This is a genomic window from Chryseobacterium sp. GW821-FHT04C04, assembly GCF_059420365.1.
This window is the reverse complement of sequence record NZ_JBWKTO010000001.1, coordinates 1250245-1307915: the sequence shown is the minus strand read 5'-3', so window position 1 is coordinate 1307915 and position 57671 is coordinate 1250245. Positions and strand designations below refer to the sequence as shown.

General features: G+C 36.9%; 55 protein-coding genes, 3 tRNA genes, 1 pseudogene and 1 riboswitch (1 of these 60 running past the window's edge). Of the genes and pseudogenes, 24 read left to right on the top strand and 35 right to left on the bottom strand.

Features of this window, described 5'->3' with window-relative positions; genetic code table 11:
* From AC07UM_RS05915 to AC07UM_RS05835, 17 genes and pseudogenes are all read right to left on the bottom strand, one after another.
* Nucleotides 1-13, bottom strand: the 5' portion of a protein-coding gene (locus AC07UM_RS05915) for an ABC transporter ATP-binding protein (protein WP_494684828.1). The gene continues 890 nt to the left of window position 1, outside the view; 13 of the gene's 903 nt are visible here — the first part of the coding sequence; its start codon is at nt 11-13; its stop codon lies off the left edge, out of view.
* On the bottom strand, nt 13-1287 hold the full coding sequence (locus AC07UM_RS05910; RefSeq protein WP_494684827.1) for an erythromycin esterase family protein: 1275 nt from the start codon (nt 1285-1287) through the stop codon (nt 13-15). Before AC07UM_RS05910 ends, AC07UM_RS05915 begins: the two co-directional genes overlap by 1 nt.
* 372 nt (nt 1288-1659) lie before the next feature.
* Entirely contained in the window at nt 1660-2484 is an 825-nt protein-coding gene (locus AC07UM_RS05905) for a 5'-nucleotidase, lipoprotein e(P4) family (RefSeq protein ID WP_494684826.1), read from the bottom strand.
* A gap of 107 nt (nt 2485-2591) precedes the next feature.
* Nucleotides 2592-3548 (bottom strand): alpha-glutamyl/putrescinyl thymine pyrophosphorylase clade 3 protein, encoded by a 957-nt coding sequence (locus tag AC07UM_RS05900; protein WP_494684825.1) that lies wholly within the window; start codon nt 3546-3548, stop codon nt 2592-2594.
* Nucleotides 3535-4174 (bottom strand): annotated as a pseudogene (locus tag AC07UM_RS05895) (epoxyqueuosine reductase QueH). Before AC07UM_RS05895 ends, AC07UM_RS05900 begins: the two are co-directional and overlap by 14 nt.
* Nucleotides 4175-4180: 6 nt before the next feature.
* Complete coding sequence (locus AC07UM_RS05890) at nt 4181-4963, bottom strand: enoyl-CoA hydratase/isomerase family protein (RefSeq protein WP_494684824.1); 783 nt, start codon at nt 4961-4963, stop codon at nt 4181-4183.
* Between the two features lie 2 nt (nt 4964-4965).
* A complete protein-coding gene (gene mmsB / locus AC07UM_RS05885) occupies nt 4966-5850 on the bottom strand; it encodes a 3-hydroxyisobutyrate dehydrogenase (RefSeq protein ID WP_494684823.1) in 885 nt (294 codons plus the stop codon).
* A gap of 2 nt (nt 5851-5852) precedes the next feature.
* Nucleotides 5853-6962: an enoyl-CoA hydratase/isomerase family protein gene (locus AC07UM_RS05880; RefSeq protein ID WP_494684822.1), complete on the bottom strand. Its 1110-nt coding sequence runs from the start codon at nt 6960-6962 to the stop codon at nt 5853-5855.
* A gap of 15 nt (nt 6963-6977) precedes the next feature.
* A complete protein-coding gene (locus tag AC07UM_RS05875) occupies nt 6978-8135 on the bottom strand; it encodes an acyl-CoA dehydrogenase family protein (RefSeq protein ID WP_494684821.1) in 1158 nt (385 codons plus the stop codon).
* A 6-nt stretch (nt 8136-8141) separates the two neighbouring features.
* Nucleotides 8142-9638 (bottom strand): CoA-acylating methylmalonate-semialdehyde dehydrogenase, encoded by a 1497-nt coding sequence (locus tag AC07UM_RS05870; RefSeq protein WP_494684820.1) that lies wholly within the window; start codon nt 9636-9638, stop codon nt 8142-8144.
* 65 nt (nt 9639-9703) lie between these two features.
* Nucleotides 9704-11155 (bottom strand): bifunctional 2-methylcitrate dehydratase/aconitate hydratase, encoded by a 1452-nt coding sequence (locus AC07UM_RS05865; protein ID WP_494684819.1) that lies wholly within the window; start codon nt 11153-11155, stop codon nt 9704-9706.
* Nucleotides 11156-11190: 35 nt separating this feature from the next.
* On the bottom strand, nt 11191-12345 hold the full coding sequence (gene prpC, locus AC07UM_RS05860; protein WP_494684818.1) for a bifunctional 2-methylcitrate synthase/citrate synthase: 1155 nt from the start codon (nt 12343-12345) through the stop codon (nt 11191-11193).
* Nucleotides 12332-13240 carry a methylisocitrate lyase gene (prpB, locus tag AC07UM_RS05855; RefSeq protein WP_494684817.1) on the bottom strand — a complete coding sequence of 303 codons (909 nt, stop codon included), beginning with the start codon at nt 13238-13240 and terminating at the stop codon, nt 12332-12334. The genes prpC and prpB overlap by 14 nt, the downstream gene beginning before the upstream one ends.
* A gap of 448 nt (nt 13241-13688) precedes the next feature.
* A riboswitch (cobalamin riboswitch) is annotated at nt 13689-13879 on the bottom strand.
* Nucleotides 13880-14337: 458 nt separating this feature from the next.
* Nucleotides 14338-14607: a GIY-YIG nuclease family protein gene (locus AC07UM_RS05850; protein ID WP_494684816.1), complete on the bottom strand. Its 270-nt coding sequence runs from the start codon at nt 14605-14607 to the stop codon at nt 14338-14340.
* An 82-nt stretch (nt 14608-14689) separates the two neighbouring features.
* Nucleotides 14690-14763: transfer RNA gene (locus tag AC07UM_RS05845), tRNA-Arg, on the bottom strand.
* 32 nt (nt 14764-14795) lie between these two features.
* A tRNA-Pro gene (locus tag AC07UM_RS05840) sits at nt 14796-14870 on the bottom strand.
* A gap of 14 nt (nt 14871-14884) precedes the next feature.
* Nucleotides 14885-14969 (bottom strand) — tRNA-Ser (locus tag AC07UM_RS05835).
* A 135-nt stretch (nt 14970-15104) separates the two neighbouring features.
* Between AC07UM_RS05835 and AC07UM_RS05830 the strand changes: the two genes are divergently transcribed.
* From AC07UM_RS05830 to AC07UM_RS05815, 4 genes are all read left to right on the top strand, one after another.
* On the top strand, nt 15105-16130 hold the full coding sequence (locus tag AC07UM_RS05830) for an N-acetylmuramoyl-L-alanine amidase (protein WP_494684815.1): 1026 nt from the start codon (nt 15105-15107) through the stop codon (nt 16128-16130).
* Nucleotides 16131-16202: 72 nt separating this feature from the next.
* A complete protein-coding gene (gene aspA / locus AC07UM_RS05825; protein ID WP_103232476.1) occupies nt 16203-17603 on the top strand; it encodes an aspartate ammonia-lyase in 1401 nt (466 codons plus the stop codon).
* 85 nt (nt 17604-17688) lie between these two features.
* The gene (locus AC07UM_RS05820; protein ID WP_494684814.1) at nt 17689-18543 is read left to right on the top strand and encodes a glycosyltransferase family 2 protein; all 855 of its coding nucleotides are present in this window, start codon (nt 17689-17691) and stop codon (nt 18541-18543) included.
* A gap of 119 nt (nt 18544-18662) precedes the next feature.
* Complete coding sequence (locus AC07UM_RS05815; protein ID WP_494684813.1) at nt 18663-19703, top strand: hypothetical protein; 1041 nt, start codon at nt 18663-18665, stop codon at nt 19701-19703.
* Nucleotides 19704-19759: 56 nt separating this feature from the next.
* On the opposite strand, the gene AC07UM_RS05810 is transcribed toward AC07UM_RS05815, so the two are convergent.
* From AC07UM_RS05810 to AC07UM_RS05780, 7 genes are all read right to left on the bottom strand, one after another.
* A complete protein-coding gene (locus tag AC07UM_RS05810; RefSeq protein ID WP_494684812.1) occupies nt 19760-21259 on the bottom strand; it encodes a lipopolysaccharide biosynthesis protein in 1500 nt (499 codons plus the stop codon).
* Between the two features lie 8 nt (nt 21260-21267).
* Entirely contained in the window at nt 21268-22062 is a 795-nt protein-coding gene (locus AC07UM_RS05805) for an FkbM family methyltransferase (protein WP_494684811.1), read from the bottom strand.
* 265 nt (nt 22063-22327) lie between these two features.
* Nucleotides 22328-22993 (bottom strand): DUF2461 domain-containing protein, encoded by a 666-nt coding sequence (locus AC07UM_RS05800; RefSeq protein ID WP_494684810.1) that lies wholly within the window; start codon nt 22991-22993, stop codon nt 22328-22330.
* 116 nt (nt 22994-23109) lie between these two features.
* Complete coding sequence (locus AC07UM_RS05795; RefSeq protein ID WP_494684809.1) at nt 23110-24339, bottom strand: ABC transporter permease; 1230 nt, start codon at nt 24337-24339, stop codon at nt 23110-23112.
* A gap of 26 nt (nt 24340-24365) precedes the next feature.
* On the bottom strand, nt 24366-25112 hold the full coding sequence (locus tag AC07UM_RS05790; protein ID WP_494684808.1) for an ABC transporter ATP-binding protein: 747 nt from the start codon (nt 25110-25112) through the stop codon (nt 24366-24368).
* A gap of 71 nt (nt 25113-25183) precedes the next feature.
* Nucleotides 25184-26449, bottom strand: a complete 1266-nt coding sequence (locus tag AC07UM_RS05785; protein WP_494684807.1) for an efflux RND transporter periplasmic adaptor subunit — start codon at nt 26447-26449, stop codon at nt 25184-25186.
* Nucleotides 26450-26452: 3 nt separating this feature from the next.
* Complete coding sequence (locus AC07UM_RS05780) at nt 26453-27763, bottom strand: TolC family protein (protein ID WP_494684806.1); 1311 nt, start codon at nt 27761-27763, stop codon at nt 26453-26455.
* A 227-nt stretch (nt 27764-27990) separates the two neighbouring features.
* On the opposite strand from AC07UM_RS05780, the gene AC07UM_RS05775 reads away from it, so the two are divergent.
* The 7 genes from AC07UM_RS05775 to AC07UM_RS05745 all read left to right on the top strand — a co-directional run bounded on the left by AC07UM_RS05775 (nt 27991) and on the right by AC07UM_RS05745 (nt 35037).
* A complete protein-coding gene (locus AC07UM_RS05775) occupies nt 27991-29700 on the top strand; it encodes a DEAD/DEAH box helicase (RefSeq protein ID WP_494684805.1) in 1710 nt (569 codons plus the stop codon).
* 150 nt (nt 29701-29850) lie between these two features.
* Nucleotides 29851-30489, top strand: coding sequence for a DUF47 domain-containing protein (locus AC07UM_RS05770; protein ID WP_109738784.1), 639 nt, complete (start codon nt 29851-29853; stop codon nt 30487-30489).
* A gap of 13 nt (nt 30490-30502) precedes the next feature.
* Nucleotides 30503-31645, top strand: coding sequence for an inorganic phosphate transporter (locus AC07UM_RS05765; RefSeq protein WP_494684804.1), 1143 nt, complete (start codon nt 30503-30505; stop codon nt 31643-31645).
* A 101-nt stretch (nt 31646-31746) separates the two neighbouring features.
* Nucleotides 31747-32718, top strand: coding sequence for a polyprenyl synthetase family protein (locus tag AC07UM_RS05760; protein WP_494684803.1), 972 nt, complete (start codon nt 31747-31749; stop codon nt 32716-32718).
* Between the two features lie 73 nt (nt 32719-32791).
* Nucleotides 32792-33742, top strand: a complete 951-nt coding sequence (locus AC07UM_RS05755; RefSeq protein ID WP_494684802.1) for a GSCFA domain-containing protein — start codon at nt 32792-32794, stop codon at nt 33740-33742.
* Complete coding sequence (locus AC07UM_RS05750; protein ID WP_494684801.1) at nt 33743-34270, top strand: DUF4269 domain-containing protein; 528 nt, start codon at nt 33743-33745, stop codon at nt 34268-34270. It begins immediately after the preceding gene.
* Nucleotides 34271-34275: 5 nt separating this feature from the next.
* Nucleotides 34276-35037: a TatD family hydrolase gene (locus tag AC07UM_RS05745; protein ID WP_494684800.1), complete on the top strand. Its 762-nt coding sequence runs from the start codon at nt 34276-34278 to the stop codon at nt 35035-35037.
* 63 nt (nt 35038-35100) lie between these two features.
* On the opposite strand, the gene AC07UM_RS05740 is transcribed toward AC07UM_RS05745, so the two are convergent.
* From AC07UM_RS05740 to AC07UM_RS05715, 6 genes are all read right to left on the bottom strand, one after another.
* Nucleotides 35101-36405: a DEAD/DEAH box helicase gene (locus AC07UM_RS05740; RefSeq protein ID WP_494684799.1), complete on the bottom strand. Its 1305-nt coding sequence runs from the start codon at nt 36403-36405 to the stop codon at nt 35101-35103.
* A 180-nt stretch (nt 36406-36585) separates the two neighbouring features.
* Nucleotides 36586-37230 carry a porin family protein gene (locus AC07UM_RS05735; protein WP_494684798.1) on the bottom strand — a complete coding sequence of 215 codons (645 nt, stop codon included), beginning with the start codon at nt 37228-37230 and terminating at the stop codon, nt 36586-36588.
* Nucleotides 37231-37324: 94 nt separating this feature from the next.
* Nucleotides 37325-37816: a DUF6438 domain-containing protein gene (locus tag AC07UM_RS05730; RefSeq protein ID WP_494684797.1), complete on the bottom strand. Its 492-nt coding sequence runs from the start codon at nt 37814-37816 to the stop codon at nt 37325-37327.
* A 354-nt stretch (nt 37817-38170) separates the two neighbouring features.
* The gene (gene obgE / locus AC07UM_RS05725) at nt 38171-39154 is read right to left on the bottom strand and encodes a GTPase ObgE (protein ID WP_103231742.1); all 984 of its coding nucleotides are present in this window, start codon (nt 39152-39154) and stop codon (nt 38171-38173) included.
* Between the two features lie 63 nt (nt 39155-39217).
* Nucleotides 39218-39796, bottom strand: a complete 579-nt coding sequence (locus tag AC07UM_RS05720) for an adenylate kinase (protein ID WP_103231741.1) — start codon at nt 39794-39796, stop codon at nt 39218-39220.
* 148 nt (nt 39797-39944) lie between these two features.
* Nucleotides 39945-40499: a phosphoribosyltransferase gene (locus tag AC07UM_RS05715; protein WP_103231740.1), complete on the bottom strand. Its 555-nt coding sequence runs from the start codon at nt 40497-40499 to the stop codon at nt 39945-39947.
* A gap of 195 nt (nt 40500-40694) precedes the next feature.
* Here AC07UM_RS05715 and AC07UM_RS05710 point away from each other — a divergent pair, with 195 nt between their 5' ends.
* On the top strand, nt 40695-42284 hold the full coding sequence (locus tag AC07UM_RS05710; RefSeq protein ID WP_494684796.1) for an ABC-F family ATP-binding cassette domain-containing protein: 1590 nt from the start codon (nt 40695-40697) through the stop codon (nt 42282-42284).
* Between the two features lie 188 nt (nt 42285-42472).
* Here the strand turns inward: AC07UM_RS05710 and AC07UM_RS05705 are convergent, their stop codons facing one another.
* The 5 genes from AC07UM_RS05705 to AC07UM_RS05685 form a co-directional block, all read right to left on the bottom strand.
* Nucleotides 42473-42991 carry a HEAT repeat domain-containing protein gene (locus AC07UM_RS05705; protein ID WP_494684795.1) on the bottom strand — a complete coding sequence of 173 codons (519 nt, stop codon included), beginning with the start codon at nt 42989-42991 and terminating at the stop codon, nt 42473-42475.
* A gap of 123 nt (nt 42992-43114) precedes the next feature.
* The gene (locus tag AC07UM_RS05700) at nt 43115-43660 is read right to left on the bottom strand and encodes an AAA family ATPase (RefSeq protein WP_494684794.1); all 546 of its coding nucleotides are present in this window, start codon (nt 43658-43660) and stop codon (nt 43115-43117) included.
* A 44-nt stretch (nt 43661-43704) separates the two neighbouring features.
* Nucleotides 43705-44628, bottom strand: a complete 924-nt coding sequence (locus tag AC07UM_RS05695; protein WP_494684793.1) for an alpha/beta fold hydrolase — start codon at nt 44626-44628, stop codon at nt 43705-43707.
* A 63-nt stretch (nt 44629-44691) separates the two neighbouring features.
* The gene (locus tag AC07UM_RS05690) at nt 44692-45090 is read right to left on the bottom strand and encodes a hypothetical protein (RefSeq protein ID WP_494684792.1); all 399 of its coding nucleotides are present in this window, start codon (nt 45088-45090) and stop codon (nt 44692-44694) included.
* Nucleotides 45091-45116: 26 nt separating this feature from the next.
* Nucleotides 45117-45728: a hypothetical protein gene (locus AC07UM_RS05685; RefSeq protein WP_494684791.1), complete on the bottom strand. Its 612-nt coding sequence runs from the start codon at nt 45726-45728 to the stop codon at nt 45117-45119.
* A 169-nt stretch (nt 45729-45897) separates the two neighbouring features.
* On the opposite strand from AC07UM_RS05685, the gene AC07UM_RS05680 reads away from it, so the two are divergent.
* The 12 genes from AC07UM_RS05680 to AC07UM_RS05625 all read left to right on the top strand — a co-directional run bounded on the left by AC07UM_RS05680 (nt 45898) and on the right by AC07UM_RS05625 (nt 57667).
* Nucleotides 45898-47184: an adenylosuccinate synthase gene (locus AC07UM_RS05680; RefSeq protein WP_494684790.1), complete on the top strand. Its 1287-nt coding sequence runs from the start codon at nt 45898-45900 to the stop codon at nt 47182-47184.
* 227 nt (nt 47185-47411) lie between these two features.
* On the top strand, nt 47412-47699 hold the full coding sequence (locus AC07UM_RS05675) for a hypothetical protein (RefSeq protein ID WP_494684789.1): 288 nt from the start codon (nt 47412-47414) through the stop codon (nt 47697-47699).
* A gap of 252 nt (nt 47700-47951) precedes the next feature.
* Nucleotides 47952-48800, top strand: coding sequence for an energy transducer TonB (locus tag AC07UM_RS05670; RefSeq protein WP_494684788.1), 849 nt, complete (start codon nt 47952-47954; stop codon nt 48798-48800).
* Nucleotides 48801-48964: 164 nt separating this feature from the next.
* Nucleotides 48965-49738, top strand: coding sequence for a ParA family protein (locus tag AC07UM_RS05665; RefSeq protein WP_103231733.1), 774 nt, complete (start codon nt 48965-48967; stop codon nt 49736-49738).
* Nucleotides 49739-49807: 69 nt separating this feature from the next.
* On the top strand, nt 49808-50698 hold the full coding sequence (locus tag AC07UM_RS05660) for a ParB/RepB/Spo0J family partition protein (protein ID WP_105704329.1): 891 nt from the start codon (nt 49808-49810) through the stop codon (nt 50696-50698).
* Complete coding sequence (locus AC07UM_RS05655; protein ID WP_494684787.1) at nt 50699-51337, top strand: DUF5683 domain-containing protein; 639 nt, start codon at nt 50699-50701, stop codon at nt 51335-51337.
* A 64-nt stretch (nt 51338-51401) separates the two neighbouring features.
* Nucleotides 51402-52103, top strand: coding sequence for a 4-hydroxy-tetrahydrodipicolinate reductase (dapB, locus tag AC07UM_RS05650; protein ID WP_109738788.1), 702 nt, complete (start codon nt 51402-51404; stop codon nt 52101-52103).
* Nucleotides 52104-52237: 134 nt separating this feature from the next.
* Entirely contained in the window at nt 52238-53881 is a 1644-nt protein-coding gene (gene lepB / locus AC07UM_RS05645) for a signal peptidase I (RefSeq protein ID WP_494684786.1), read from the top strand.
* Between the two features lie 59 nt (nt 53882-53940).
* Nucleotides 53941-54564 carry a WbqC family protein gene (locus tag AC07UM_RS05640; RefSeq protein ID WP_494684785.1) on the top strand — a complete coding sequence of 208 codons (624 nt, stop codon included), beginning with the start codon at nt 53941-53943 and terminating at the stop codon, nt 54562-54564.
* A gap of 87 nt (nt 54565-54651) precedes the next feature.
* On the top strand, nt 54652-56334 hold the full coding sequence (locus tag AC07UM_RS05635) for a S8 family serine peptidase (protein WP_494684784.1): 1683 nt from the start codon (nt 54652-54654) through the stop codon (nt 56332-56334).
* Nucleotides 56335-56459: 125 nt separating this feature from the next.
* Complete coding sequence (locus tag AC07UM_RS05630) at nt 56460-56951, top strand: hypothetical protein (protein ID WP_494684783.1); 492 nt, start codon at nt 56460-56462, stop codon at nt 56949-56951.
* 26 nt (nt 56952-56977) lie between these two features.
* On the top strand, nt 56978-57667 hold the full coding sequence (locus tag AC07UM_RS05625; RefSeq protein WP_103231726.1) for a YiaD family glycine zipper/OmpA-like lipoprotein: 690 nt from the start codon (nt 56978-56980) through the stop codon (nt 57665-57667).
* The last annotated feature ends 4 nt before the right edge of the window (nt 57668-57671 follow it).

The window sequence follows — 57671 nt, the reverse complement described above, 5'->3', positions numbered from 1 at the left end:
TAATGCTTTCCATTATTGCGTGGGTGTTAAAAAAGTATTGGTATCGATGTAAAATATTCCGTCAAAAAACTGGCTCCAGACTTTTTTCTGGTCTGTTCCCTGATTAATGGTGGATACAAATTCCTTTTTTAAGACAGAATTTTCCGGAATAGTTCTTAAGTTGATAAAAAAGTAAGGAGTTTTCATGGCATGAAATGTATTTTCAATCGCCAATTTTCCCGGTTTATCAATGAGATTTTTCGTAGTGTTCAATTTGGCATAAGATGAAAAATCAATCATGTAGGATGCCTTTCCATATTTACTTTTGATATAGGCTCCCAACGGCAGATAACCTTTGTTGTATCTGTTTGCAAAAGTGTGAATATTGGCGCTCCATACGATTATTTTTTTGCCCTGATAAACGGAATCGATTTGATGAATAAGATTTTTAGCCATCAAAGAATCTCTGAACTGCATGCTCTGCATAGATCCGGCTTTATATTTCCATTTTTTATCAAAGTTGTTCCTCATGTCGTACACGTACCGGGCATACATGTCATTCTCAGGATTTTTTTTCAGCTTTAAAGCCGCCTGTTCAAGCTGGCTGATCTCTGTAAGGAGTTCTTTTTTTTGGTTTCCTGTTAAGTTTCTCTTAACAAAACCATCGTACATAAGATAATTAAGCTTATCAATATATTGAGTCAGGATTGGAAAGCGTTTGAGGTCAATATCATTTTTATGTAAAAAACCTTTCAACAGTTTATCACGTCGCTCATTAAGAACATCTCCTGAAAACTGAATATCAAATCCACCCAGTTCTATTGGGTTTGCTGAGGTTTTCGTTTTTTGATAATAGCTGATCAGGGGTTGCGTTTCCTTATTGTTCCACCAGAATTCAAAAAGACCAAGCCCGCCAATAGAATCTACAGGAACTTTCATATTGTGGTTTTTCATTTCCTCATTCATGATCCAAGAGTCATATTGCCCGGCTTCATAGAGTACAACATGATATCCCAGATTCTCATGAAGATATTTTATCATCCTGCTTTTGGCTTGCATGGTAGCTCCGTCATCGTGAACATTTTCTCCGAGCATTACAATTCTGTTGTCCTTAAGTACAGAATCCAGAATCTTCAGGTCGCTGTCATCCGGGTATTCCATAGAAATACTGTTGATGGTATGCTTGTATTGCCGGACATCCTTCAGAAGTTCCTGTTTTTCTTTTTCGGGAATTTCTTTGAAAACAATGGTATTCAGAATTAAAATTGCAGCAACAGAAATTATAAAAATGTAAAATATCTTTTTCATCCATTCAAAATTACACAGTTATTGAATATCTATTTACTATTTTGTTTGGCTTTAAATATAATAGTAAATATTTGTTTTTTATGAAAACTATTTACTGTTAGGTCGAAAATAATGCCATAAATAAAACAGTGTCATTTCGTCACTTTTGTCCTGATGTTGGGATATATTCTGATCTTCTATTGCATGAAAAATAAAAGTTGTCTCAAAAAATAAGTCAGACAGATAGCTAACTCTTATAAAGGAAAGAATAGGGAAGTGTTATGTATGAAAATTTATAAAAAAACCTCACAGCAAAGTTGTGAGGTTTGTAAGCTTGATCGAATTCTCCAGTTCTTGGTTATAAGAACTTAATAGGAAATTGAAAAGTATTGTTTAAGGATTAGATTTCACAGCATCATACATCATCGAATCTTTTTGCTGATCGGTATAATCATATTTGTAATTATAAAATGAAGATTCCCAGTCTCCGTAACCTACATTGGGAATGATAATGAATTTTTTACCGAAATCATCTGCTGAATTTTTCACAGCAGCAGATCTTTCTGTTTCCGATTTTTTGTCAAATATAGCTGAGAAGTCGGCAAGATTATCTCCTAACAGTAAAACAATATTATAATTTTTAGCAATATCTTTTCTACGGTTTTCTTTACTGCTTTCTTTTGATCTCAGAATAAGATTGGTATCATTTTGAACAGGGAAATTGTATTTCTTTAAATTCTTCAGGGTTCCTTCACGTTCCTGCTCAATACGATTGGTTACATAAAAAACCTGAATCCCCTTGCTTGCAGCATACTGATAGAATTCCTGAGAACCTGTAAGGGGTTTGGCAATCCCTTTCGCCGTCCATTCCTCCCATGTTTTCTGATCGTAATTCTTTCCCATCTTTGAACGTTCAATGGCGTAATAAGAATTATCTAAAAAAGTCTCATCAATGTCTGAAACGATTGCTAAAGGTTTCTCTGATTTTTGAGCTAGAGCTTCATCCAGACGGAGTTTTGCAATATTGTATGCCTGAAGACATAGAGCTTCATATTCTGCCGCTCTTTGCTGATAAAATGCAGCATATATTTTTCCGTCACGACCAAGGTTTTGATAGGGCGTGCTCTGGGTGGAAGCTGTTGAAACTGGAGCTGTTGACGTACACGATAATATCGAGATAAAGAAACAGCTTGCGATAATGAGATTAAAATTTTTCATTGAATTTGAATAGGAAAAGCAAAATTATAACAATTTGATTTTTATTACAACTATTTGTAGAGGTAAAAAGGAGACCGGTCATAAGAATATGCCAGCCTCCTACAAAATCAAATATATCTTTTAAAATTTTGTCTTTCTACTTTAAATCTTTCTTTCCCCCATTTTGCCAAGACTTTCTGTAATACTTCTAAGCCATGGTTGAGTTCCAAATAATGATGTAATGAAAGTAAGAGAGCATTCAATTTCTCAACCGGAATTTTTTTGCGGTTCTTACTTTCAAAAAGATGCTGTGCTCCTCTTCTGGATAAGATGAAATCATTCAGATAGGGCTGATCGGGTTGAATAGGAAATATAGAAAGAATGCCTAACAGACTTAAATATTTAAACTTAATAAGCTTATTAAAACTGGTTTTAGCACCCATTGATCTATACAGCTCCTGAAATAGTTTAGTAGGAGTGATTTCTGCCTGATTGGATAGGAGGGTATGATGGTTTCCAAATTCCTGTATCCAAATAATATATTCCTGTATATCCCGGCATATGACAACTGCTTTGGAGTCGCTCAGCTCAGAATATTTGTGATGCTCTCCCAGTCCTGCATTATTTTTTATGGTAGGGATATTTTCCAAAAACCATTCCTGAAAAACCTCATAATGAGTACTTATATTTTCCCATTTCCACACCTCATTATTGCGAGTGTTGAAATACATCTTTCTCAACAGATTCCATTCATCATTGGGATGTTTTCCAATATAGGAGTATAAAAACAGCAGCCAGCATGCGTCCTCTGTTTCGCCGTTCTGAAAATACTGAACTGCTAATTGTAAAGGATCAAATGATGTACTTCCAGGATCTGAAAATTTTTGATCAATAGAATGTTGATTGATTGTTTCCGATACTTTTTTTATCTCATGGGCCTCAAAGGTCATTAACGACACAAAATATTTCAGCTCTTCTGCATTATTTCCTATACTGATCGGGTGTACATTCTGATGGAATGACCTTATTTTTTGTTCCAGTTGTAATCCAGATTCACCCCATAATACCTTCTCATTCTTTTCCATAATATTTTTCACCCAATTTTATTTTCTCTCTTCCATTTTCTAGTCTCCATTTGTTGGTATCCCGTAAAGAATAAGCGCAGCCACAATATTCCTGCATGTAGAATTCTTCTTCTTCTTTACTTATTTCCAGCATTCGTTTTGAGCCGCCTTTTATACGTCCAGTATGTAATTCCTTCATAATGGCTGGCTGCTTGTATACCGGAATTGTTGATTTGTTCCATATTTTTCCATCGGGAAATTCCCAATGAACTGGAAATAATGTCAAATCCGTTTTCGTAGGCATATAATGCAGTACGCTCAAAGCGCATATCAAAACACATGGTGCATCGGATTCCCCTCTCAGGTTCCCATTCCATCCCTTTGGCTCTGGTAAACCAATTGTCAACATCATAATCAGCGTCAACAAAAGGAATGGTATGCTTTTCTGCAAAACGGATATTTTCTTCTTTCCTTAATTCATATTCTTTCTTTGGATGAATATTGGGATTATGGAAAAAAATAGTAAAGTCAATATCCGAAGCGATTATTGCTTCCATGACCTCTCCAGAACAAGGAGCACAGCAGGAATGCAGAAGAAGCTTTTTACCACCTTCCGGCAACACTAATTTCTCTCTTTCAAAATTCATTTTTTATTATTCTCCTTTAAAATCCGGACTTCTTTTTTCTATAAATGCCCCAATACCTTCGTTGTGGTCTTGTGTATCAAATAATTCTCCGAATAAAACGGCCTCCTGTTGTAAGCCTTCTGTAATATGTAATTCGTTACCTGTATTCAATGATTGTTTTGCTTTTGCTACCGCTACAGGACCTCTTGAGGCAATCGTTACCGCTAGTTTGTTAGCTTCATTTAATAGCTCTTCAGGGGTAATAACACGGTTTACAAATCCAAATTCTCTACAAGCTTCTGCTGAATAGAATTCACCGGAAAATACCATTTCCCTTGCTTTGTACAATCCGATGGCTCTTGGCAGACGCTGGGTCCCCCCAAAACAAGGTAATAGGCTAAGGGTTACTTCCGGTAATCCGAACTTTGCTTTTTCACTTGCCAGAATAATATCACAAGACAGAGCCAGTTCACAGCCGCCACCCAAGGCAAAACCATTTACGGCTGCTATAACAGCGAACGGTAGTTCTTCAATGGAATTGAAAGCGGTTTGAGCCATAATCGAGAACTCTGTTGCTTCTTTTGGGGTCATGCCCTGCATTGCTTTGATATCAGCTCCTGCAACAAAAGCCTTTTCGCCTGATCCGGTAATGATCAAAACACGAATATCTTTGTTCAATTTGATTTGATCGGCAAATGATTTCAGTTCTTTTAAAACCGTTTCATTCAAAGAATTCAAAGCTTGTGGACGGTTAATGGTTAATGTACCGATATGTCCTTCCTGCTGATATAGTAATGTTTCAAAATTCATGATTATTGATGTTTGTTTAAGAGTTGAATAATGCTTGAAAAATCGATTGTACCATTTCCGGCTTCACTCCATATTCTATAGAGGTTTAAAGCAGCATTTCCCAATGGAGTAGAGGTTCTGGTTTCCAGTCCTGCTTCTGCAGCCAATCCTAAATCCTTTGTCATTAAGTCTACTGCAAAACCTCCCGAATATTCTCTTGAAGCGGGAGCGTTTTCCATTACTCCGGGATAGGGATTGTAGACTTCCAGCGACCAGTTTCTGCCTGAGCTCTTCTGCATTATTTCACTTAATATTTTAGGGTCTAAACCATGACGGACTCCCAAGTTGATTGCTTCAGAGGTTCCAATCATATGTACAGCTAATAACATATTGTTACAGATTTTGGCAACCTGTCCCGCTCCTGAATCTCCTGCATGGAAAATATTCTGTCCCATACATTTTAATATCGGTCTTGCTTTTTCATAGTCTTTGGTCTTACCTCCTACAATAAAAGTCAAGGTTCCTGCCTGAGCTCCTGCGGTACCTCCGGAAACGGGTGCATCAATCATTTTACAGCCTTTTGAAACTGCCAGCTGAGCAACAGAGCGGGCGGTAACAGCATCAATCGTACTGCTGTCAATCAATAAGGTATCAGGCTTCAGCTGGCTGATGAATTCTTCAGAATAGAGTTCAGCAACGTGTTTGCCTGATGGAAGCATGGAGATCACCACATCTGCGTCTTTAGATGCTGATAAAGCTGAATCGGAGATGTGTCCGCCTGCAGAAACCAATGTTTCTAAAGCAGTGCTGGAAAGGTCAAATCCAATAACGTTGTGACCGTTTTTTACCAGGTTTGCGGCCATTGGCCCACCCATATTTCCTAATCCTATAAATGCTATGTTCGCCATATTTATTCTTTTTTTCCTAAATTTTTTAATGGATGTTCTTCGTGAGACCAAAGCGGAGTAAAATAACGGTCTACCCATTCTCTGGTAACATCATTTAATGTAGCCGGATGCCATTGTGGAGATAGGTCTTTATCTACCAATAAAGCTCTTACGCCTTCTGCAAAATCAGGATGTATGCAGCATTGACAGGACAGGTTCAGCTCGGATTGAAATACTTCTTCCAAACTTGCATTTTCACCTTGCTTCAATTGTCTGAAGATGATATTAGCAGAACTTGGAGAGCCTGCTTCAAAACTTTTAAATCCATGATTGATCCAATCATCTTTGTCAGGATAACTGACAAGTACTTCTCTGAATTCTTCTAAAGAATTAACATTTTCAAATTGTTTAATGAAGGAATGGTGTATCTGTGCCTGTGATTCCGGAATATCTGTTCCTTTAGAAATTTTTTCCAGGATAGCAGAAACGGTTTGATGATTATTTCCATTCCATTGAGCTTTTTCAAGAGCACCAAGGATGATTTCTTTTGCAGAAGACGAAATATAATAATCTGCCAATCCCAGAAACTTACAGTCTGCACCGTCTAATCTTGCTCCCGTTAATCCTAAATAAATTCCATAGGCTGAGGGCATTTTATTTAAAAACCAGGTTCCTCCTACATCCGGATATAAACCAATGGTGATTTCCGGCATTGCCAGTTTGCTTCTTTCTGTAACAATCCGGTGTGATGCTCCGACCATAATTCCGATTCCGCCACCCATGACAATTCCGTGCCCCCAAACAATGATCGGCTTCGGATACGTATGAATCATATAATCTACCTGATATTCCTTTGAAAAGAAATCAAAACATTGCTGAGGTACCTTTGTCCCATCAATGCTTTGTTGTTCAATAATAGTATCGTGCAGCTTTCTTACATCTCCTCCGGCGCAGAGGGCTTTTTCACCTGCTCCCTGGATGAATAAGCAGACTACTTCATCGGATGTTTTCCAGTCTTCCAAAACGGTTTTCAATTCTTCAATCATTTCTAATGAAAGAGAATTGAGTGTTTTTTCGGAATTCAGGGTGATAATTCCGACTTTATTTTTTATTTCTGTTAGTATTACGCTCATTTTTAATTTTTTGAATTAACGGATTTGTGTTTCCCCTTCCTCTAAAATCTTTCTTGAAATCACCAGTTTCATAATTTCATTGGTTCCCTCTACCACCTGATGAATTCTGGCGTCACGCATAAGGCGTTCTACCGGAAAATCCTGGGTACATCCGTATCCGCCCAATATTTGCAATGCTTCATTACAGATATTAAAGCACATATCGGTGGCCAGACGTTTTGCCATGGCACAGTAAGTCGTGGCATTGGGATCTTTGGAATCTAATTTGAAAGCAGCTAAATGTACCATTTGCCGGGCGGCAACCAATTCTGTTGCCATATCAGCGATCTTAAATTGCATCGACTGAAATTGCGCCAGTGATTTTCCGAACTGCAGTCTTTCGTGCATATATTTTCGGGCCTGATTGATGGCTCCCTGTGCGGCTCCTACAGAACATGTTCCGATGTTGATACGTCCGCCGTCCAGGCCTTTCAACGCTATTTTAAATCCTTGCCCCAATTCACCTAAAAGGTTTTTTTCATCTACTTTCACATGATCAAAGAAAACAAATCGGGTGGGCTGAGTGTTCCATCCCAGTTTCTTCTCTTTCTCACCGAAACTGATCCCTTCAGTATCAGCAGGTACAATAAAAGCACTAATCCCTTTGGACCCGGAATCTCCTGTACGGGCCATGACAATGAGTATATCACTTTCGCCTGCCCCGGAAATAAATGCTTTAGTCCCGTTAATAATATATTGGTTATCTGCTTTTACGGCGGTTGTTTTTAAGGCTGCCGCATCTGAACCTGAACCCGGTTCTGTAAGGCAATAGGATCCTAATAATTTTCCTGAAGCCAATCCCGGGCAAAGTTGCTTTTTGATCTCATCATTCCCAAATTCATCAATCATCCATGAGACCATATTGTGTATCGTAATGTAGGCAGTCGTAGAAGGACAGGCCGCTGCCAGTTCTTCAAATATAATGGTGGCATCTAATCGTGATAATCCCAAACCTTCTGCATCTTCACTGGTGTAAACGCCACAAAAACCTAATGCTCCGGCTTTGGCAATTGCTTCTCTTGGGAATATCTTTTGAGCATCCCATTCCGAAGCATAAGGTGCCAGTTCTTTTTCAGCAAATTTTCTTGCTGCGTCCTGAAACGCCAGTTGATCTTCATTTAGGTTAAATTCCATGGAAAATTATTTTAAACTGATCGTCATATTCAAATCACCTGCAGGAATATCTTCTTCAAACCAACGGGCTGTAATGGTTTTGGTTTCCGTATAAAAACGAACACCTTGCTTGCCGTAAGAATGCAGATCACCAAAGAAAGATTTTCTCCATCCTGTAAAAGAGAAAAATGGTAATGGAACAGGAATCGGAAGATTTACACCAATTTGTCCCACTTCAATCTCGTGCTGAAATTTTCTTGCTGCCGCTCCTGAATTGGTGAAAATGGAAGTTCCGTTTCCGTAAGGGTTTGCATTGATTATTTTAATGGCTTCATCTAATGTTTCCGCCTTTAACAGTAATAAAGCAGGTCCGAAAATCTCTTCTTTATAAATGTCCATATCTGTTGATACATTATTGAACAAAGTTGCACCTACAAAATATCCGTTTTCATAGCCTTCTACTTTATAATCACTGCCATCCAGTAATACTTCAGCACCCTGATCATACGCACTTTGGATCAATCTTAAAACTTTATCTTTTGACTGTTTATTAATCAGTGGGCCAAATGCCGCAGTTTCATCAGACCAGACTCCCGGTTTAATGGTGCTTAGAGCTTTTTTGATATCGTCTACCCAATTTTGAGCTTCACCCACCAAAACAGCGACACTGATTGCCATACAACGCTGGCCGGCCGCTCCGCAGGAAGCTCCTACCAAGTTGTTAATAACTTGTTCTTTATTGGCATCCGGCATGACTACCATGTGGTTTTTTGCCCCGCCAAAAGCCTGAACTCTTTTCAGGTTATCTGTCCCTGTACGATAAACATGTTCTGCAACAGGAACGGAACCTACAAACGAAATAGCTTTGATTTCCGGGTGGTTCAGAATATGATTTACCTGATCTTTTGACCCGTGAACAATATTCAATACACCTTTAGGAAAACCTGCCTGTAAAAATAATTCTGCCATTTTCATTGAGGTCATAGGGGTTTGCTCGGAAGGTTTCAGGATAAAGGTATTTCCACATGCGATGGCCATAGGGAACATCCATAAAGGGATCATTGCCGGAAAGTTGAAAGGGGTAATTCCTGCACAAACACCCAGTGGCTGGATATAGCTGTAGGTATCAACACCTCTTGCAACATTTTCTACCGTTTCTCCCATCATGAGCGTCGGAATATTGCAGGCATGTTCTACGACTTCAATTCCGCGCCATACATCTCCCATTGCATCAGGAAAAGTTTTTCCATTTTCTTTGGAAAGGATTTCGGCAATTTCTTTTTGATTTTCCTTTAAAAGCTGCTGGTATTTTAGAAAGAATCTTGCTCTTTCCGGAGTAGCAATCTCTTTCCATATTTTGAAGGCTTCTTTAGCTGCTTCTATGGCTTGGTCTATTTCAGACAATTCAGTCAGAGGGACTTCTGCAAGAATTTCTTGTGTAGCAGGGTTTTCTACGGGAAGATAGTTTGTAGCTTTACTTTCTATAAAATCCCCGTTGATTAATATTTTTACTTTTTGTGACATGTTTTTTAGATTGAGAGTGAAAAGCTGAGAGTGAGTTTTCATTTTCACTCTCAACTTTTTTATTATTAAATTACCAGTAAATCAACAAACTCGTTGACATCGAGATTTACCAGAGTGTCATATTCTAATGAGTTTTCTAATACAATTCTCTGTTGTTTTTCCGGGAAAATCCTGGCAAGATTTACTTTATATTTCTTGATCAATTCCGGAATACCTTCATCTCTTCTGCGTTTGTGACCAATTGGATATTCTACAACGATTTCGTCCAAAATAGTTCCGTCATTGAGTTCTAGAGTTAAAGCATTGGCAATGGAACGTTTTTCAGGATCATGATAATCCGTAGTGAATTGTACGTCTTCTACACATTCAATTTTATCACGAAGAATATCGATTCTTGGATCTGATGCTATGTTATCTTCATAATCTGCTGCGGTCAATCTTCCGAAAATCAAAGGAACTGCCAGCATGTACTGAATAGCGTGGTCACGGTCAGCAGGATTGTTTAATGGTCCTTTTTTATCAATGATGCGAATGCATGCTTCGTGGGTACGGACTGTTATTTTTTTGATGTCTTCAGATGATTTTCCTGATTCTTTTAATTTGTGATGTAAAGTCATTGCAGCTTCTACAGCCGTTTGGGAATGGAATTCTGCAGGGAAGGAAATTTTAAACAGGACATTTTCCATTACATAAGAACCATAATCTCTCTGGAATTTGAATTCATTTCCTTTGAAAGACACATCATAGAAACCCCATGTTTTGGCAGTCAGTACAGATGGGTAGCCCATTTCGCCTGTTTTAGCAATTAATGCCAAACGTACAGCTCTTGATGTGGCATCTCCTGCCGCCCATGATTTACGACTTCCTGTATTGGGAGCATGACGATATGTTCTTAAAGATTGTCCGTCAACAAATGCTAATGAAACGGCATTAATCAACTCATCACGGGTCAAACCTATTAATTTTCCGACAACGGCAGTAGATGCTAGTTTTACCAATAATACGTGGTCTAACCCTACTTTGTTGAATGAATTTTCTAATGCTATAACTCCCTGAATCTCATGAGCCATAATCATAGCCTCCAAAACCTGCTTCATTTTTAAAGGAGATTTTCCTTCTGCAATATTGGTTCTTGAAAGCCAGTCGGCTGTTGCTAAAATTCCTCCCAGGTTATCGGAAGGGTGTCCCCATTCTGCAGCTAGCCAGGTATCATTGAAATCCAGCCAACGGATAATGGCACCGATGTTGAAAGCTGCCTGTACAGGATCTAACTGAAATTGTGTACCCGGAACTTTAGCACCATTCGGAACTACTGTTCCTTTTACAATAGGTCCTAAAAGCTTAGTACATGCTGGATAAGTCAACGCTTCCAATCCGCATCCGATGGTATCTAATAAACAATAATGAGCTGTTTTCCAGGCTAATTCATTTTTAATTTCATAGTGTAATACATAGTCTGCAATATCTACTAATACCTGATCTGGTTGTGGTCTTTCGTTTGAAATGTGTGATGACATCTTTATTTTTTAATTTTAATGATTAATTGGATTTTTTATTTTCTGTTTTCAATGGAGACAAAGTCTTTATTTTCAGGACCTGTATAATTGGCGCTTGGACGGATAATTTTTCCATCCTGTCTCTGTTCAATAATGTGGGCGCTCCATCCTGTAACTCTTGAAATAACGAATAACGGAGTGAACATCAGGGTAGGAACTCCCATCAGATGATAAGATACTGCGGAGAACCAATCCAGATTAGGGAACATTTTCTTTTCTTCCCACATGACACTTTCCAGTCTTTCAGCGATGTTATACAACAGCATATCTCCGGCTTCTTCAGAAAGTTCTTGGGCTACTTTTTTTATGACTACATTTCTTGGATCTGATATCGTGTAAACAGGATGTCCAAATCCAATAATGACTTCTTTGCTGGCAATACGTTTTCTAATATCTTCTTCAGCTTCATCAGGAGAATGATAACGGCTCTGTATTTCAAAAGCTACTTCATTGGCTCCTCCATGTTTTGGACCTCTTAAGGCACCGATAGCACCAGTGATACAGGAATAGAAATCTGAAGATGTACCGGCAATAACACGGGCCGTGAAAGTAGAAGCATTAAATTCATGTTCCGCATACAGGTTAAGGGATATTTCCATTGCTTTTATCCATGAATCGGGAGCTTTTTTACCATGCAACAAATGAAGGAAATGTCCACCGATAGTATCGTCATCGGTCTCAACATCAATCTCTTTACCATTGTGGGTATAGTGATACCAATATAAAAGTCCTGAACTGAATGATGCTAATAATTTATCTGCAATATCTCTTGCTCCCGCGACATTATGGTCATCTTTTTCAGGCTGAATACTCCCAACTGCCGAAACCATTGAGCGCATAACATCCATTGGGTGTGCCGCTGCCGGAATACTTTTTAAGATATTTCTTACAGAATGAGGAAGACCTCTCAAAGATTTTAATTTAGCTTTATAGTTTTTCAACTGTGCTTCTGTAGGTAATTGACCATAAATAAGAAGGTAAGCCACCTCTTCAAATTGTGTTTTTTCTGCAAGATCCAAAATATCGTAACCTCTGTAATGGAGGTCATTTCCGCTTTTCCCGACACTGCAAAGAGCGGTATTGCCTGCTGTAACCCCGGAAAGTGCTACACTTTTTTTAGGTTTAAATGTTGGTTCGCTATTCGTTGACATGAGTATTTTGTTTAAAAAGATTATCTAATTTTTGTTCATAATCGTGGTAGCCGATACTTTGATAAAGTTCTTCTCTTGTTTGCATGGTATCCAATACATTGGCTTGTGTTCCGTCTTTGCGGATATGATTGTATACATTTTGTGCCGCTTTATTAGCAGCCCGGAAGGCGGAAAGAGGGTAGAGGATGAGCCCGACTCCTGCGTTTTTTAGTTCTTCTGCCGTGTACATTTTAATCATCCCAAACTCCGTAATATTCGCAAGCACAGGAATTCCGGTAGCATCAACAAATTTTTGATAAAAACTTAAGTCGGGTACTGCTTCAGCAAAAATGAAATCTGCACCTGCTTCCTTATAAGCCACGGCTCTTTCTAAAGTTTTTTCCAGCCCTTCATTGGCAAAAGCATCTGTTCTTGCTCCGATAACAAAGCTTTCATCGGTACGGGCATCTGCAGCAGCCTTAAGGCGGTCTGCCATTTCTTCTTTGCTTACGATTTCTTTTCCAGGCCTATGTCCACAACGTTTTGCACCCACCTGATCTTCGATGTGTACCGCCGCCGCTCCGGCTTTGATCAATGATTTAATAGTTCTGGCGACATTAAATGCGGAAGGCCCAAAACCAGTGTCGATATCCACCATAAGCGGTAAATCACAAATATTGGTAATACGCTGAACATCTATGAGCACATCATCCAGAGTGGTAATACCTAAATCAGGAATTCCTAAAGACCCTGCTGCAACACCTCCTCCTGAAAGATAAATGGCATTAAAACCAGCCTGCTGTGCCAATAATGCATGGTTTGCGTTAATGGCTCCAACAATCTGAAGGGGATTTTCTTTTTCCATTGCCTCCCGGAATTTCATGCCGGGAGATTTCCAATTTTCATTTTTGATCATTATAATATTTTATTGTTGAGTTGAAATTTGTTTTCGAATGAGCAGAAGAGCTGTAAATGCTTATCTTTTTAGTAAAAAAGAAAGGGTAGAAAAGGATTTTAGTAATCTTAAAATCATATTGATATTGATGATTTTGCAAAGTTCTTGCCGTACAGGTCTGTACAATAGAGCTGTTGTTACTGCATGAATAATGAAGATTGTTTCGGTACACCTTATAACTTTTTACATTGATTAAACCTTATAAAAAGTTCTCAGTAAACTTCGCGGTGCTTTATTAGAAAAGAAAAATTACGGAAAGGGGGATACGAATTTGAGCCATGGAATAATGAGAACAACCTAATGCTCACTCGTAATCCATCTCAAAAAGTAATACAGATTGACAAAACAGTTTTATCACACTATATCCATAACGTATCATACCTGACTGTAAACTTCAAATCGCGAAAGCATCGTCAATGCGAAATAGGCAGGTCTCCTGACTTGTAACGGTTTTTATCATCCTTCCCATATAAAAAATATACAGTGGATATCAATTAATAAAAACTTTATGTGTTACTTACAGTTGCGCGACAGTTCGTGATTTGCACACGATTCCCTTTTAATGCACACCTAAGTGTAACCAATTTCGGTTGATAAAGAAGGTTTTAAGAACTCCTTGGTGGTAAATATAGGTATTTTATAATAACGAAAAAGATATTTTATGTAATCAATAATTGTTTTGATTTAATGTATTGAAAACGTTATGATTATAAAATTTATTTATAAGATAAATGGATTAATTGCTTTGTTAAATTGATAGAATAAGTGACCAGAAAACCAGAGATAGTTAATAGAATTGTTGTTTTTTTTCCAATTTATAAATTAGAAAAAATATAAGGAATAGAAATATTCAGGACATATATAAAAACAAAAAAACTTACAGGAATTGTTGATTTTTTTGAAGGATTCGAACTCTTGACTGTCCCGATTACAAATCGGGATGCTGTATTTTTTTTGCTGTAAAAGCTTTCTGGTATTGTATGAAAAAAAAAAAGACTCACTAAAAATAGTAAGTCTTTAAGTGAGCGCGAAAGGATTCGAACCTTTGACCGTCCCGATTACAAATCGGGATGCTCTATCTCTGCTATATTTATAAGTTTTTGAATTTTAGATTTACTTTTCCATGCTTTGATTTGTCTTTCTCTTTTATATGCGATTGATTTGGATTCGAAAGTTTCAAAATATACAATAGTCCAATCTTTAGCTTTTGAAGTAAAGCCCTTATGATCTGATAGGTGTTTTCTTAATCTTTCTTGTAAAGATTCTGAAGAATGTCCGATATAGAACTTATCTAAGATTCTGGAATGGAGGATATAACAAAAGTGCATAGAACTAAAATACACTTTTAAAGTGTAAAATTCAGATATAATACAAACAAAAAAGACTCACTAAAAATAGTAAGTCTTTAAGTGAGCGCGAAAGGATTCGAACCTTTGACCGTCTGCTTAGAAGGCAGATGCTCTATCCAGCTGAGCTACGCACCCATTGAGTAGTTTTGAGAAAACTACTAAAACAGTCGGGGCGGCAGGATTCGAACCTGCGACCTCCTGGTCCCAAACCAGGCGCGATGACCGGACTACGCTACGCCCCGAATATATAAGTGAGCGGAGGGTAAGGGATTCGAACCCTTGCGACACTTTCGCGTCGACAGTTTAGCAAACTGCTCCATTAACCACTCTGGCAACCCTCCTTTTTGTTTATTTTTTAATGATCGTTGTTCCGTTATTGCGAGTGCAAATATAGAACAGATTTCTTTATTTACCAAATAAAATTCAAGAAAAATTTGTGTATTTTTGAAGTAATAAATCATCCAAAAACCAAACTGATGCGTAAAACATTATATATCATCGGATTAAGCACTTTTGTTTTTTCATGTACTTCTCAACAAAATGTAAAAAAAAATACTTACAAACCGAAAACCCCGATAACACAGGCGAAACCGACTGTTCAGACAACAGCTCCGGTGGCTCCCAAACCAAAAGTTGTCTCTGATCATGGAGTAGATTTTTTTACTACTAATATAGCAGACCCAACAAAAAATGATAATACGGCAAGTTATGGTTCTATTGTATCTGCAAAACCAGCCGGATATAAAGTTGTGAAGACTTATTTTCCTGCAGTTGCCCAGAACTTCAGACAGCGTTATTTAATATTACATTATACAGCACTTCTGGATGATAAGTCGATTACTGTTCTTACCCAGCAGCCGGTGAGTGCCCATTATCTGGTAAATAATACCGGTGATAACGAGATTTATCAACTGGTAGACGAAAACAAACGCGCATACCATGCGGGAGTAAGCGCTTGGAGAAATGACAAAAATCTTAATGATACCTCTATCGGGATTGAAATTGTAAATATGGGCTACACCACAGATGCTACTGGTAAAAGAACCTTTGCTCCTTTCAGTGATGAGCAGGTGAAAAAAGTAGCAGCATTGGTTAAAGATATTGTGACAAGATATCAGATTCAGGCAACCAATGTACTGGCTCATTCAGATATTGCTCCTACAAGAAAACAGGATCCGGGACCTATGTTCCCATGGAAAAAGCTGTATGACGAGTATCAGGTCGGAATGTGGTATGATGAGGCAGCCAAGCAGACTTATCTTGAGCCGGCACAAGCTGATATTACTGCCAGATATAATGATTCCAGCTTTATCTTTCTTATCCAGACTGGATTGCAGAAATTCGGATATGGGTTGGATCTTAGCGGAAAATGGGATGATGCTACTAAGAAAACCATTGAAGCATTTCAGTACCATTTCCGTCCACAGAATTATGACGGAATCATGGATGCCGAAACATGGGCAATATTGCAAGCTTTGAATCAAAAATATCCAGTAAAATAATTCAAATTAAAGCGCATCGGTTAGATGCGTTTTTGCTATCTTTAAACGATCAAAAACAGTAAAATATCTGTAATGGAAAATTTCAGAAAAGAAAGTGATCTATTAGGCGAACTGAATGTGCCTTTAGATGCTTATTATGGGGTTCAGACACAAAGAGCTATCGACAATTTTAAAATTTCAGGACAACTTTTGTCTTCATATCCGGACTTCATAAAAGGGTTGGCTTTTGTAAAGAAAGCAGCAGCAAAAACCAATTATGAACTAGGGCTTTTAGACGAAAACCTTTATTTCAAAATAGCAGAAGCGTGTGATGAAATTGTAGAAGGGAAATATCATGACCAGTTTCCGGTAGATATGATCCAAGGTGGGGCAGGAACTTCCATCAACATGAATGCGAATGAAGTGATTGCAAACATCGTGTTGGAAAAATTAGGTAAAAATAAAGGAGAATACGAATTCTGTTCACCGAATGACCATATCAACCTTTCCCAATCAACCAACGATGCTTATCCTACGGCTATCAAAATGGGATTGCTGCAGATGAACATCGGTTTGGTAGAAAAGCTTGAGAAGATTATCGCTGCTTTCCGTGCAAAAGGAGAGGAGTTTCATGATGTTATCAAAATGGGACGTACACAGCTTCAGGATGCGGTACCCATGACATTGGGACAGGAATTTGAAGCCTATGCAGCTACTTTAGAAGAAGATATTTCTAAGCTGAATAACAATGCAGACCTTTTCGTAGAAGTCAATATGGGAGCAACAGCGATCGGAACAGGATTAAATGCTCCGGTAGGATATGCTGTTCTTTGTGCTAAAAATTTAGCTCAGATTACAGGATTCCCGATTGTTTCAGCTCCGAACTTAGTGGAAGCTACGCCAGATACGGGGTCTTATGTAATTTATTCTTCAGCAACGAAACGTCTTGCCGTGAAATTATCAAAAATCTGTAATGATTTAAGATTGCTTTCATCAGGTCCAAGAGCGGGTCTTTTTGAAATCAACCTTCCGCCAATGCAGCCGGGATCTTCTATTATGCCGGGTAAAGTAAATCCGGTGATTCCTGAAGTGGTAAACCAGGTTTGTTTCAAAGTATTCGGGAATGATCTTACGGTGACTTTTGCAGCAGAAGCAGGACAATTACAGCTTAACGTAATGGAGCCGGTACTTTCTCATGCAATCATGGAAAATATCAATTTCCTTTGCAATGCTTTGGATACTCTTCGTGAGAAATGTGTGGTAGGTATTACAGCCAATAAAGAAATTTGCCTTAATATGGTAAAACACAGCATTGGTATTGTGACCGCATTGAATCCTTATATCGGATACAAACAGTCTACACAAATTGCTAAAGAAGCATTGGAAACAGGAAAAAGTGTATACAACCTTGTTCTTGAAAAAGGAATTCTTTCCCAGGAAAAACTGGACGAAATCCTTGATCCGAAAAATATGCTGAAACCGCATAATAAATAAATTTTATAAACGATGAATGATCAATGATAATTGATTCCTAAAATCTTCTTATCATTGATCATTGATCATTAATCATTGATCATTCGTGAGGTTTTTAATCATAATTCCTGCCCATAACGAAGAAGACAACCTTCCCTTTACTCTCGATTCTTTACAACAGCAAAGCAGCAAAGATTTTAGAGTAGTGGTAGTGAATGACGGCTCTACAGACAAAACGTCTGAAGTTATCAGGAAATATACAGAAGCTGATTCCCGTTTTGAAACCGTTACCCTTCAAAAATCTGAACATCAGCCAGGATCTAAAGTCATTCACGCTTTTAAAAGTGGACTAAAGACTCAATCTATGGATGAATTTGATATCATCTGTAAATTTGATGCCGATATCATTCTTCCGGAAAACTATCTGACAGCAATAGAAAATGCCTTTGCAGATAATCCCAGATACGGATTGGTAGGAGGGCTTTTGTATATAGAAAAAGACGGAAACTGGGTCTATGAAGGGAATTCCAACAAGCATCATGTAAGAGGTCCTATGAAAGCTTATCGGAAAAAATGTTTCATTCAGATTGGAGGCTTAAGAGAGACACTGGGTTGGGATAATATAGATTCTATACTATTGGAAAACTTAGGCTGGAAAGAAGTTGTTCTTTCGGAGCTTCAGGTGAAACTGATTAAAGTAAAAGGAACTGATTACACCATTCGCCCCGCTGATTATTACGGAAGGTATTTTTATTTCTTAGGACTGAACAGATTTCTGGCTTATATTGCCTCTTCAAAAGAAGCGATGAAAAGTAAATCTGCTTCATTTTTCTTCGATATCATTAGATCTTATGAAAGCTGCAGATCAAAGAAATTAGAACTGAAAATTACGAAAGAAGAACAAAAAGCTGTTAACGATCAACGTTGGAGAATGTTGAAGAAGAAATGGCTGAAGATGTAGAAGGTGATTTTTTATACGTTGTAAATGTTAATTAATAGAAACGGGTTTTAACCCGTTTAATAAAAAATAAAGATTCCACTGGCTTTAGCCAAAACTTAAGATATAATTCCCGCAAACCCGTGAAAAAAATAGCATACATAGAAATAGATACCCATGCAGAAATTGCTCAGGCTTTCATGGATGTTATGAAGGGATCTCAGGATTTTGAGGTAGACTATTATTTTTCAAAAAAAATCAAAGACCAGATCAGTCATAGCAATAAAGCTACATTCTTATCAGACAGCTCTATGATTTTGGATCAGTTAAAGGGGAAAGGGTATGATTTGGTGGTAATAGGTACTGTACATCGTTATTTTAATACCTTTTTAGCGGTAACAAAAAAGTACAATACAGCAATTATTACGCATAATCTCAATTTTACAAAAGCTTCAAAGCTGGATCTGATGAAAAGTATCTTCAAAGGAGATGTTATTTTCAGGTTAAAATTGTGGCTGAAAGAAGGATTATTCTACAAAACAAAAGTGTATCAGACCTCCAGATCTCTTTTCGTGCTGGATGAGGCACTGGTCTCGGAGAGACATCGGTTTTTACCTCTGTTTTATACAAGAGATTTTGATAAAACTAAAAACGAGGATCTGGTGATTGTCATTCCCGGAGGTGTTTCTCAGAATAGAAGAGATTATACTTATATTTTTGAAACCATTCAGAATCTGAATACAGATAAACGTTGTCAGTTTGTGTTCCTGGGAAAAGCTAACGGACATGAGCTAAAACGACTTGAACAGTTATCTGAAAAGCTGTCTGAAAATATTGAGATTGCATATTTTTCCGAAAGAGTTTCTTCTGAAGACTTTGAACAATGGATGAAGAAAGCGGATATTCTATGGTGTCCTATTCAGCAGGAAACAGAATTTTTCAGCATGAAAGAAACGTATGGACTCACTAAAATGACAGGGAACCTTGGTGATGCCATAGCATACGGGAAATTGGCTGTTTTTCCTAAGAATTACCCGTCAAAGCTTGATTTTATTATTCCTGAAAAAGGAAATATTCTTGATCAATTAGAGACACTTTCAGAGGCTCCATTTGACTTTTATAAAACGTATAACAAGAAAGAAGTTCAGAAAAAACTGGAACAGTTTTTAAATGGCTTAATATAACTATTGAAGTCCTGATTTCTATGGAGGAGTAGCATTCTCTGCTTTTTTACTTCAATCTATTTAATCTTAAAGACACTTTTGATAAATCTCAAATTCAGATAGTCTTCAACCGGGAAAATCTTGGTGAAGTAATTTCCGATGTAGATCAGTATCAAAACAACGGCTGGTTTGTAGATAAGATTAAGCAGATTACTGTTGAAGTTGGGAAGCACAATAGCCACTGTAATCGCTAAAGTACAGATGATGGAAACAAAAATCATTTCAATACTCAAAGGCGAAACCTTAAATACAATATAATTGAAAACAATTTTCACTACATTGTAAATGGTAAGAGAAATAGCTGTAGATAAAGCAATCCCAATCAGTTTCAAATCTGTATTTTTAATGAAATAATAATTCAGTCCAATAGTCAGTCCGGCCAGTAAAAGCATGACCAGGATATTGAATCTGTAATATTTTGAAAGAGAGATAATATTTCCGTTAAATCCGGTTGCCAGGTCTATTAATACGGCAGAACCCCAAATCCAGACTACGGGTTCATATTCTCTGAGCATGGTTCCGTTCTTTGGCATAAATTGCGTCAGGTAAGGGAATCCGACCATGATGCAGGAGAATAAAACGGCTCCAAGAAAATACAGTGTTAAAGATGTTTTTTTATGAAATCTGTCCAATTCTATCATATCCCCATCTGCAAGAGTTTTGTTGATGATGGGTGCAGAAATATTAAACAATCCAAGCTGTGGAATAGAGATCAATGAAATCAGGGCGTATAAAACTGAGTAGATTCCTACTTCTTCCATACCCATAAATTCTCCGATCATAAAACTGTTGATCGCCAGATAATTTCCAAAAGTTCCCAGAAATCCGAAGAAACTGTAATTGAAAAACTCTTTCCAGAAATTATTTTTCTTAAAATAATCCGTACTGAAATCCAGCTGAATCTTTTCAAGTTTGTTCGTGTAATAAATATAGCCCAAAAGCATCAACAAGAATATTCCAAAGAAGAAAGCAAATGCAATGTTCTGTGATGTCACAGCAGTCATCTTCTGTGATAAAGCAAAGAAAAAGAGACAGAAAGCTCCCAGATTAGCTATTTTCGGAAATAGATTGTCGAAAATATTGGAAACTACAATTCTTTTATAATTGGAGGTGTATTTATTGAAAATGGTACAAAATGAAAGAATTAAAATCAACGGAAGAATCATTTCCTTGATTTTCCATGCTTCCGAATGCCTGAATTTCGGATAAAAATAGGGGAGTATAAAAAATACAACCGTGAAAATAAGAAAGTTAATAAAAACAGTTAGCAGCGATAATGACAGCATATTTTGTTTTTTACCGTCTTTTTCCACCGTGTGAAAAAATTTCACATTGGAATAGGAAATTCCCAGTACTACAAAAGGAACCAGCATCTCAGCAGTCGGAAGAATGTAGCGCAGCTTTCCATAAAATTCAAAATCATTCGGAAATATGAATATTGCGGAAACGGTGCCCAGCAAAAAACCAATATAACCGATAATGGAATATTTGAAGCCTTGTCTCGCTACTATACTCATAAGTCGTTTTAAATGTTTTTAGGTATAAAAATAATATTGTTGATGTACTGAGTTTTATTTTTTTCGTCGTTTGTATTTTGTGTTATAATATCTTCGGTAAGATTCTCCAGCGTAAAACTGTTTCTGTTCAGATATCTGGCTTCATATCCCCAGTTCATCACTTCAGATATTTCGTTCCATATAGGTGTTTGGTGGTGTCTTTGTTCCATCTCGACCATTAAAGTAGGCTTGAACTGTCTGATGGTTTCTTTTGCTCCAAGAAGTGTTTTTATTTCGTTGCCTTCAACGTCTATTTTAATGAAATCAAGCCTGTTGAAATGTTCCAGTGCAGCCCATTCATCCAGTTTGATCACTTTCACTTTTTCTGTATAACTTTTTTCTTCTCCTTTTTCCTTGTAAGAAGTGTTTAAAGTTCCGCGGGAAGCAATCGTTTTTCCGTTAATAATGGGTACTTTGAATTCTGCAATTCTGTTTTCGTCAGAAAGAGCCAGAGGAAAGATACGCATTGCCGGGAAAAGCCTTTTCAATCGTCGGTAAAGCTTTTTATTGGGTTCAAAACCATAAATATGCTCATGATCCAGCGTGTTTTCCAGCTGGTATAGGAAAGTTCCTACATTCGCACCAATGTCCAATATCACAGCATTTTTAGGAAGGTATTCTTTGATCCATACCAGTTCCGGTTCTACATTACGTTCCGAAAAATTATTTTTACTAAGATTATTTAAACTTTTAAAATATCTTTTTTTGTAGAAATTCGGACTTATGTATTGTAGTTTTTCAGCGAGTTTTTGGTATAAAGACATCGTAAGCTTTTTGGCGAACAGCAAAGATAGGGAAAAATGTAAAACTTTTCTTAAAAAATGTTAATTATAATAATCTGATTTTCAGGAGTTATGCTTTGTGTCTGTTTTTGTAATCAACTAAAATCTAATGTATTTAAATTTGTCACGGAGACATCTCAGTACTTTAAACACAGCAAATACTTACAATAATCGTAAAAATATTTGTGCCTTTGATCTGAAAGACTCAGCATGACTATTTTCAGTGGCTCTCTGATGAGATTACAGATCAAAGAAAGGGTGTATTCAGGAAATCATTGAAAGGTTTCATCAGTTTGAAAATTTTTGTCATGTTTTTCACAGCATTTGTATCGAGTACTTCTTCGTCTTTCAAAGAATAAACTACAATAAAATTCTTAAGTTTCAGATATTCACCCATAGGATCTTCCTTTTCAAAGCCTTGAGGAACTTTCTTCAGCTTGTCATCCTGGTCTAGTTCAGGAAAATGTTTTTTGAAATCTTTGTTGTTGAGGATTTTAAGAAAATCGTCACCGTACAATGAAATTTCCTTACGTACTTCTTTTAAAACAGAAGATTCAGGCATATAGATTCCCCCTGCTAAAAAGGATTTTCCAGGTTCCATGTGGAGATAATACCCTCCTTTCTGATTTCCTTTTCCCATTCCAAGAGAAGCCCCGAAGTTAGTCTTATAAGGAGATTTGTCTTTTGAAAACCGGGTATCTCTGTAAATTCTGAATAAGGCCTTTTTGCTGTCAATCTTAGCAAGTTCTTCATCAAAACCGGACATCTCTTTAATCAGCTCATCCAGAAACGAAACAACATTTTGATGGGACTCTGTGTACAGGTTTTTATTTTCATTAAACCATTCGCGGTTATTATTTTTATTTAATTTTTTTAAAAAATAAAATGTTTTCGAAGAAACGCTTGCAGACATATGATGTAGGTGTTTTTTATTGTTGTTTTATGGGTTGCTAAGTGGGGCTGGAACGATTTCTTAATCCCGAAACCACGAAACCCAAATCTCGCACTCACCATCCAAATTTACAAAAACTATTCATATCTCAATGCTTCGATAGGATCAAGTTTTGATGCTTTCAACGCAGGATAATATCCGAAAAATACTCCAGTAACAGCACAGACAATGAATGAAATAATAATCGAAGATTCTGTAATAAAAGTAGGCCAGGAGAGGAAGAAAGTAACCAATTCTGAAGACAGGATTCCTAACAGTACCCCAAGAATTCCGCCGGTGATACTGATGAGCACCGCTTCAATAAGAAACTGATACAGAATATCCTTTCCTCTTGCGCCAATAGACATTCTCAGCCCGATTTCTTTCGTTCGTTCCGTAACGGACACATACATGATATTCATAATTCCAATTCCTCCTACAATCAGGGAAATTCCGGCAATAGCTGATAAAAGAACAGTCAGAAGCTGGCTGGTTGAACTCATGGTAGAGATAAGTTCCGCTTGAGTTCTTACACTAAAGTCGTCATTGCTTCCGTCAACAGGCAGTTTGTGTTGTTTTCTTAAAATCTCCGAAACCTGATCGGTAGCCTGTTGTGAAGTGTTTTCATTCGTAGAAGCTGCATACATGGTCTGAACATAAGTAATTCCTAAAAATCTTCTCTGAACGGTATTGAATGGAGCAATGATCACATCATCCTGATCCTGCCCAAATGCATTAGACCCCTTTGAAGCCAGAATTCCAATGATTTTCATAGGAACTTTATTGAACCTGATGATACTCCCTACGGCATCTTCTCCGTTAGGAAATAAATTATTGTAAACCGTTTGTCCCAAGAGACAGACTTTGTTGGAAGAAGTAACATCCTTTTTGGTAAAAAGATTGCCCTCGGCAATGCTCCAGTCTCTGATGCTGAAATATTCTTCATTCACGCCCTGCAATTGAGTAGGCCAGTTGTTGGGCCCGTTGATAGACTGCCCGTTGGTTTGTACGGCGGGAGATACATAAGAAACATCAGGCGCTCCTTTTGAAATGGCATCTGCATCCTGAGGCTTAAGGGTCTGTAGTCCCGAAGCACCGATTCGGGCACCTCCGGAAACATTTACATTGCTGGATGGCCGGATGGTAATCATATTCGATCCCATGGATGAAAGCTGATCGCTGATGCTTTTTTTTGAGCCCTCTCCAATCGCAGTCATTGCAATCACTGAAGCCACCCCGATAATGATGCCAAGCATGGTTAAAAATGCACGAAGCTTATTTCTTAAAAGAGCTTTCCAGGCAATTCTGAAGAGGTTTGAAATGTTCATTGCAGTAGTTTTTTTAGTTTACATGATCAGTAATCATCATTTACCGGAAGGTTTTCCAGGGCTTCTTTGGCAGACTTTATATAATCATTTTTTATATCCTTAATGACTTTTCCATCCTGCAGAGTCACTGTTCTGCTGCTGAAAGTAGCAATATCAGGTTCATGGGTTACAAAAACAATGGTGCGTCCCTGATGGTGGAGATCCTGCATGAGAGTCATGATTTCATAAGAGGTTCTGGTATCCAGATTTCCTGTGGCTTCATCTGCAAGAATCATTACAGGTTCATTTACCAAGGCTCTGGCAATAGCGACTCTTTGCTGTTGCCCTCCGGACATCTGATTCGGAAGATGATCAATCCTGCTCTCCAGTTTTACCGCTGTTAAAGCCTGTATAGCTCTTCTGTGGCGTTCTTCTGTAGATATTTTTGAGTTATAGAGAAGCGGAAGTTCTACATTTTCTTTTGCAGTCGTTCTGGGAAGAAGATTGTAAGCCTGAAAGACAAACCCTATTTTTTGATTTCTGAGAACAGCCAGCTCATCACGATCCAAATTTTTGATATTAATACCATCCAGAATATAGTCTCCCCCTGAGGGTTTATCCAAACAGCCAATAATATTGAGCAGGGTAGATTTTCCGGAACCGCTGCTTCCCATAATGGTCACGAATTCACCTCTTTCTACCGTAAATGTCACTCCTTTCAGTGCGTGAACAATTTCTTCACCCATTCTGAATTCCCTTTTCAGATCCATGATCTCCAGAATTTTTTCTGCCATGACTTTTGTTTTAGGTTTGCTAGTAGTTGATTGACGGGTTGTATAAAAAGAATATAAAATTTATAATTTTTTTATCTCGGTCCGCCACCGCCGCCGCTGTTTTTGTTGTTTCCGCCACCTCTTCTTTGAGGCATGAATGGACTTTTAGCCTGTCCGCCGGAAGATTTTTTTGACAAAACTTTATAGCCGGTAATGATATTGTCATTTTTATCCAATCCCGAAACAACCTGTATTTCGGTATCATTATCCATTCCGGTTTTTATTTTTTTACGGGAAATAGTGCTGTCCTTTGCAATGATCCAAACCGCCGCTTCATTTTTCTTTTCGGCACCTTTGTCTTGTTTTTTCCATTGTCCTTTTTCATGTTTTTTACCATCGGCAAATGGAGAATTTATTTTGTATTTTTTGATGATCAGACTGTCTGGTCTAAAGCTGGTTGCAGCCACAGGAATTTTCATGACATTGTCTAAAACCTGGGTGTAGATTGTGATATTTGCCGTCATTCCCGGTTTCAGCTTTAAGCTGGAATTATCAGCATTGATGATGGTGGTATAATTGACCACATTCGAGGAAACAGTAGGATGGAGACGTACTTCAGAAACCTGGCCGTCAAATGTTTCATCCGGAAAAGCATCCACCGTAAATGTTGCTTTCTGACCAACTTTTACGTTTCCGATATCGGCTTCATCTACTGAGGCACGTACCCGCATCTTGGTGAGATCCTTAGCAATACTGAACAGGGTAGGCGTACTGAAGCTGGATGCAACCGTTTGGCCTTCACTTACATTCCTGTTGAGTACGGTTCCGTCTATCGGAGAATAGATATAGGTAAGAGAAAGGTTTTTATTGGCCGTAGAAAGCTGAGCCGTTACAGTGCCCACCTGTGCTTTTGCAATATTGTATTGATTAGTAGCATTGTCAAAATCTGCTTTGCTGATAGCCCCGACTTTGTAAAGCTGAGATTGTCTGTTGATATTGATTTCATTGTAAGCAAGATTACTCTTTGCATTCTGTAAATTAGCCTGGTACTGTTCTGACTGAAATTTAAGAAGATCCGGATCTAAAGTTGCCAGTAATTCTCCTTTTTTCACGGTAGAATTGAAATCCACATAAATATTTTTGATGATTCCCGATACCTGAGTACCTACAGCAACCGTATCTACAGGCTGTATCGTTCCGGTAGCGGTAATGGAATTTGAGATTTCTCCCATTTCAGGTTTTACTGTTTCCAGCTGGATTTTTATTTCTTTTTCTCTGATGAAGAAAAACCAGACTGCACCTATTGCAATGATGCCGCCCACAACCCAGTACAACCATTTTTTATTCTTTGTTTTCATAGCTTACTTTAGATTTATAGGGTTACCTGCGTAAAATTCGTAGATCTGTTTATTGAGAACTGCAGTGTATTTGGCCTGCAGATAATTCTGAATGGATTGTATATAAAGTAATCTCTGCTGCTGAAGCTGTACGTAGTCAATACTTCCGAGTTTCATTTGGGCATTGACGATGTCATAACTTTGTTTGCTGATATCCATCTGTTTGGAGGCAGAATCATATTGTGACAGCGCATTCTGAAGGTTGATGTAAGATTGTTCTATCTGTTGATTGAGAACTGTTTTGGTATTCTGTAAATCAAGATTGGCCTGTTCAATGGCAATTTTTGATTTCTCAATCTGTGTTTTATAGATTCTGTTGTTGTAAATCGGGATTCCAAGGCTTAAACCGATGGGCATATAAAAGTTATTTCCCAATTGGTTAAAATAATTTCCGTTTCCATTAGAGTAATTGGTTGAGATGTTTCCTACCAGATTCAATGTGGGCTGAATGGAAGCTTTAGCCATTTTCAGATTCGTATTGGAATTTTCTACATTCAGTTCACCGTATTTTACTTCGGGACGTTGGTTTTGTGCTAAGTTTTGGACGTCTTGTAATGATTTTAACTGGTCATCTACAATGATGCTGTCGGGTTTTACAATCTGGAAATCATAATTAGAGGGAAGCTGCAGGATTTGTTTTAAATTGACCGTATTGGTTCTTAAATTATTTTGAGCAGACGTTAGATTGTACTGATCCTGGGCAACTTGTGACTGGATTTGAAGATAATTTAATTTTGAAAGGCTTCCGGCTTTATAGAGCTGATCTCCTTGTTTTAATTGAGTTTGTGTCGTTTTCAGAACATTTTCAAGAGAAATAATGTTTTCCTGATTCATTAGAATATTTAGGTAAGCCTGAGTGATATTCAGGGTAATGTTGTTCTCTGACTCCTGTACGGACAGATCAGCCATCTGTACCAGCAGGTTTTTTGATACCTCATTATTTTTAATGTAGCTTGCATGATAAAGGGTCATGGAAGAATTGGCCCCTATATTTTGAGATTGAACCCCGGTCATATGAAGACCATCACTTCCATTGAGGGCAAACAATCCTTGTGAAACGGTTCCGCTGAGGTTGGGATATTTTGCTTCTTTTGCCTGAAGGAGATCCTGCTGGGCAGAGTTTTTTGAAAGCCTTAGAGAATTGATAGGAATATTATTTTCCTTTGCATATTCAATACAATTTTCCAGCGTCCAGGAGGATGGATAATTGGGTTTTTGGGCAAATATTTCAAGGACTATACATGAGAATATCAAAAAGAAAAATTTGCTTTTCATGGCTTTATTTTTGAAAATTCATAAATAACAAAGAAAAAATCAATCCAATTTAATAAAAAAAAACAATGTTTAACAAGTTTTTAACTTTAAGCTTCTTTTTTTGGATTTAATTTTCCAAAAATTAAAAATATATTAAAAGATTCTGAATTTAAGTTTACATATTTCAAACTTTATTCAAAAACAAGTCAAATATTTATTGTATCTTTGCAAAAATTTTAAAATAGTTAATGAATTTATTTACGGAAACCAATTTAAGTCCTGATATCCTTAAGGCAATTGGCGAACTGGGCTACGAAAGCCCAACAGAAATCCAAAAACAGACTATCCCTTTTATTCTTTCAGATATTCGCGACTTGATCGCACTTGCGCAGACAGGGACAGGCAAAACAGCAGCGTTTTCGCTTCCGATTTTGGATATGATTGACGATACGAGTCGCAAAATCCAATTATTGGTGCTTTGTCCGACACGGGAATTATGTCTTCAGATTTCGAAGGACATAAAGAATTACTCTAAGTACATGAAAGACATCAAAACTACTGCGGTTTATGGTGGAAGTAGTATTGTAGATCAGATGAGATCTTTGAAGGATAAGCCACAGATTATTGTGGGAACTCCTGGTAGAGTAATAGATCTTATCAACAGAAAAGCGTTAGACTTTTCTGCGATTCATTGGTTAGTATTAGACGAAGCTGATGAAATGCTTTCAATGGGATTCAAAGACGAATTGGAAACCATTCTAAGAGAAACACCGGAAACTAAACAAACTTTCTTATTCTCTGCAACGATGAATAAAGAAGTGGAAAGAATTTCCAAAAATTACCTTACAAAACCACACCGTATTTCAGTAGGTTCTATCAACGAAGTGAAGAAGAACATTACTCACGAATACTATGTAGTAGGGTACCGCCAGAAAAAAGAGGCGTTGAAGAGATTGATCGATGCCAATCCTAATCAGTATTCTATTATCTTCTGTAGAACGAGAATGGAAACTCAGGAGGTAGCAGATTTCTTGATGCAGAACGGTTATGCCGCTGATGCTCTTCATGGTGACCTTTCTCAGGCACAGAGAGATACAGTAATGAAGAAGTTCAGATTGAAAAACATTGATATTCTTGTAGCGACAGACGTTGCAGCAAGAGGATTGGATGTAAACTCTCTGACTCACGTTATTCACTTCTCTTTACCTGATGATCCTGAAGTATTTGTTCACAGAAGTGGTAGAACAGGTAGAGCAGGAAAAGACGGTATTTCTATGTCTTTAATCAAGCCTGAAGAAAGCAGAAAATTGAAGCAGATTAAATCTGCAACAAAAATTGAAATTCACGAAAAATTCATTCCTACAGGTGAAGATATTATCAAAGCTCAGGTAGGAGGTGTATTCGAAAAATTATTGACGGAGCACGAAGATCTTTTCGAATTTGATGATAGCTTGATCCCGGATTTGAGCAATTTTACAAAAGAAGAATTGGTGCACAAGTTGCTTCAATTCCAATTGAAAGACCTTGCTTTATACTACAAAGACAAGCACGATCTTACTGAGCAGAAATTGAGCAGCAGAGACGACGATTACTCAAGAAGAGAACGTGGACGCGATAGAGATAGCAGAGACCGAGACAGAGGTCGTGATAGAGACCGAGGAGACCGCGGAAGAGACAGAGATCGTAGCAGCAAGCCAAGAAGAAAAGATGAAAACATGGTAAGATTCTTTTTCAATCTTGGAAAGAAAGATCATTTGAAGAAGCTTGACGTTTTAGATATTATCAATAAAGCAACTGATGATGGAAAAAGCAAAAGAAGAGCAGAAATTGGTGATATCGAAATCTTAGAGAAATTCTCTTTCTTCGAAGTTGAAAAGTCTTTTAAAGACAATGTTTTGAGCAATATTCAATCCATGAAGTTCAAAGGAAAAGATATGAGAGCTGAAGTAGCAAACTAATCTTTTTTATACCATATAAAACCGGCATTAATGCCGGTTTTTTCATTTGATAATCAGTAGGTAAGCGAATGTTAACAAAACTTAATGTTATATAGTTTCACGTGCGATCCTTTTTTAGGAAATTTGCACTCGAATTATAAATACTAAAAAATGGGAATTGGTAATATTTTCCACGCTTTTCAACCCAAAGATAAAATCTTCTTTGTACTTTTCGAAAAAGTAACTGAAAATCTAGTTGCAATGTCAGAAGACTTCAACGCAGGAATCAAGGATTTCGATCTTAATGACGACTCAATGTTGAAGAAAATGAGCGACTTCGAACACAAGAATGATGAACTTACTCACGAAATTTTCGTAGAATTAGGGAAAAACTTCATTACACCTTTTGACCGTGAGGATATCCACACATTGGCAACAGGATTGGATGATATCGCTGATTATATCTACGCTTCCACAAAATATATTTTCCTGTACAAATCACCTGAGCTGAAGGCTTATTCAGACTTCTCTTTATTGATCCACAAAGCATGTCTTGAAATTCAGAATGCAATGAAAAACCTTAAAGGGTTCAAAAACATGGAGCAGGTGAAAGAAGCTTGTATTAAGGTGAACTCTATTGAGAATATTGCTGACGATTTGCTTTCCAATTCAATGGTAGAATTATTTGAAACCAATGATGCCATCAACATCATTAAAGTTTCATCTGTATTAAACTATCTTGAAATTGTAACTGACAAAGCAGAAGATGTTGCCAATACAATTGAGAACATCATGATTAAATACGCCTAATACATAGCAAAAAATGGAATTTCCGATTTTACTTATAGTTATTATTGCGCTGGCTCTGATCTTCGATTATATCAATGGTTTCCATGATGCAGCCAACTCAATTGCAACTATAGTTTCTACAAAAGTTTTAACTCCATTCCAGGCTGTACTTTGGGCGGCGCTTTGGAATTTTGCAGCATTCTTTATTGCTGCTTATATTATTGGAGAATTCAAAATTGGTAATACAATTGCCAAAACAGTTAATGAGAATTTTATCACTCTTGAGGTTATATTTTCAGGTCTTATAGCTGCTATTGCCTGGAACCTTTTGACATGGTGGTTCGGGATCCCTTCATCATCATCACATACGCTGATTGGAGGTTTCTTAGGGGCTGCTCTTATGCATGCTTTCATGATGGATTATAATGCAGTAGCTGCAGCACAGCCGGAGCTTGGGATGTGGGAGACTATTAAAGAAGCTTTCAGCCAGGTAACTCATCAGGGGGTGGTAAAGTTTGATAAAGTTATTCCTATCTTCCTGTTCATTTTCATGGCACCGATCATAGGGATGATTATCTCCATCATTATTACATTAATTATTGTACACCTTTATAAAAAATCAAATCCACACAAAGCAGACAAATCTTTCAAAAGATTGCAGTTGGTTTCATCAGCACTGTTTAGTTTAGGACATGGTTTGAATGATGCTCAGAAAGTAATGGGAATCATTGGAGCAGCGGTAATTTATTATCACGTTAATATGCTTCAGGATGCACAGTATTTGAATATTCCTTCCGCAGGACGTTTTGATTATTTTGCTCAACACTATATTTGGGTTCCTCTAGTTTCATTTATTGCCATTGCTTTAGGGACAATGAGCGGTGGATGGAAGATCATCAAAACAATGGGTACCAAGATTACGAAAGTAACCTCATTAGAAGGTGTAAGTGCAGAAACGGCAGGGGCTATTACCCTATTCATTACAGACCACTTTGGTATTCCTGTATCTACTACCCATACCATCACGGGTTCTATCATCGGGGTAGGATTAACGAAGAGAATTTCAGCAGTAAGATGGGGGATTACCGTAAGCCTTCTTTGGGCTTGGGTATTAACAATTCCAATCTCTGCAATAGTAGCAGCTGTTACCTATCTTGTGGTAACATTCCTTTTTTAAAAAACAAATCATATAATTATATAAACTTTGTCCATTTGGGCAAAGTTTTTTATTTTATAAAGCCTTGAAAAGTCGTATTTTTGTTCAAATTATAAGATTTTATGGAATTTTTAGACAGATACCAGCAGATTGTTGCAGATGCCATCACTAAATATACTTTTAAAGATAAGCCTTCGGAGTTGTATGACCCGATGAACTATATTATTTCCCATGGCGGGAAACGTCTTCGTCCTATTATGGTGCTGATGGCTTGTGAGATGTTCGGTGGAGATCTTAAGCAGGCAATCAAGCCAGCATTGGCTATTGAGTTTTTCCATAATTTTACGCTGATCCATGATGATATTATGGATGAAGCTCCTTTAAGAAGAAATAAGCCTACCATCCATACTTTACATGGTCTGAATGTGGGAATTCTTTCCGGAGACGGACTGATGCTTAAAGCTTATAAATTTTTTGAAGATCTTGAACCTGAAATCTTCAAAGCATGTATCAGAATTTTTACCCACACAGGACTTCTATTATGTGAAGGGCAGCAGTATGATATCAATTTTGAGACTCAGGAAGACGTTACTTTCGACGATTATATCAGAATGATTACTTATAAAACAGGAGTTCTGAGTGCTTCTTCATTTGAGATTGGAGCTTTGATTGCAAAAGCTGATTTTAAAGATGCCAAAGCCATTTTCAACTTTGGAAAGCACATCGGAATTGCATTCCAGATCATGGATGATTATCTTGATGTATTTGGTGATCAGGCACAGTTTGGAAAAAAACATGCCGGAGATATATACGAAAACAAAAAAACCGTTCTGTATCTGCTGGCAAGAGAACATGCTACCGATGAAGAAAGGAAAGAACTGGATTACTGGTATTCTAAAAAAACTGAAAACGTTGATAAGGTCTACGGAGTAGAAAAGATTTTCAGAAGAACAAAAGTAGATGATAAAGCTTTACGTTTGATTGAAAAACACAATGAAATCGGACAAAGCTATCTTCAGAAAATAGATGTTCCGGAAGAAAAGAAAAAACCTTTTATCGAACTGGCAAATTATTTGTTGAGAAGAGAAAGTTAATATAGGTAGCAGAGGGTAGGTGGCAGGCAGCAATTTACCTGCGACCTATTCTCTGCAATCTAATCCCTATACAATGAAATTCAGAACAGAAGTTGATATTCCGGCATCAGAAAAGAAGATTGAGATTGAAGATAAAATATTTTCAATAGGTTCATGTTTTGCCTCTGAAATGACTGATTTATTGCAAGACGGACAACTTCAGACCCTCAATAATCCTTTTGGGACGATTTTTAATCCTTTTTCCATCAATAACGCAGTAAATCGATTACATGACTCTGCGTTTTATGCAGAAGAGGAGCTGATCATCTACAATGAAGAATACATTTCTCTGGATCATCACACCAGTTTTGATACCCGGTATATTCATCAGACCTTAGATAAAATTAATGGAGATATTGAAGCTGGAAATGCTTTTCTTCAGGAAGCAGACTGGATTATTATTACGTACGGTTCTTCATTTATCTATGAGTTTCTACCCAAGAATAAACTCGTTGCCAACTGCCACAAAATTCCGCAGAAATTCTTTGAAAAAAGACTGCTTTCCCATCAGGAATTGACAAGCTCAATATATCAGACGATTCTGGATCTTAAAGATATTTGTAAAGAAGGAGTACAGATCCTTTTTACCGTTTCACCTGTAAGGCATACGAAAGATGGAATGGTTGAAAATCAGTTAAGCAAATCCAAACTGATCACCGCTATTCATGAATCTATTTCTATGTTTGAAGACTGTCATTATCTGCCTGTCTATGAGATATTAATGGATGATCTCCGGGATTATCGTTTTTATAAAGAAGACATGATTCATCCCAGTACCCAGGCGGTTAATTATATTTTTGAAAAATTTGGAAATGCCTACTTTTCAGTAGATACCCAGAATTTTATCAAAGAAAACTTCAAGATCATGAAGGCTCTGGAGCATAAAACCAGTGATAAAAAAGATCCAAAGTTTATCGAATTCAGAGAAAAGCTTGACCAGAGGATTGAAAACCAGCGCAAGAAAGTAAAACATAAAATATTTTAAATGCTTGATTTTACCAGAATCGACTATCTGAAAGACGGAAATGAAAGGCAGAAAAAAGCTTATTATATTCTTACAAAACATCGTTTTTTTGAGAAATTGAAGGATTATTCTCCAATTTTAGCAGGAACTGTTCCTATTGAAATTGATATTGAAGGAAGTGATCTGGATATTATTTGTGAGGTGGATTTAAGATTTGAAGAAGACTTTCTGGATGATTTAATGTTTAACCGGTTTATTCCTTACGATGTTGAAACGAAAGTTGAATATCCGATCATAAATGGCGAAAAATGCATTACATTAAACTTTATGCTGGGAGATTTTCCCATTGAAATTTTCGGACAAAATAAGCCTACAACACAGCAAAACGCATATCTTCATATGGTTGCTGAGTACAAAATATTACAGGAAAAAGGAGAAGAATTTAAACAAAAAATAATAGAGCTTAAGAAACAAGGAGTAAAGACAGAACCTGCTTTCGGAATATTGCTGGGACTTGAAAATCCTTATGAAGATCTATTGAAATTTTAAATAAAATGATTGATACACATACACATCTATACGCAGAAGAATTTGATGAAGACAGAAAAGAAGCTATTCAGAGAGCTTTAGATAAAGGAATTACAGAATTCTATCTTCCTGCCATCGACTCTGAATCTCATGAGAAAATGTTGCAGCTGGAAACAGATTATCCGGGACAGATTTTTTCCATGATGGGATTACATCCTTGTTATGTAAAACCGGAATCATGGGAAAAAGAACTTGAGATCGTTAAAAATTATCTTGATCAGAGACATTTTCCTGCGATAGGAGAGATCGGAATCGATCTGTATTGGGATAAAACAACATTGGATATTCAGGCGAAAGCTTTTGAACAGCAGATTGACTGGGCGATAGAAAAAGATCTTCCAATCGTGATTCATACAAGAGAAAGCTTTGATGAGACCTTCGAGGTTTTAGAAAGAAAAAAGCATCCAAAACTGAGAGGAATCTTCCATTGTTTTTCAGGAAATCTGGAACAGGCACAACACGCTATCGACCTTAATTTCATTTTAGGAATCGGTGGAGTAGTGACCTTTAAAAACGGGAAAATAGATCAGTTCCTGAATGAAATTCCGTTGGATAAAATTGTTCTGGAAACAGACTCGCCTTACCTCGCTCCGGTTCCTCATAGAGGGAAAAGAAACGAAAGCTCTTATCTTGATCTCGTAGCCGGAAAACTGGTAGATATTTATGGAAAAGACTTTTCTGAGATAGACCGTATCACAACGGACAATGCAAAGAATCTTTTTAAATAATAAAAGTTTTAAACTTTAAGATAAATAAAAATCCCTTTTCAGTTTTTGAAAAGGGATTTTTATTTATTTTTTTCTTGTGAAATTCTTATTCTTAGGCTTTTTTAACCCCGTTGAAGATGTTGAAGAAGATGGCTTCTTACGGTTGTTATTGGGCCTGGAATTACTGCTATTGGATGTTCTTGGTCTATCTCCACCCTGAGCAGGTTTGTTGTTGGAGTCTCTTTTCTGCGCAACCAGATTATCCGTGTGGAAAGGGTGTTCTTTGATGACAGAAATTTTCTTTCCGATCAGTTTTTCCGTATTCTTTAGATTCAAAAGATCAAGTCCGTCTACAAAAGATATAGAATTACCTTCAGCTCCGGCTCTTCCTGTTCTTCCGATTCTGTGTACATACGTTTCGGAAACATCAGAAAGCTCAAAATTGATCACGAACTTCAATTCATCAATATCAATTCCTCGTGCGGCAATATCCGTGGCGACAAGAATTCTTGTTTTTCCGGATTTAAAGTTGTTCAAAGCATTTTGTCTCGCATTCTGTGATTTATTACCGTGAATGGCTTCAGCCGAAATATTGTCTTTCTGAAGTTTTCTGGCAATTTTATCAGCACCGTGTTTCGTTCTTGAAAATACAAGTACCGAGTCTGAAATATCATTTTCAAGAATGTGGGTCAATAAATCCAGCTTATTTTCTTTTTCAACAAAATAAACCGACTGTTTGATTGTATCTGCGGTAGAAGAAACAGGAGTAACCTCTACTTTTACTGGATTATTAAGGATAGAATTTGCCAGCTTCTGAATTTCTACCGGCATCGTTGCTGAGAAAAATAAAGTCTGTCTTCTTTGTGGTAAAAGTTTGATGATTCTTTTTACATCGTGTACAAATCCCATATCAAGCATTCTGTCTGCTTCATCAAGAACAAAGATTTCAATATTTTTCAAACTGATGATTCCCTGAGCAATAAAGTCAAGAAGTCTTCCTGGTGTTGCTACCAGAATATCAATTCCTTTTCTTAGAGCAGCTTCCTGATTTCCCTGCTTTACTCCTCCAAAGATAACGAGTTGTTTTAATGGAAGATATTTACCGTAAGCATTAATGTTTTCCTCAATCTGAATCGCCAATTCTCTGGTAGGCGTAAGGATTAATGCTTTTATATGTTTATTGGGAATTTTATTTTTGGATAAATTCTGTAGAATAGGAATAGAAAAAGCAGCCGTCTTTCCTGTTCCCGTTTGTGCACAGCCTAGAAAGTCTCTGCCTTCTAAGATATCGGGAATAGATCTTTCCTGGATAGGAGTAGGAGTCGTGTATCCCTGCTCCTGGATTGCTTTTGCAATAGGTTCTATTAAGTTTAAGTCTGTAAAATTCAAATGAATTATTTTAAAATTTTAAATAAAAATTCCTTCAGTCTGAAAGAATTACATTTTGCAAAGGTAGTTTAAATATTTTTAAATAATTCATTCCTGCTTTTTAGACTTATGTACCCTTGAAAAATAGAAATGACTACCCAGATATGAGCAGTCATTTGTCTTGTTATTAGGAAATAGAAACTATTTAAATTTATAGCCTACACCAGCCTGTAGAAAGCCTACTTTTACAGGAACACCGTTTCCTTTATTGATTTCTATAAAATTAAAATTATATCTTGCGTCCACAAAGAACTTATCATTGATCTTGTATTCTGCACCCAGAAATGGAAAAAGATTTAATGTTTTTATTCCATCATAATTTCTTTTCTCAGTCCCGGTAATAGCATTGCTGGCTTCTGCTTTTGTTGAAATGTTAAATCCAAAGTTCATCCCTGCAGAAGCAGAAAGATTAGGAATAATATAATACTTTGCAGAAATAGGAACCTGAATCTGATTAAGACGATACTCGAATGTCATATTTCCTGCATTCACAACTTCATTTCCTACTATGGCTACTGCAGGATATACAATTTTACCTCCTAACTGAGTATAAAGAATTTCAGCCTGTAATCCAAATTTAGGCGATAAAGGTTGCTCAGCCACAATACCTGCATAGAAATACGATTTTGAATCCAGTTTTTCATCAAAAAACTTCATGCTGGATAAAGAATATCCTCCTTTCACTCCAAAGCTTACAGAGGATTCCGTTCTTGTTGATTGTTGAGTTTGTGCATTCATAAAAGCTGTAGCAGCAAGTAATAAGACGAAAAAAAAATTTTTTTTCATGTTTTTTGAATTAATTGATTATTGTTTTTAAAAAATAATTCCTCCAAAATGAAGGAATTATCGCATAAAAATAATTTAAATATTTTAAATAGAACTATTGGATCTTAGTCCATTGTTGATTTTTTCTTAAGTCTTCAAAAAAATGATAGACTTCAGACAGCTTTTCACTACCACGTTTTCCATAATCTTCTACATTTTTTTGTGTACCATCTGCAAAACTAATTCTTAAATAAGAAGTTGAAAGATCTGTGATATTTCTTTTTCCATATTTATCATCTAAACTTTTTACGTTTAACCCATCCAGTAAACTGATCAGTTTATTATAGTCTTTTTCTTTGATAGTACCTTTAAAAGTTCCTTCACGAGGTTGGGAAAACGCATCTTTTGAAGGTTTGTCATTGAAGTTGAAATGTTCTGCTTCAAAAACAGCTGTTCTATCAGGGTTGATTGTTATTTTAAAAACAGGACAGAATCCAAAGCAGGGGGTGGCTTGATATTCAATTTTAGTATATTTTGAATTTACTTTTTGAGAAGTTGTACAAGATGTTAAAAATACAAATGCACAAATGGCTAGCAAATATTTCATAGTTTTTTTCAATTTGAAAGGGTGTCCCAATAATTGTTCCAAAAGATAAAATCTTCTTTTGTTTTTATGTTAAATATAAAAGGACAAATCTGTTTAAATTTTTATTTGAATCATTAAGATTAGATGGAGATGTTAAGGGCATTAAGAATAAGCTTCGCTTTAAGCTTAAAAATCAGAATGATTCATCTTAACTATACTTTATTTCTTAAATCTTTCTTAATGGTTTAAAATATTGGATGGTAAAAAAATACGGTTAGTTTTATAAAGAAAAACAGCCTCAGGTTCTCCCAAGGCTGTTTTTTATGATGCAATTATATTTTTTGTGAAGTATAACTGATGAATCAATGTATTTTTCTATCCGTGCAATTGTTTCCAGATAGCATCCTTAAGCTCCATAAGCCCTTCTCCGGTAACACCTGAGAAGAATAATGGCTGTTTATTTTCCGGGAATTCTGCTGCGATTTCCTTTTTAAGCTCATCATCCAAAAGATCAGATTTTGAAACGGAAACAATGAAATCCTTATCCAACAATTCAGGATTGTACTCCTTCAGCTCATTTTCCAGAATTTTAAATTCGTTGAAATGATCTTCAGAATCAGAAGGAATCAAAAATAACAGGATAGAGTTTCTTTCAATATGTCTAAGGAATCTGTGCCCTAAACCTTTTCCTTCCGCAGCCCCTTCAATGATCCCGGGAATATCAGCCATTACAAAAGATTTGTAATTTCTGTAATCCACGATTCCAAGGTTAGGAGTCAGGGTGGTAAAGGCGTAATTAGCAATTTTTGGTTTTGCTGCAGAGACAGAAGCTAAAAGTGTAGATTTTCCTGCATTGGGAAACCCAACAAGTCCTACATCCGCCAAAATTTTAAGCTCGAAAACAACATAGCCTTCTTCGCCATCCATTCCGGGTTGAGCATATCTTGGAGTCTGATTGGTAGAGGATTTGAAATGTTCGTTTCCTTTTCCTCCTTTTCCCCCTTGCATCAAAATAATTTCCTGCTTGTCCTCAAGGATTTCTCCGATAATTTCACCTTCTTCATTTTTAGCGATACTCCCAATAGGAACATCGATATAAATATCAGAACCGTCAGCTCCGGTCAGCTGGTTTTTTGCTCCGTTTTCACCACGTTCAGCTTTTATGTGACGGGTATATCGAAGTGGAAGTAAAGTCCATTCCTGAGCATTTCCTCTCATGATGACGTGTCCGCCACGACCACCGTCACCTCCGTCAGGACCTCCTTTAGGAATATACTTTTCACGGCGAAGGTGGGCAGAACCAGCACCTCCGTGTCCGCTTTTACAATGGATTTTTACGTAATCTACAAAGTTAGACATATAGTTTGTGTTGCGAGCTGCAAGCTGGGGGATACAATTTGAATCCCGTAACCCGAATCTCGATTATTTAATTTTCTCTACTTCAGCGAAAAGCTTTTGGGAAATCTCATTAATTTCCCCTACGCCATTTACTTCTACATATTTCCCCTGCTGCTTATAAAGCTCGGCTACTTCCGCTGTTTTAGTATAATATTCTTTTATTCTGTTTTCGATGATCTCTACATTGCTGTCGTCTGATCTTCCGCTGGTTTCACCTCTTTTCAGAAGTCTTTCAACCAAAATTGTATCCTCTACTACCAATGAAAGACAGATATCGATCTTATCATTCAGTACTTCTTTAACGATATTTTCCAAAGCTTCCGTCTGAGCAGTAGTTCTTGGATATCCATCAAAAATAAAACCGTTGGTATCGGTAGGCTTTTTGATCTCATCGATCAGCATATCTGTTGTTACCTGATCCGGAACCAATTCTCCCTTATCGATGTATGACTTAGCCAGTTTTCCAAGTTCAGTGTCATTTTTCATATTGTATCTGAAAAGATCACCTGTTGAAACCTGTTTTAAATTGAATTTCTCGATTAGATTTTGAGCTTGTGTTCCTTTTCCACTTCCTGGAGGGCCGAACAGAACAATGTTTATCATAATTTTGATACGCTTGGACAATTGGCATTTTGCTTCCGGCTCATGGCTTTTGGCGGTTGCTTTTTGCTTTCAGCTTTTTTAAGTTATTATTAAATTTATTTCTTTATATAATTTAAGCTAAAAGCTATCAGCTAATAGCCAACAGCACTTAATGGTTGATTTGTCCGTCTTCCAACTGATATAAATTGGGAAGGTTTCTTCCTAATTCATCATAATCAAGTCCGTATCCAAGTACAAATTTATTAGGTATTTCTTTCCCGATATAATCCAGTTTGAAATCTTTCTTGTAAATCTCAGGTTTCAATAGGAAACTTGCCAGTTTTACAGATTTAGGACGTTGTGTCTCTTTAAAATATTTGAAAAGACTCTCCACTGTGTTTCCTGTATCTACAATATCTTCTACAAGAATGATGTGACGGTCTCTTACATCCTTAGTAAGTTCCATTTTCTGGTAAACGATCCCTGTAGATTCAGTTCCTACATAAGAACTCATTTGAATAAAGGCAATTTCGCATTCCCCTGGGTAATATTTTAAAAGATCCGAGAAGAACATAACAACCCCATTTAAAACTCCAATGAAAACAGGAACTTCATCCTTGTAATCTTCATAAATTCTTAACGCTGTCTCTTTTACAATTTCCTGAATTTCGGTATCCGTTAAATAAGGAACGAAATTTTTGTCGTGAACTCTAATGCTATCCATAAAATTTTTAGTAGGAGGCAAAGTTACGGATTTTTGAATTTTGAATAAAATCTTTTTGTGTTTAATCCTTGATTTGTGCTATCTTTGTTCTTTCAAAACCCAAAAATACAGACATGTAGGATATAATTTCTTTCAGATTGGATCAAACGATAACCCTGGTGTTATTGGTGTTTAACTGTTATTAAGAAAGAAATCATGATTTTACTGCAAAATATATCCTTTGGGTTTCCGGGAGGAAATCTTCTATTGAATCATATCAATTTAACAATACAATCTCACACCAAATCAGCTTTGGTGGGAAGCAACGGCATGGGAAAATCTACCTTGCTGAAAATTATTGCGAACGAAATACAGCCTCTAAGCGGAGATACGAACATTAGTGGTGATATTTTTTATGTTCCTCAAATGTTTGGAAACTGTAATCATCTTACCGTCGCCGAATGTTTGAAAATAGATCAAAAGTTGTACGCGCTCCAAAAAATTACTAATGGAGAGGTAGATGAAATTTATTTTGAAATGCTCAATGACGATTGGGACATTGAAGAACGATGTCAGCAGGCATTGGAGCATTGGGGACTTGACAATGTTGAATTAACCCAGAAACTGGAAGGCTTGAGTGGCGGCCAGAAGACCAAGGTTTTTCTGGCGGGAATTCAGATCTGCCAGCCAGATATCATCATATTGGATGAACCGACCAATCATCTGGATCTTGAAGGAAGAAAGTTATTATACGATCTTATTGATAAAACAGATGCCACCGTTGTTATCGTAAGCCATGACAGAACTTTGCTCAATCTTGTTGATGCCATATTTGAGTTAAGCAATCAGGGAATTGCAGCTTATGGTGGAAACTATGATTTCTATGCAGAACAAAAGGAAGTGGAGATGGAAGCCTTACATAATGATATCCATGCAAAAGAACGGGCATTGAAAAAAGCAAAAGAGAAAGAAAGAGAGACTCTGGAACGCAAGCAGAAACTGGATGCAAAAGGAAAGCAAAAGCAAGAAAAATCCGGAGTAGCGAGAATTATGATGAATACGCTGCGGAACAATGCTGAAAAAAATACATCAAAACTGAAAAGCGTTCATGCAGAGAGAATCAGTGGGATCTCCGGAGATTTGAGAGATCTGCGCTCTACAGTAAAGAATTCTGACCGGATGAAAGTGAATTTTAATGATTCCAGTCTGCATTCAGGAAAGATTCTGATTGCGGCTGAGAATATTAATTTCAGTTATGGAAAAGAAGAACTTTGGAAAGAAAATCTCGATCTTGAGATCCGAAGCGGAGACAGAATCTTAATCAAAGGTTCAAACGGTTCAGGAAAGACCACTCTGATAAAGCTGCTGCTGGGAAATACTGAGCCTTCCGAAGGAAAAATAACCAGAGCAGCATTCAACAGTATGTATATTGATCAGGAATATTCTCTGATTGATAATGACTCAACCCTCTATGATTTTGCCCAGACTTTTAATGATAATGGATGGCAGGAGTCTGAAGTGAAAACGTTATTGTCCAGATTTTTGTTTGGGAAAGATACCTGGGACAAGAAATGTGGTGCACTGAGTGGAGGAGAACGTTTGCGGCTGCTTCTCTGTGGGCTTTCAATCAGCAACAAAGCCCCCGATATGATTATTCTTGATGAACCAACGAATAATTTAGATCTTCAAAACGTAGAAATTCTCACCCATTCCATCAAAGATTATCATGGAACATTGCTAGTCATTTCTCACGATGAAGTTTTTCTGGAAGAGATTGGGATTGATCGGGAATTGATACTGGGCTAAGTGGTTGTTTGTATAATGTATAATGTATAATGTATAATGTATAATGTATAATGTGGGAAATATTCAATAGAGGCGGGCTTTAGCCCGTCTTCAATATCAATAAAAATCCATTGGCTTTAGCCAAAATCTATTATTAAAAAACCCTGGAAATCAATTTCCAGGGTTTTATTTTCTATGAATTTAAAAGATTATTTCTTCGTTTTCTTAATCACATCAAGATAAATCTTTTTGATACTGTTTTTCTCTTCCTTCTCACTAATATTTTCAAGAGCAGGAAGTAGCGTTGTATTATGATTTGTTTTCAATTTTACAATTTCTCCCAATGCAAATGCAGCACTCCAGCGTACCACAGTTCCCTCATGTTCCGTATTGCCAAGAAGGTTGGTGATGGCCTGATCCAGATTTTCAGGGAACAAATGAGCCGTGTTGCCTATCACTTTGGCACTTTCCCATTGTATTCTGGGTGCTTTTTCAGTAAGGGTTTTAGTGACAAAAGAAAATACGGTTTCATCTGCAAGATTGGGATTTTGTTTGGTGGCATATTCCAATGCTTCTATGCAGGTTGCTTTTACAGGGTCTTTTGATTTTTCGGAAAAAGCGATAAGCTCATCCGTCGGTAGAGAAGTATCAATAATCCATTTGCTGATGATGTCAACCTTCTCTTTTGTTTTTACAGTCTTGTCTTTGATAAGTTCTTCTAAGGTCATTGTGATTGATTTTTGATTTTTTCAGTGTCCTAAAATAACAATTCCTTTTGAAAACACTAGTCATTGCAAGCAAAAGCAGGAAGCTTTCGAGCATGGTTCATAAAGCAATCCCTATTTCACCTGTTAATTTCCCTGTTTTATTTTATCAAGAATAATATCCATTTTTTGATGGAGTTCATAATCGCCTGAGATTTCAATCAAAGGTGTATTTATAGAAGAAAGCCATTCAAGATGAGCTTTTAAAGTTCTGTTAGCAATGCCGGTATTGTGGTCATAATCGTTAGCCCAATCCATAAACTCCTGGAATTTTTTGGATCTTTTCGGATCATTGATAATTTCCTCTCCATATCTTTCATGTTCTCTTTTTCTCAGTCTTTCCATTCTTACTTTAGGAGGAAGGTAGAGGAATATAATCAGATCGAATGCAGGAAATACATTTTTACCCCAATGAATGATTGAACCGCCGAAAATCCAGCTTTCAGCAGTATGAAGCGTATCCGAAACAATGGCATTCCTTATTTCTGGATGTTGCCTTTCTGTAAAAGGAATTTGGGTTTTAAGCCAGAAAAAATCATCACTGTCTAAGTATTCAAGATTGAGTTTCTCAGACAATGCTTTTCCTAAAGTAGTCACCCCGGAACCCGACGCCCCGAAAATATGTATTCTCATGGTTTTGTTAATTTATGAATCTGTATGACCTGTGGGAGCCCTTACTATTTTAACATCCAATTATAAATTTCCTTCAGTACCTCTTCCCGTATTTCCTCATTCAGAATCTCATGACGCATTTCCGGATAGATCTTTACCTCTACATTTTGAAAGCCGTCAGCTTTTAAATTATCCACTGTATGCATCACCCCTTTTCCAAAATCACCGATTGGATCATTCTGCCCGCTTACAAAAAGGAAGGGAAAAGATTGAGAAATAGAAGCAGCCCAATTTTTTGCCGTAGCCCTTTTATAAATCGTGAATAAAGTATAAAAAGCGTTATGAGTGAAAGGAATTCCACAAAGCTCATCCTGCTCAAAAGCTTTTCTGTTTTTAGGATTTACACTGAGCCAGCTGGTATCACTGAAATCTTTATCTTTTTTAAAATGCTTGTTATTGACGCTCGTAAAAACAGAATTCAAGAAAGTACGATGATGAGGAGCAATGGCATTGGTTAATGATAAATACACTCTTAACAAATCTATTCCCGGTAAGGGGCCACCGGTTCCTGTAATGATGGCTCCTGCAAACTTCCTGCTTGCCTTTTGAAGAAGGCAACGGGTAATAAAAGATCCCATAGAATGCCCCAAAATAAAATGGGGAACTTCCGGATACTGCTCTGCAAGATGATCTGCCATCATTGCTGCATCTGCCACAAGTCTTTCGTCCGGTTTTTCAAGCTGGAAGAAACCAATATCTTTTTTCTCTTTGACAGATTTTCCATGTCCCAGGTGGTCATACGTCAATACAGCAATCCCATGAGCTGCAAAATATGCTGCAATTTCTGCATATCTTCCGCTGTGCTCCTGCATGCCGTGAACCATTAATAAGGTAGCTTTTGGTGTTTCGGGCGAAAACAGAGTGTAGAAAAGCTGGGAGTCGCTGTTTGTTTTTGATGGGAGGTATGCTGATGTTTGGGGTATTGGCATAAGAGTTTGTTTAGATGCTAATCAAAGATAGGGAATAAAAAAAGGTTTTTGAATTAACAGAAACTATTCCTCTTTTTTAATTGATATTGCCCATAATCTTTTATCCAGATTATATTTCTTTTCTACACTTAAATTTGTTATGGTCCAACCAAAATTAGTCTGGCTTTTATCAATGAGTTGTAATGTGTAAATTTTATCTTTTTCAAAAAAGTGATCTCCATAAAACTCAGGACATTTTACTATAATAGGAATTTTTTTATCTGGGTAGTTATTTATATTTGAATTAATAATTTCAAACTCTATCATAGTAGCATAAGCAATATATCCACAACCAGGAGGAAGAGAAATATCACTTACTATTTTTCCGGTTAGTTTATATTTTCGGCTTTCAATTCTGTTGGGTGAAAAACTCAAAGAAGTTCCCAGAATAAGTATAAAAATAAATAGATAAATGTTTTTCATTGGAATAAGGGATATTATATTAAAACTTACTCAGAAAGTGTAAAGTCACAATATGGATGATTGTTAATCAATTCAATAAGAACATCAGGAAGATGATTGTAAAAATGATTACCCAGATTTAGTGGCAATTTTTTGAATTTCTTTTGAAGTTGTTCCTTATTGTAGTAATAATAGGAATATTCTTTATTTTCATTAGTAAGGGAGTATTGAATTTTATTTTTCAGCAGTATTGAAATAACTCCATCCTCATCTTCTTCATGAATCTTATTGATAATTAGGTTGTAACTTATGTCTCGCACATAATAATCATTCCAAATATCATAATCTTTATAGAATATTCTTATTAATCTTTCCTTATTAAGTTTATTGATTAAGTCGATATGTGCTGTTTTATCTCCCCATACACTTCCGTAATCGATGATTCTACAGTCTTTTTTTATAATAAACATGGGGCCTTGTCCAATCAGCATATAGCGGTCATCTCTTGTTTCCAGAAATTTTTTAGATTGATAAAAGAACAGAAACAGATCGTCAAGATCTTCTACATATTCTTCTATAATATCTACATCATTCCCAATGGTTTTTAATAAATGGTCTCTGGCTATTTTAATGAAGTCTTCGGTAGAATTGGGCTGCATTTTAGTTTTTTATAAATACAATAATACAGAATAAATCTTATTGATACTTTGTTTTTAGCATTTTACGCCTCATGATTTTCACCCCAACCCAAAAATAAAATCCCCCTCAAATTTGCCCACCCAATTTTTTAAAAGTAATTTTGCACGAATCTAAAAACAAAAGTAAAATATGTCAACTTATGTAGTTGTAGGTCTTCAGTACGGAGATGAAGGCAAAGGAAAAATCACGGATGTTTTATCGGCTAAATCGGACTATGTAGTACGTTTCCAGGGTGGAGACAACGCTGGTCACACGGTGTATGTGGGTGAAGAAAAATTCGTTTTGCACCTTCTTCCTTCAGGAGTTCTTCAATGCAAAGGGAAATGTATCATTGCGAACGGAGTAGTGGTAAACCCTAAGTCTTTTATTAGAGAAGTTGGTCAGATCGAGAGCAAAGGCTTGAGAACAGATCACATCTTTATCAGCAGAAGAGCGCATGTTATCATGCCTTACCACATCCTTTTGGATACTTACCGTGAAGAGGAACACGGAGGAACTCAGATTGGAACTACCAAAAAAGGAATCGGACCTTGTTATGAAGATAAAATTGCAAGAATCGGGATCAGAATGGTAGACCTTTTAAATCCTGAAATTTTAAGAGATAAAATTGAGAAAAACTTAAAAGTTAAGAATTCTCTTTTTGAAAAATATTACGGAAAACCAACGTTAGACGTTGAAGAAATCTACAACGAATATTTAGCAATCGGAAAACAGCTTCAGGACAGAATCGTTGATACTGAATTAGAGCTGAACGAAGCGATCAGAGACGGTAAAAACGTATTATTCGAAGGAGCACAAGCGTTGATGTTGGATATTGACTTCGGTACTTATCCATACGTAACTTCATCTTCTCCGTCTACAGGAGGAGTTTGTACAGGAGCTGGTGTTCCGCCAACTTCACTTCAGAACTTAATTGGGGTAGCAAAAGCATATTGTACAAGAGTAGGAAACGGACCTTTCCCATCTGAATTAGATAACGAACTGGGTGAAAAAATCAGACAGATCGGTGGTGAATTCGGAGCGACTACAGGGAGACCAAGAAGAACAGGTTGGTTAGACCTTGTTTCTTTAAAGCATGCTTGTATGATCAACGGGATCAACAATCTTGTGATTACTAAGCTTGACGTTCTTACAGGAATTGAAAACCTTAAAATCGTTACGCATTACAAAACTGAAGATGGAAAAATAATTGATTATTTCACTTCATCTACAGAAAAATTATACAACTACGAGTCCATCTACCAGGAGTTACCAGGTTGGGAAGAAGATATTACAAAAGCAAGAAGCTATGATGAACTTCCTGACAATGCTCAGAAGTACATTGAGTTTATTGAGAAATATTTAGGAATCAATGTATACTTAGTTTCTGTAGGTCCTGAAAGAAGTCAGAACATCATCAGAAAAGAATTATTCTAATTTTCTTAGATTATAAATAATAGAGAGATCATCATTTGATGGTCTCTTTTTTTGTCTAAATTTTTATCGGCTTATAACCCCTTGTCAAGGTTTAAAACCTTGACAAGGGGTGAGTAAAGAGCACAATCTAAAAAGATTTTTAGCAGAACATTCCAGTTTTGAATTTTTGCATACTTTTAAAATCTTTATATATTGAAATCCTTATATTTAATATTAATTTTAATCCAATGGAAGAAAATAAAATACCCCAGCGTTTTCTAGACAATATCGTGATCAGTTTATATTTTACCATTGCATATGCTGTTTTGATTATTGCTTACTTAGGCCTGCCATTAAATGTAAGTTCAGATTTTCTACTGATTCTGTTTATTATCTGCAGCTTGATTTTTAGTATAGGAGCCATGTATTTTGCTGCTAAAAGTTATTCAAAAACAAAGATCAGTTCTATCATTTTGATTGTTATTAATGCTGTGGGAGTATTAATACCGCTTACGCTTCTTCTTTTACTTATATAATGTTCAGTACTTTGTTACCGCTCAATTGTTTAAGTGTCTCTATTCCTATTTATTTTTATAAAAAATACTACGGTTTTCTTGTATAGATTTTCTGTTTGAAAATGTTAAAGTTTAAACATTATCATAAAATTTTCTAATATTATGTTGTTTTGATAAAATTTTGGCAGATGTTTTGTTATTGAAACAATGCTTATCGATAAGAACTAATCAAACTAATAATCAAAATTTTTAACAGTTTAAATAGTAGTAGTGATGAAACAACATAATCAAAACCAGGAATTTCGTTTTAACGAGGTTCTCTTTGAGCACCGCAATAAAGAATATGGTGCCTATGCGTTAAGAACCGAATCAGATAGAATATTAACCAAAGCCCTTTTTATAGGCGCAAGTTTAATGGCCGCAGTATCCATTACACCTTTTGTGATTTCTGCATTCAAAACAACAGACACCATAACAGATGGAGGCTATGTACTTCCTCCACCAGTATTAATTCCCGAAGATCCGGTTGCGCCACCTGTGAAAATTACTCCGGTAAAGCCTGAAGTCGCTTCAAATGCGAAAACATTTGACAGCACAGTGCCTACACCATCGAGTACAGCTCAGGATAACGTGAAAAAAGATCCCATTCCTGATGATGCTGTCGCAGGTTTTGCAAACAACTTTAAAGGAGAAACGGTAATACCTAATACACCAAATGTTCCCAATGTATCAGTAGGGACAGGGCCTGTAATCAATACGCCTCCACCAGTAATTTCTGAGCCCGTAGATAAAAATAAAATTGCAGAATCTGGAGAACTTGGGGTAGAAGCTAATTTTACAGGAGGAATAGACTCCTTCAGAAATAAAGTAATGAACAACTTCGATGGTTCAGGATTTGAATCAGAAGATGTTGTAAAAACGACAGTTACCTTTATTGTAGAAATGGACGGAACAATTTCAGGGGTAAAAGCTAATGGAACCAACGCCGATTTTAATAGTGAGGCCATGAGAACAATCAAAAACATCTCAAGCAAAGGAAAATGGATTCCTGCCAAAAACAAAAAAGGAGAATTCGTAAGAAGTTATTTCAAATTTCCAATCTCAATGAAGTTTGATAATTAATACGGAAAGACAAATTTAAAATAGTTATCCACAAAGAATTTTTTTTGTGGATAATTTTTTTTATTGTTAAATTGCTTATTAACAATATTTTAACTCAATTTTGATTTTCTCCACTCACCGAGAGCAAAGAAAAAAGTGTATTTTTGAAACTTAAAGTTCTAATAATGGCAAAAATCATAGGTATTGCTAATCAAAAAGGAGGTGTTGGTAAAACGACCACAGCCGTAAATTTGGCAGCAGCATTAGGAGTATTGGAGAAAAAAATATTGATCATTGATGCTGATCCTCAGGCGAATGCTACATCCGGTCTGGGGGTGGAAGATGTTCAGTATTCTACATATAATCTACTGGAGCACAGTGCGGATACAAGAGTTTGTATCAAAAGAACTGCCACTCCGAACCTTGATATTATTCCGTCACACATCGATTTGGTCGCTGCGGAAATTGAGTTGGTAGATAAGGAGGACCGTGAATATATGCTGAAAAAAGCACTCGCCAGCGTAAGAGACGATTATGACTATATCATCATCGATTGTGCGCCGAGCTTAGGTCTTATTACTGTAAATGCTCTTACTGCAGCAGATTCTGTAATCATTCCGATCCAGTGTGAGTACTTTGCATTAGAAGGACTTGGGAAACTTTTGAACACCGTGAAAAATGTTCAGAAGATCCACAATAAAGATCTGGGAATAGAAGGCCTTCTTTTAACGATGTATGACAGCCGTTTAAGACTATCAAACCAGGTCGTGGAAGAAGTGAACCTGCATTTCCCGGAAATGGTTTTTGAAACCATTATCAGCAGAAACGTAAGGTTGAGTGAAGCACCAAGTTTTGGAGAAAGTATCCTGAATTATGATGCCGAAAGCAAAGGAGCTGTTCAGTATATTCAGTTAGCTGAAGAAGTTCTTTTGAGAAATGAAAACTTAATAAAGAACTAAATTAATAATAAATGGGCAATAAGTGAATGCTAGCCATCGCTTATCAAACATCATTTATCAATTATATCTATGAAGGACAAAAAAAGAGCTATGGGACGCGGCTTGGGCGCCATTTTAAGTGCAGAATCTAAAGCAACTGTCAATTCAGCTACTGATGAAGGAGCAGATAAGTTTGTAGGAAATATTGTAGAAGTTGCGCTTGAAGATATCTATCCGAACCCGACGCAGCCGAGAACTTATTTTGATGAAAAAGCATTAAACGAACTCGCGCAGTCGATCAAAAACCTGGGCGTAATCCAGCCGATTACCCTGAGAAAAGACGGAGAAAGATTTGAAATCATTTCCGGGGAAAGACGTTACAGAGCAACTAAAATTGCCGGGTTTACGACTATTCCCGCTTATATCCGTTTAGTAAATGATCAGGAGCTTCTTGAGATGGCTCTTGTTGAGAATATCCAGAGGGAAGATCTTGATGCCATCGAAATTGCTTTGACTTATCATAGACTTTTGGAAGAGATCGGTCTTACTCAGGAAAACCTGAGCCAGAGAGTAGGAAAGGACAGAAGTACCATCACCAACTCCATCAGATTGTTAAGACTAAACCCGGATATTCAGAATGCCATCAGAAGTGGTGAGATTTCTGCAGGACACGGTAGAGCTATTATCAGTCTTGAAAGTGAAGAAGATCAGCAGGTTTTATTTGGTCTTATCATCAAAGAAAAATTAAATGTTCGTCAGTCAGAGCAGGCAGCTGCCGCATTGAAGAACCCAAAGTCTCCCGCGGCAAAAAAAGCCAATGTGGAACTTTCCAATAACTATAAAAAAGCTCAGAAGACCATCGCAGATATCCTGGATATTAAAGTGGAGATCAAAACTTCTGGAAATGGTAAAAAAGGTAAAATTGTTCTGGACTTCAAAAACGAAGAAGAGCTGGAATATATTTTATCCCATATTAAATAAATGAAGAAAATATTTTTCACATTTTTCTTGTGTATTGCTGTGCTGGCTTACTCACAAGTAAAACCTATTGATACCGTTCGGATGCAGACTCTTCCGAAAGAAGAACCTCGTGTGGTAAAGCCAGGCAAAACAGAAGCAAAGATCATTGAAGATCTTGAAAAAGCAAATGGCCCGACAGTAAAAACGATAAAACTGAATCCTACCAGAGCAGGATTATATTCTGCTGTTTTTCCAGGATTGGGACAGTTTTATAATAAAAAATACTGGAAGATTCCCATTGTTTGGGGAGCAGTAGGAGCGGGAGTTGGTATTGCAGTCTGGAATGACAATCAATATCGAAAATACCGCGAATATTATATAGCAAAACTGAACGGGACACCGAATGAATTTGTAGACAGTCACCCGTTTTTAGATAAAAGAGCTTTGGGGAATGCTCAGGACAGGGCCAAAAGACAAAGAGATTATGCGATTGCTATTACAGGATTGATCTATATCCTGAATATTGTAGATGCAGTAGTAGATGCACATCTTTATGAAAGCCGTCATGACCCGGATCTGGTTTTTAAACCATCAGTTATTCAGGATCAATATGGGTACAGCGCTCCAAAAACAGGCTTCAGTTTAAGTTACAGATTTTAAAATACAATATACCTGTAGAAAGATCTTAGGATTGAATGCAGTAGTAAAAAAATAAAAAGATCATATGAAAATAGCATTAGTTGGTTATGGTAAAATGGGTAAGATCATTGATGAGATCGCTCAGAAGAGAGGTCATGAAGTAGTTGCCCGTCTGAAGGAAACCCCAACTGCTGAAAATCTTAATAATCCGGATGTTGTGATTGAATTCTCATTACCGGAAGTGGCATTTGAAAACATAAAAGCTTGTCTTGAAAATAAAATTCCGGTGATCTGCGGAACGACAGGCTGGCTGGATCAAAAAGCTGAAATAGAAAAACTGGCTGTAGAAAATGGTACAGCTTTCCTATATGGTTCCAACTTTAGTTTAGGAGTGAATTTATTTTTTGCTTTAAACGAAAAATTGGCTGGTCTGATGAAAAATGTAGATGAATACTCTTGCCAGTTGGAAGAAATTCACCACATCCATAAAAAAGATGCTCCAAGTGGAACAGCTATCTCCATTGCAGAAGGAATCATCCAAAACAACCCAAAATTTGATGCCTGGAAGCTGGAAGAAACAGAAGGCAAGCAGCTGGGGATTTTTGCGGTACGTGAAGATGAAGTACCGGGAACTCACAGCGTGTATTATAGAAGCGAAGTAGACGAAATCGAAATCAAGCATACCGCTTTCAACAGAAACGGATTTGCACTGGGGGCTGTAGTAGCCGCAGAATGGATTAAAGATAAAAAAGGAAACTTCGCAATGAAAGACGTTTTGGGACTTTAATTTGTAACAAATTCTGTAAATTGCAGACAAATAAACAGAAAATGATGAATAGTGAATTGTAAATAGCGGATGGCTGTTATCATTTATTACTCATCATTTTATCATTTATATCATAAGAATAGGCACAAAAATTTATGAATTATTTTTTAACTTATACAGTATATGTCCTCATATTATCCGTATTAATGGGGGTTTCATCTTGGAAACTGTTCAAGAAAATGGGCTATAACCCTTTATTTGCTTTTATCCCTTTCTATAACTATTTCATCATTCTGAAAGAAACAAAACATCCGAAATGGTGGGCAATCCTATCTTATCTTCCGATTGTAGGGCCAATCATGATGTCTGTTTTCCACCTTTACTTAGTGAAAAAGTTTGGAAAGACGCTTTTCAAAGATCAGATTCTTACCGTGATTCTGCCATTTATCTATATGGCGGTGATCAACTATTCTAAAGATGTAGAGTTAGAAGATGAAAATGCAAACGACCTGTTTCTTACAGACGAAGAGAAAAATGACAAAAAGAAAGATACATTCGTGGGTTCTATTACCTTTGCGGTAGTATTTGCAACGATCATTCACGTTTTTGTAACACAGCCTTTCGGGATTCCTACTGGATCTATGGAAAGAACATTATTGGTGGGAGACTTCCTTTTTGTAAACAAATGGAGCTATGGATACAGACTTCCGATGCGTCCGGTAGCAATACCTTTCCTTCAGGGGACAATTATGGATACGGGACAAAAAGGAAACCCTAAAGATGATCCGAAATCTTATGTGGATGGAGTGAAACTTCCTTATACAAGAATCTTACAATTCGATAAGCCACAGAAAAATGATGTGGTAGTTTTCAACTATCCCCGAGATTCTGTGCATACAGCAATTGACAGAAAAGATCCTTATGTAAAAAGATGTGTAGCTACAGCAGGTGATACTTTTGAAATGAGAGCCGGAAGACTTTTCGTTAACGGAAAACCGGAAACTGTTTTAGGAGATCAGGAAGTACAGCACAGATATATTGTAACAACAGGAAGTCAGCTGGATATTCCTTCGTTATACAATACCTACGGATTTTTACCGGTTCAGGAATTACAGACTGAAAAAGGATACCTTTATGCTTTTCAGGGGCTAACAGACAAAACGGCTAAAGAAATTAAAGGAATGTCTCAGGTTCTGGATATGAAAGAAGAGGTATCTCCAAAAGGAGAAGCCGCAGTATATTACAGAGACGAAGCCAAAACTAAAATTGATACGACACAATCTATCTTCCCAATCAACAAGCCTTGGAATCAGGACTGGTATGGTCCGGTAAGAATTCCTAAAAAAGGAGATGTGGTAACAGTTAATCAGGAAACACTGCCTATGTATCAGTGGATCATTTCTGAATACGAGCACAACAGCTTAGAGAAAAAGAACGGAAAGATCTTGATCAACGGAAAAGAAACCAGCCAATATACTATTCAACAGGATTATTATATGATGATAGGAGACAACAGAGATGCGTCTTTAGATGCAAGATTCTTTGGTTTCGTTCCTGAAGAAAATATTGTAGGAAAACCTATGTTTACATGGATGAGCCTTCAGGGTGCTTTCTCAGATAGCAGTTCTACTTATCAGGCGCCATTTAAAATTCGTTGGGACAGAATGTTCAAAGCAACCAATACAGGGGAAGCTAATAAAACCTCTTACTGGTGGGTTGCAGCGATGATCCTGATCTTGTTCTTCGGATGGGAGTATTTCGTAAAACTATTCGGAAAGAAAAAAACTGAAGACAGCTAATAAAAAAATTAAACTTAAAATAGAATGAAGTATTTGAAAAAATACTTCATTTTTGTATTATGAATATGAAGAATGTATTATTGCCGGCATTTTATATGCCCCCGATTTCATGGTTTTCAGTGTTTGTGAACCCTGAGAATAATATTGTATTTGAACAGTTTGAAAGCTTTCCAAAACAGACCTATAGAAGCAGAACCAATATATATGGGGCTAACGGAAAATTATCATTAATCATTCCCATCGCTCATAACGGAAAAAGAGAATTTAAAGACATTGAAATCTCTTACCGTGAAGACTGGAGAGCCCTCCATTGGAAATCAATCAAAACAGCCTATCAAAGTTCTCCCTATTTCGAGTATTATGAAGATAAGCTCAGAAAAATATTTGACCTTAAAGAAAAGTTTCTTCTTGATTTTAACCTTAAAGGGATAGAAGTTATCCAACAGATACTAAAAACAGAAAAGGCACAGTCTTTGAATGAAGAGTATATCAAAAACCCTGAAGAAATCAATTTCAGAGAAAAGTTTTCGGCAAAGGTTCCTTCAGAATTTCAAATGGAAGAATATTACCAGACGTTTTCGGATAAATTCGGGTTTTTGGAAGACTTGTCGATTCTTGACCTTATTTGTAATAAAGGCCCGGAATCACTCATATATTTGAAAAATATAAAACAATCATATTAGCATACAATCGCTATTGAAGAAATTTTCAGCATACAACAGATGAAGATGGTGATTGACATATTGCTTTAAAAAATTAAATATCAACATATGAAAAAGGTATTATTAGCTGCAGTTTTTTTAGCAGGTTTTAGTTTCTCTTTTGCACAGGAATCTAAAGCTAAGAGTATTGACCCTAGTGAAGATAAAGATCTGATGACATGGTATCATAAAGATTTTGCGACTTCAAAAGTATATGGTGTAAATACGGCAAATGCTTATAAATATTTAGAATCTAAAGGACTGAAGCTTAAAACCGTGGTCGTTGGAGTTTTAGACAGTGGAGTACAGGTAGACCACCCCGGATTGGTAAAAAACCTATGGTCAAACCCTAACGAAATTCCAGGCAACGGTAAAGATGACGACGGAAACGGATATATCGATGATGTACACGGATGGAACTTCATAGGAGGCAAAAATGGTGATATTGATATCGATAATATGGAGGTGACAAGAGTCGTTGCAAAATATAAGCCCATTTTCGAAGGAGATGATTCTGCAAAGAACAAAGCCAACCAGGCTAAGATGAAGGAGGAGTTTGATATGTATATGAAGGCCAAAGATATGTTCAATAAAAAAAGTATCGAGGCAAAACAAAATTTTCAGACCTATTCTATGCTGAACGAGCTGATTCCTAATATGGTAAAATTATTAGCAGGTAAGCCTGTAACAGGTGAAACTATTTCAGCAATTAAAGCGCCTACAGATCAGAAAGATGCTATTGCATTGGATTTCTTAGGTCAGATTTCCCAAAGTCCGGAATTCAAAGGAAAATCATCTGCTGAGTTTGAGAAAAAGATGAAAGAGGAGATGAAGGAGGCAATAGATCATTTTGCTCCGGCAGCAAAACAATATGACCTTTCATATGATCCGAGAAAAGAAATAGTAGGGGATAACTACGATGATTATTCTGAAAAAATCTACGGGAACAACCATTATGAAGGGGCAGATGCAGAACACGGAACTCACGTAGCAGGTATTATTGCAGGACTTCCACAAGGAAAAGAAGTTCAGTACGGGGTTGCTTCCAAAGTGGCTAAAATCATGTCTGTAAGAACAGTTCCGAATGGAGATGAAAGAGATAAAGACGTTGCCAATGCAATAAGATATGCAGTAGATAATGGTGCGAAAGTTTTAAATATGAGTTTCGGAAAACCTGTTTCTCCTGGTAAGAATGTAGTTTGGGATGCTTTTAAATATGCCGAAGATAAAGGCGTTCTTTTAGTAAAAGCTGCAGGTAACGAAAATGAAGATGTAGCAGAGCATTTGGCATATCCTACCAACTTTAAAAATGTTACGGATGAAAAACCATTTGTAAGCAACGTTCTTGTGGTAGGAGCAAGCACCAATAAAAATAGTGCTTTGAGAGCCGATTTCTCTAACTTCAATAAAAAAATGGTCAATGTTTTCGCTCCGGGAGAAGAAATCTATTCTACAGTTCCGAAAAACGAATATAAATATCTTCAGGGAACTTCTATGGCATCACCAGTGGTAGCCGGAGGAGCCGCTGTTTTGTTAGCATATATGCCAGATCTGAAACCCTATCAGATCATTGAAGCTCTTGTGAAAAGCAGCAATCCGAGTACAGCAAACGGATTTGCAGATGAATCTCAGGCAGGTGGAGTTATCGACCTGAAAAAAGCGGCAGAATATGCTTATACCAATTTCTACAAAGGAAAGGCGACAGGCACTGCTAAGCCTTCGAAATCCGTAAAAAAGGCTGTTAAAAAATAATTTATCTCCCTGTGTTTAAGGAGAAGTCATAAAAAGTCCGAATTTTTTTCGGACTTTTTATTTTTTATTTTAAATTTTGGCACGGTTTTTTGTAACTTTATAATAACAAAATAATAAACAACAAAATGAAAAAGTTACTACTTGCAGGGATGTTGGGAACATCACTTTTTGCAGTGTCGTGTTCCTCTGTTAACAAAGCAGCTACATCTCAAAATCAAAGAGCTGATTTCCTTAAAATGAAAGGAGATTGGCAGATTGTGAGCATAGATTACGAAAAAGGGTATAAAATCAAACCTTTTGACGAAGGTGCAGATGCGCAGTGCTTCGTAGGAAGCCACTGGAGATTGATTCCTAACAACTGGACAGGAGCGTATACTTTGAACGGAGGCGGAGATTGCCCGACAATTACACAGCCCATCAAGTTTGAAATAAAAGACGGTAACACGTTTATGTTTAAAAAAATTGCCGGAGGTACGAAAGCAAAACAAAATACTGTAGGATATAGCCTTACCCTGATCAATCAGACAACAGATCAGTTTTCACTTCAGCAAGATGTTCCTTTTGAAGGAGGTAATGTAAAAGTAGTTTACAACTTCCAGAGAGCAGGAATGAAATAATATATCAACATAAAAGATCAAAAAAAATGAAATTTACAAAAACATACGTAGGAGCCCTTTTCTTGTCATCAGCATTATTACTGACAAGTTGTGAGGCGGTTCAGAATTCAAATCACCAACAAAGAGGTACAGCTGTAGGAGTTGCTTCAGGAGCTGTTCTTGGAGGGATCTTAGGAAACAATGTAGGAAGAGGAGGAAACGGAGCTATTGGTGCTGTATTAGGAGGTATTATCGGTGGTGTTGCAGGTAACGTTATCGGTAACAAAATGGATAAGCAGGCTAGAGATATTAAAGAAACTTTACCAGGAGCACAGGTAGAAAGAGTAGGTGATGGTATTAAAGTGACTATGAATGAAAGTATTGTAAACTTTGCTTTCGACTCTTCAAACCTTACTTCTGTTGCTCAGACTAACCTGGACAAATTAGCTACAGTATTGGTAAACAATGCAGATACCAACATCAATATCTATGGGTATACAGACAGTGTAGGTAAAGATGCTTACAATATGGCGCTTTCTCAAAGAAGAGCAGATGCTGTAAAAGCTTATTTAGTAGGAAAAGGAATTGCATCTAGCAGAATGTTTTCAAAAGGAGAAGGTAAAAATATGCCGGTTGCTAGCAATGATACTGATGAAGGAAGAGCTAAAAACAGAAGAGTTGAGTTTGCCATTACTGCAAATGAAAAAATGATTAATGAAGCCAAACAAGGGCAATAGTTAA

Coding starts and splice junctions, on each gene's coding strand:
- AC07UM_RS05910 (WP_494684827.1), bottom strand. CDS start 1,287: ATGAAAAAGATATTTTACATTTTTATAATTTCTGTTGCTGCAATTTTA.
- AC07UM_RS05905 (WP_494684826.1), bottom strand. CDS start 2,484: ATGAAAAATTTTAATCTCATTATCGCAAGCTGTTTCTTTATCTCGATA.
- AC07UM_RS05900 (WP_494684825.1), bottom strand. CDS start 3,548: ATGGAAAAGAATGAGAAGGTATTATGGGGTGAATCTGGATTACAACTG.
- AC07UM_RS05890 (WP_494684824.1), bottom strand. CDS start 4,963: ATGAATTTTGAAACATTACTATATCAGCAGGAAGGACATATCGGTACA.
- mmsB (WP_494684823.1), bottom strand. CDS start 5,850: ATGGCGAACATAGCATTTATAGGATTAGGAAATATGGGTGGGCCAATG.
- AC07UM_RS05880 (WP_494684822.1), bottom strand. CDS start 6,962: ATGAGCGTAATACTAACAGAAATAAAAAATAAAGTCGGAATTATCACC.
- AC07UM_RS05875 (WP_494684821.1), bottom strand. CDS start 8,135: ATGGAATTTAACCTAAATGAAGATCAACTGGCGTTTCAGGACGCAGCA.
- AC07UM_RS05870 (WP_494684820.1), bottom strand. CDS start 9,638: ATGTCACAAAAAGTAAAAATATTAATCAACGGGGATTTTATAGAAAGT.
- AC07UM_RS05865 (WP_494684819.1), bottom strand. CDS start 11,155: ATGTCATCACACATTTCAAACGAAAGACCACAACCAGATCAGGTATTA.
- prpC (WP_494684818.1), bottom strand. CDS start 12,345: ATGTCAACGAATAGCGAACCAACATTTAAACCTAAAAAAAGTGTAGCA.
- prpB (WP_494684817.1), bottom strand. CDS start 13,240: ATGATCAAAAATGAAAATTGGAAATCTCCCGGCATGAAATTCCGGGAG.
- AC07UM_RS05850 (WP_494684816.1), bottom strand. CDS start 14,607: ATGCACTTTTGTTATATCCTCCATTCCAGAATCTTAGATAAGTTCTAT.
- AC07UM_RS05830 (WP_494684815.1), top strand. CDS start 15,105: ATGCGTAAAACATTATATATCATCGGATTAAGCACTTTTGTTTTTTCA.
- aspA (WP_103232476.1), top strand. CDS start 16,203: ATGGAAAATTTCAGAAAAGAAAGTGATCTATTAGGCGAACTGAATGTG.
- AC07UM_RS05810 (WP_494684812.1), bottom strand. CDS start 21,259: ATGAGTATAGTAGCGAGACAAGGCTTCAAATATTCCATTATCGGTTAT.
- AC07UM_RS05805 (WP_494684811.1), bottom strand. CDS start 22,062: ATGTCTTTATACCAAAAACTCGCTGAAAAACTACAATACATAAGTCCG.
- AC07UM_RS05800 (WP_494684810.1), bottom strand. CDS start 22,993: ATGTCTGCAAGCGTTTCTTCGAAAACATTTTATTTTTTAAAAAAATTA.
- AC07UM_RS05795 (WP_494684809.1), bottom strand. CDS start 24,339: ATGAACATTTCAAACCTCTTCAGAATTGCCTGGAAAGCTCTTTTAAGA.
- AC07UM_RS05790 (WP_494684808.1), bottom strand. CDS start 25,112: ATGGCAGAAAAAATTCTGGAGATCATGGATCTGAAAAGGGAATTCAGA.
- AC07UM_RS05785 (WP_494684807.1), bottom strand. CDS start 26,449: ATGAAAACAAAGAATAAAAAATGGTTGTACTGGGTTGTGGGCGGCATC.
- AC07UM_RS05780 (WP_494684806.1), bottom strand. CDS start 27,763: ATGAAAAGCAAATTTTTCTTTTTGATATTCTCATGTATAGTCCTTGAA.
- AC07UM_RS05775 (WP_494684805.1), top strand. CDS start 27,991: ATGAATTTATTTACGGAAACCAATTTAAGTCCTGATATCCTTAAGGCA.
- AC07UM_RS05770 (WP_109738784.1), top strand. CDS start 29,851: ATGGGAATTGGTAATATTTTCCACGCTTTTCAACCCAAAGATAAAATC.
- AC07UM_RS05765 (WP_494684804.1), top strand. CDS start 30,503: ATGGAATTTCCGATTTTACTTATAGTTATTATTGCGCTGGCTCTGATC.
- AC07UM_RS05760 (WP_494684803.1), top strand. CDS start 31,747: ATGGAATTTTTAGACAGATACCAGCAGATTGTTGCAGATGCCATCACT.
- AC07UM_RS05755 (WP_494684802.1), top strand. CDS start 32,792: ATGAAATTCAGAACAGAAGTTGATATTCCGGCATCAGAAAAGAAGATT.
- AC07UM_RS05750 (WP_494684801.1), top strand. CDS start 33,743: ATGCTTGATTTTACCAGAATCGACTATCTGAAAGACGGAAATGAAAGG.
- AC07UM_RS05745 (WP_494684800.1), top strand. CDS start 34,276: ATGATTGATACACATACACATCTATACGCAGAAGAATTTGATGAAGAC.
- AC07UM_RS05735 (WP_494684798.1), bottom strand. CDS start 37,230: ATGAAAAAAAATTTTTTTTTCGTCTTATTACTTGCTGCTACAGCTTTT.
- AC07UM_RS05730 (WP_494684797.1), bottom strand. CDS start 37,816: ATGAAATATTTGCTAGCCATTTGTGCATTTGTATTTTTAACATCTTGT.
- obgE (WP_103231742.1), bottom strand. CDS start 39,154: ATGTCTAACTTTGTAGATTACGTAAAAATCCATTGTAAAAGCGGACAC.
- AC07UM_RS05720 (WP_103231741.1), bottom strand. CDS start 39,796: ATGATAAACATTGTTCTGTTCGGCCCTCCAGGAAGTGGAAAAGGAACA.
- AC07UM_RS05715 (WP_103231740.1), bottom strand. CDS start 40,499: ATGGATAGCATTAGAGTTCACGACAAAAATTTCGTTCCTTATTTAACG.
- AC07UM_RS05710 (WP_494684796.1), top strand. CDS start 40,695: ATGATTTTACTGCAAAATATATCCTTTGGGTTTCCGGGAGGAAATCTT.
- AC07UM_RS05705 (WP_494684795.1), bottom strand. CDS start 42,991: ATGACCTTAGAAGAACTTATCAAAGACAAGACTGTAAAAACAAAAGAG.
- AC07UM_RS05700 (WP_494684794.1), bottom strand. CDS start 43,660: ATGAGAATACATATTTTCGGGGCGTCGGGTTCCGGGGTGACTACTTTA.
- AC07UM_RS05695 (WP_494684793.1), bottom strand. CDS start 44,628: ATGCCAATACCCCAAACATCAGCATACCTCCCATCAAAAACAAACAGC.
- AC07UM_RS05690 (WP_494684792.1), bottom strand. CDS start 45,090: ATGAAAAACATTTATCTATTTATTTTTATACTTATTCTGGGAACTTCT.
- AC07UM_RS05685 (WP_494684791.1), bottom strand. CDS start 45,728: ATGCAGCCCAATTCTACCGAAGACTTCATTAAAATAGCCAGAGACCAT.
- AC07UM_RS05680 (WP_494684790.1), top strand. CDS start 45,898: ATGTCAACTTATGTAGTTGTAGGTCTTCAGTACGGAGATGAAGGCAAA.
- AC07UM_RS05675 (WP_494684789.1), top strand. CDS start 47,412: ATGGAAGAAAATAAAATACCCCAGCGTTTTCTAGACAATATCGTGATC.
- AC07UM_RS05670 (WP_494684788.1), top strand. CDS start 47,952: ATGAAACAACATAATCAAAACCAGGAATTTCGTTTTAACGAGGTTCTC.
- AC07UM_RS05665 (WP_103231733.1), top strand. CDS start 48,965: ATGGCAAAAATCATAGGTATTGCTAATCAAAAAGGAGGTGTTGGTAAA.
- AC07UM_RS05660 (WP_105704329.1), top strand. CDS start 49,808: ATGAAGGACAAAAAAAGAGCTATGGGACGCGGCTTGGGCGCCATTTTA.
- AC07UM_RS05655 (WP_494684787.1), top strand. CDS start 50,699: ATGAAGAAAATATTTTTCACATTTTTCTTGTGTATTGCTGTGCTGGCT.
- dapB (WP_109738788.1), top strand. CDS start 51,402: ATGAAAATAGCATTAGTTGGTTATGGTAAAATGGGTAAGATCATTGAT.
- lepB (WP_494684786.1), top strand. CDS start 52,238: ATGAATTATTTTTTAACTTATACAGTATATGTCCTCATATTATCCGTA.
- AC07UM_RS05640 (WP_494684785.1), top strand. CDS start 53,941: ATGAATATGAAGAATGTATTATTGCCGGCATTTTATATGCCCCCGATT.
- AC07UM_RS05635 (WP_494684784.1), top strand. CDS start 54,652: ATGAAAAAGGTATTATTAGCTGCAGTTTTTTTAGCAGGTTTTAGTTTC.
- AC07UM_RS05630 (WP_494684783.1), top strand. CDS start 56,460: ATGAAAAAGTTACTACTTGCAGGGATGTTGGGAACATCACTTTTTGCA.
- AC07UM_RS05625 (WP_103231726.1), top strand. CDS start 56,978: ATGAAATTTACAAAAACATACGTAGGAGCCCTTTTCTTGTCATCAGCA.